The 57,671-nt window shown below is 38.2% G+C and carries 63 protein-coding genes (1 of these 63 running past the window's edge); 25 read left to right on the forward strand and 38 right to left on the reverse strand.

Features of this window, described 5'->3' with window-relative positions; translation table 11 throughout:
* The coding region (locus ACTIEV_RS08430) for a hypothetical protein (RefSeq protein WP_439516349.1) at positions 1-472 on the reverse strand (472 nt) is incomplete at its 3' end.
* An 89-nt stretch (positions 473-561) separates the two neighbouring features.
* On the opposite strand from ACTIEV_RS08430, the gene ACTIEV_RS08435 reads away from it, so the two are divergent.
* A complete protein-coding gene (locus ACTIEV_RS08435; protein ID WP_416194662.1) occupies positions 562-870 on the forward strand; it encodes a glycosyl hydrolase 108 family protein in 309 nt (102 codons plus the stop codon).
* A gap of 256 nt (positions 871-1,126) precedes the next feature.
* Here ACTIEV_RS08435 and ACTIEV_RS08440 read toward each other — a convergent pair whose 3' ends face one another.
* The 5 genes from ACTIEV_RS08440 to ubiE all read right to left on the reverse strand — a co-directional run bounded on the left by ACTIEV_RS08440 (position 1,127) and on the right by ubiE (position 7,073).
* A complete protein-coding gene (locus tag ACTIEV_RS08440; RefSeq protein WP_322194834.1) occupies positions 1,127-2,668 on the reverse strand; it encodes a YifB family Mg chelatase-like AAA ATPase in 1,542 nt (513 codons plus the stop codon).
* A 195-nt stretch (positions 2,669-2,863) separates the two neighbouring features.
* Positions 2,864-4,177 (reverse strand): MutS-related protein, encoded by a 1,314-nt coding sequence (locus ACTIEV_RS08445; protein WP_322194836.1) that lies wholly within the window; start codon positions 4,175-4,177, stop codon positions 2,864-2,866.
* Positions 4,178-4,246: 69 nt separating this feature from the next.
* Positions 4,247-5,587, reverse strand: coding sequence for a dihydroorotase (locus ACTIEV_RS08450; protein WP_322194838.1), 1,341 nt, complete (start codon positions 5,585-5,587; stop codon positions 4,247-4,249).
* A gap of 50 nt (positions 5,588-5,637) precedes the next feature.
* The gene (locus ACTIEV_RS08455; protein WP_322194840.1) at positions 5,638-6,357 is read right to left on the reverse strand and encodes a porin family protein; all 720 of its coding nucleotides are present in this window, start codon (positions 6,355-6,357) and stop codon (positions 5,638-5,640) included.
* Positions 6,330-7,073 carry a bifunctional demethylmenaquinone methyltransferase/2-methoxy-6-polyprenyl-1,4-benzoquinol methylase UbiE gene (gene ubiE / locus ACTIEV_RS08460; RefSeq protein ID WP_322194842.1) on the reverse strand — a complete coding sequence of 248 codons (744 nt, stop codon included), beginning with the start codon at positions 7,071-7,073 and terminating at the stop codon, positions 6,330-6,332. Before ubiE ends, ACTIEV_RS08455 begins: the two co-directional genes overlap by 28 nt.
* 149 nt (positions 7,074-7,222) lie before the next feature.
* On the opposite strand from ubiE, the gene rsgA reads away from it, so the two are divergent.
* Positions 7,223-8,146 carry a ribosome small subunit-dependent GTPase A gene (gene rsgA, locus ACTIEV_RS08465; RefSeq protein ID WP_322194844.1) on the forward strand — a complete coding sequence of 308 codons (924 nt, stop codon included), beginning with the start codon at positions 7,223-7,225 and terminating at the stop codon, positions 8,144-8,146.
* 81 nt (positions 8,147-8,227) lie between these two features.
* On the opposite strand, the gene ACTIEV_RS08470 is transcribed toward rsgA, so the two are convergent.
* Positions 8,228-8,749, reverse strand: coding sequence for a gamma carbonic anhydrase family protein (locus ACTIEV_RS08470; RefSeq protein WP_322194847.1), 522 nt, complete (start codon positions 8,747-8,749; stop codon positions 8,228-8,230).
* A gap of 179 nt (positions 8,750-8,928) precedes the next feature.
* Between ACTIEV_RS08470 and ACTIEV_RS08475 the strand changes: the two genes are divergently transcribed.
* Positions 8,929-9,294: a four helix bundle protein gene (locus ACTIEV_RS08475; protein ID WP_322194849.1), complete on the forward strand. Its 366-nt coding sequence runs from the start codon at positions 8,929-8,931 to the stop codon at positions 9,292-9,294.
* A gap of 74 nt (positions 9,295-9,368) precedes the next feature.
* Entirely contained in the window at positions 9,369-10,562 is a 1,194-nt protein-coding gene (locus ACTIEV_RS08480) for an aspartate aminotransferase family protein (RefSeq protein WP_322194851.1), read from the forward strand.
* 90 nt (positions 10,563-10,652) lie between these two features.
* Here ACTIEV_RS08480 and bshA read toward each other — a convergent pair whose 3' ends face one another.
* Positions 10,653-11,789, reverse strand: a complete 1,137-nt coding sequence (gene bshA / locus ACTIEV_RS08485; RefSeq protein ID WP_322194853.1) for an N-acetyl-alpha-D-glucosaminyl L-malate synthase BshA — start codon at positions 11,787-11,789, stop codon at positions 10,653-10,655.
* Between the two features lie 283 nt (positions 11,790-12,072).
* On the opposite strand from bshA, the gene ACTIEV_RS08490 reads away from it, so the two are divergent.
* Positions 12,073-13,437 (forward strand): M20/M25/M40 family metallo-hydrolase, encoded by a 1,365-nt coding sequence (locus ACTIEV_RS08490; RefSeq protein WP_322194855.1) that lies wholly within the window; start codon positions 12,073-12,075, stop codon positions 13,435-13,437.
* On the forward strand, positions 13,438-13,833 hold the full coding sequence (locus ACTIEV_RS08495; protein ID WP_322194857.1) for a hypothetical protein: 396 nt from the start codon (positions 13,438-13,440) through the stop codon (positions 13,831-13,833). It abuts the gene before it with no gap.
* 72 nt (positions 13,834-13,905) lie between these two features.
* Here the strand turns inward: ACTIEV_RS08495 and ACTIEV_RS08500 are convergent, their stop codons facing one another.
* Complete coding sequence (locus tag ACTIEV_RS08500) at positions 13,906-14,607, reverse strand: SAM-dependent methyltransferase (protein ID WP_322194860.1); 702 nt, start codon at positions 14,605-14,607, stop codon at positions 13,906-13,908.
* A 1-nt stretch (position 14,608) separates the two neighbouring features.
* Positions 14,609-15,370, reverse strand: a complete 762-nt coding sequence (locus ACTIEV_RS08505; protein ID WP_322194862.1) for an EI24 domain-containing protein — start codon at positions 15,368-15,370, stop codon at positions 14,609-14,611.
* A 50-nt stretch (positions 15,371-15,420) separates the two neighbouring features.
* Here ACTIEV_RS08505 and ACTIEV_RS08510 point away from each other — a divergent pair, with 50 nt between their 5' ends.
* On the forward strand, positions 15,421-16,071 hold the full coding sequence (locus tag ACTIEV_RS08510; protein ID WP_322194863.1) for a DNA-3-methyladenine glycosylase: 651 nt from the start codon (positions 15,421-15,423) through the stop codon (positions 16,069-16,071).
* Here the strand turns inward: ACTIEV_RS08510 and ACTIEV_RS08515 are convergent.
* Together ACTIEV_RS08515 and upp are read right to left on the reverse strand one after the other, a co-directional pair.
* The gene (locus ACTIEV_RS08515) at positions 16,061-17,074 is read right to left on the reverse strand and encodes a PorP/SprF family type IX secretion system membrane protein (RefSeq protein WP_322194865.1); all 1,014 of its coding nucleotides are present in this window, start codon (positions 17,072-17,074) and stop codon (positions 16,061-16,063) included. The genes ACTIEV_RS08510 and ACTIEV_RS08515 overlap by 11 nt on opposite strands.
* 110 nt (positions 17,075-17,184) lie before the next feature.
* The gene (gene upp, locus ACTIEV_RS08520; protein ID WP_322194867.1) at positions 17,185-17,838 is read right to left on the reverse strand and encodes a uracil phosphoribosyltransferase; all 654 of its coding nucleotides are present in this window, start codon (positions 17,836-17,838) and stop codon (positions 17,185-17,187) included.
* Positions 17,839-17,971: 133 nt separating this feature from the next.
* On the opposite strand from upp, the gene ACTIEV_RS08525 reads away from it, so the two are divergent.
* Entirely contained in the window at positions 17,972-18,400 is a 429-nt protein-coding gene (locus ACTIEV_RS08525; protein ID WP_322194869.1) for an FxLYD domain-containing protein, read from the forward strand.
* Between the two features lie 37 nt (positions 18,401-18,437).
* On the opposite strand, the gene ade is transcribed toward ACTIEV_RS08525, so the two are convergent.
* Positions 18,438-20,084, reverse strand: coding sequence for an adenine deaminase (gene ade / locus ACTIEV_RS08530; protein WP_322194871.1), 1,647 nt, complete (start codon positions 20,082-20,084; stop codon positions 18,438-18,440).
* A 231-nt stretch (positions 20,085-20,315) separates the two neighbouring features.
* Here ade and ACTIEV_RS08535 point away from each other — a divergent pair, with 231 nt between their 5' ends.
* From ACTIEV_RS08535 to ACTIEV_RS08550, 4 genes are all read left to right on the forward strand, one after another.
* Positions 20,316-21,146: a hypothetical protein gene (locus ACTIEV_RS08535; RefSeq protein ID WP_322194873.1), complete on the forward strand. Its 831-nt coding sequence runs from the start codon at positions 20,316-20,318 to the stop codon at positions 21,144-21,146.
* Between the two features lie 106 nt (positions 21,147-21,252).
* The gene (locus tag ACTIEV_RS08540) at positions 21,253-24,396 is read left to right on the forward strand and encodes a WD40/YVTN/BNR-like repeat-containing protein (protein WP_322194875.1); all 3,144 of its coding nucleotides are present in this window, start codon (positions 21,253-21,255) and stop codon (positions 24,394-24,396) included.
* Between the two features lie 205 nt (positions 24,397-24,601).
* Positions 24,602-24,781, forward strand: coding sequence for a type II toxin-antitoxin system HicA family toxin (locus ACTIEV_RS08545; protein ID WP_416194663.1), 180 nt, complete (start codon positions 24,602-24,604; stop codon positions 24,779-24,781).
* A gap of 13 nt (positions 24,782-24,794) precedes the next feature.
* Entirely contained in the window at positions 24,795-25,196 is a 402-nt protein-coding gene (locus ACTIEV_RS08550; RefSeq protein ID WP_322194877.1) for a type II toxin-antitoxin system HicB family antitoxin, read from the forward strand.
* Between the two features lie 34 nt (positions 25,197-25,230).
* On the opposite strand, the gene trmD is transcribed toward ACTIEV_RS08550, so the two are convergent.
* The gene (gene trmD, locus ACTIEV_RS08555) at positions 25,231-25,914 is read right to left on the reverse strand and encodes a tRNA (guanosine(37)-N1)-methyltransferase TrmD (RefSeq protein WP_439516350.1); all 684 of its coding nucleotides are present in this window, start codon (positions 25,912-25,914) and stop codon (positions 25,231-25,233) included.
* A 164-nt stretch (positions 25,915-26,078) separates the two neighbouring features.
* On the opposite strand from trmD, the gene ACTIEV_RS08560 reads away from it, so the two are divergent.
* Positions 26,079-26,615, forward strand: a complete 537-nt coding sequence (locus ACTIEV_RS08560; RefSeq protein ID WP_439516351.1) for a hypothetical protein — start codon at positions 26,079-26,081, stop codon at positions 26,613-26,615.
* 71 nt (positions 26,616-26,686) lie between these two features.
* Entirely contained in the window at positions 26,687-28,066 is a 1,380-nt protein-coding gene (locus ACTIEV_RS08565) for a DUF4041 domain-containing protein (protein ID WP_439516352.1), read from the forward strand.
* Positions 28,067-28,079: 13 nt separating this feature from the next.
* Here ACTIEV_RS08565 and ACTIEV_RS08570 read toward each other — a convergent pair whose 3' ends face one another.
* Entirely contained in the window at positions 28,080-28,472 is a 393-nt protein-coding gene (locus ACTIEV_RS08570; protein ID WP_439516353.1) for an RNA-binding S4 domain-containing protein, read from the reverse strand.
* 48 nt (positions 28,473-28,520) lie between these two features.
* The gene (locus ACTIEV_RS08575; RefSeq protein WP_322194883.1) at positions 28,521-29,888 is read right to left on the reverse strand and encodes a dipeptidase; all 1,368 of its coding nucleotides are present in this window, start codon (positions 29,886-29,888) and stop codon (positions 28,521-28,523) included.
* 325 nt (positions 29,889-30,213) lie between these two features.
* On the opposite strand from ACTIEV_RS08575, the gene ACTIEV_RS08580 reads away from it, so the two are divergent.
* Complete coding sequence (locus ACTIEV_RS08580) at positions 30,214-30,885, forward strand: hypothetical protein (protein WP_322194885.1); 672 nt, start codon at positions 30,214-30,216, stop codon at positions 30,883-30,885.
* On the opposite strand, the gene ACTIEV_RS08585 is transcribed toward ACTIEV_RS08580, so the two are convergent.
* The 4 genes from ACTIEV_RS08585 to ACTIEV_RS08600 all read right to left on the reverse strand — a co-directional run bounded on the left by ACTIEV_RS08585 (position 30,857) and on the right by ACTIEV_RS08600 (position 34,600).
* Positions 30,857-31,837 (reverse strand): cation diffusion facilitator family transporter, encoded by a 981-nt coding sequence (locus ACTIEV_RS08585; protein ID WP_439516354.1) that lies wholly within the window; start codon positions 31,835-31,837, stop codon positions 30,857-30,859. The genes ACTIEV_RS08580 and ACTIEV_RS08585 overlap by 29 nt on opposite strands.
* Before the next feature lie 77 nt (positions 31,838-31,914).
* Complete coding sequence (locus tag ACTIEV_RS08590) at positions 31,915-32,325, reverse strand: OsmC family protein (protein WP_322194889.1); 411 nt, start codon at positions 32,323-32,325, stop codon at positions 31,915-31,917.
* 30 nt (positions 32,326-32,355) lie between these two features.
* Positions 32,356-33,081 carry a superoxide dismutase gene (locus ACTIEV_RS08595; protein ID WP_322194890.1) on the reverse strand — a complete coding sequence of 242 codons (726 nt, stop codon included), beginning with the start codon at positions 33,079-33,081 and terminating at the stop codon, positions 32,356-32,358.
* A 46-nt stretch (positions 33,082-33,127) separates the two neighbouring features.
* A complete protein-coding gene (locus tag ACTIEV_RS08600) occupies positions 33,128-34,600 on the reverse strand; it encodes an LptF/LptG family permease (protein ID WP_322194891.1) in 1,473 nt (490 codons plus the stop codon).
* A 115-nt stretch (positions 34,601-34,715) separates the two neighbouring features.
* On the opposite strand from ACTIEV_RS08600, the gene ACTIEV_RS08605 reads away from it, so the two are divergent.
* On the forward strand, positions 34,716-35,318 hold the full coding sequence (locus ACTIEV_RS08605) for a hypothetical protein (protein ID WP_322194893.1): 603 nt from the start codon (positions 34,716-34,718) through the stop codon (positions 35,316-35,318).
* On the opposite strand, the gene ACTIEV_RS08610 is transcribed toward ACTIEV_RS08605, so the two are convergent.
* Positions 35,315-35,698, reverse strand: a complete 384-nt coding sequence (locus tag ACTIEV_RS08610) for an START-like domain-containing protein (protein ID WP_250686407.1) — start codon at positions 35,696-35,698, stop codon at positions 35,315-35,317. The genes ACTIEV_RS08605 and ACTIEV_RS08610 overlap by 4 nt on opposite strands.
* A 293-nt stretch (positions 35,699-35,991) precedes the next feature.
* Here ACTIEV_RS08610 and ACTIEV_RS08615 point away from each other — a divergent pair, with 293 nt between their 5' ends.
* The 4 genes from ACTIEV_RS08615 (at position 35,992) to rimM (ending at position 39,737) form a co-directional block, all read left to right on the forward strand.
* Positions 35,992-36,864 (forward strand): sigma-70 family RNA polymerase sigma factor, encoded by an 873-nt coding sequence (locus ACTIEV_RS08615; protein ID WP_250686406.1) that lies wholly within the window; start codon positions 35,992-35,994, stop codon positions 36,862-36,864.
* A gap of 84 nt (positions 36,865-36,948) precedes the next feature.
* Positions 36,949-38,271 (forward strand): signal recognition particle protein, encoded by a 1,323-nt coding sequence (gene ffh, locus ACTIEV_RS08620; protein ID WP_322194896.1) that lies wholly within the window; start codon positions 36,949-36,951, stop codon positions 38,269-38,271.
* Positions 38,272-38,571: 300 nt separating this feature from the next.
* On the forward strand, positions 38,572-39,024 hold the full coding sequence (gene rpsP, locus ACTIEV_RS08625; RefSeq protein ID WP_322194898.1) for a 30S ribosomal protein S16: 453 nt from the start codon (positions 38,572-38,574) through the stop codon (positions 39,022-39,024).
* A gap of 194 nt (positions 39,025-39,218) precedes the next feature.
* The gene (rimM, locus tag ACTIEV_RS08630; protein ID WP_322194900.1) at positions 39,219-39,737 is read left to right on the forward strand and encodes a ribosome maturation factor RimM; all 519 of its coding nucleotides are present in this window, start codon (positions 39,219-39,221) and stop codon (positions 39,735-39,737) included.
* Positions 39,738-39,808: 71 nt separating this feature from the next.
* Here rimM and ACTIEV_RS08635 read toward each other — a convergent pair whose 3' ends face one another.
* Entirely contained in the window at positions 39,809-40,252 is a 444-nt protein-coding gene (locus tag ACTIEV_RS08635) for a hypothetical protein (protein ID WP_322194902.1), read from the reverse strand.
* Positions 40,253-40,366: 114 nt separating this feature from the next.
* Here ACTIEV_RS08635 and dinB point away from each other — a divergent pair, with 114 nt between their 5' ends.
* The 3 genes from dinB (at position 40,367) to ACTIEV_RS08650 (ending at position 43,553) form a co-directional block, all read left to right on the forward strand.
* Entirely contained in the window at positions 40,367-41,527 is a 1,161-nt protein-coding gene (dinB, locus tag ACTIEV_RS08640; RefSeq protein WP_322194904.1) for a DNA polymerase IV, read from the forward strand.
* A 107-nt stretch (positions 41,528-41,634) separates the two neighbouring features.
* Complete coding sequence (locus ACTIEV_RS08645; protein ID WP_322194906.1) at positions 41,635-42,912, forward strand: metal-dependent hydrolase family protein; 1,278 nt, start codon at positions 41,635-41,637, stop codon at positions 42,910-42,912.
* 218 nt (positions 42,913-43,130) lie between these two features.
* Positions 43,131-43,553, forward strand: a complete 423-nt coding sequence (locus ACTIEV_RS08650; protein ID WP_322194909.1) for a retropepsin-like aspartic protease — start codon at positions 43,131-43,133, stop codon at positions 43,551-43,553.
* A gap of 50 nt (positions 43,554-43,603) precedes the next feature.
* Here the strand turns inward: ACTIEV_RS08650 and ACTIEV_RS08655 are convergent, their stop codons facing one another.
* The 13 genes from ACTIEV_RS08655 to rlmN form a co-directional block, all read right to left on the reverse strand.
* A complete protein-coding gene (locus tag ACTIEV_RS08655) occupies positions 43,604-43,729 on the reverse strand; it encodes a hypothetical protein (RefSeq protein ID WP_322194911.1) in 126 nt (41 codons plus the stop codon).
* A 58-nt stretch (positions 43,730-43,787) separates the two neighbouring features.
* Positions 43,788-44,117 (reverse strand): hypothetical protein, encoded by a 330-nt coding sequence (locus tag ACTIEV_RS08660; RefSeq protein WP_439516355.1) that lies wholly within the window; start codon positions 44,115-44,117, stop codon positions 43,788-43,790.
* Positions 44,101-44,331, reverse strand: a complete 231-nt coding sequence (locus ACTIEV_RS08665) for a DUF433 domain-containing protein (protein WP_178889600.1) — start codon at positions 44,329-44,331, stop codon at positions 44,101-44,103. The genes ACTIEV_RS08660 and ACTIEV_RS08665 overlap by 17 nt, the downstream gene beginning before the upstream one ends.
* A gap of 283 nt (positions 44,332-44,614) precedes the next feature.
* The gene (locus ACTIEV_RS08670; RefSeq protein ID WP_322194917.1) at positions 44,615-45,106 is read right to left on the reverse strand and encodes a hypothetical protein; all 492 of its coding nucleotides are present in this window, start codon (positions 45,104-45,106) and stop codon (positions 44,615-44,617) included.
* A gap of 18 nt (positions 45,107-45,124) precedes the next feature.
* A complete protein-coding gene (locus ACTIEV_RS08675) occupies positions 45,125-45,718 on the reverse strand; it encodes a hypothetical protein (RefSeq protein ID WP_439516356.1) in 594 nt (197 codons plus the stop codon).
* Positions 45,719-45,724: 6 nt separating this feature from the next.
* Entirely contained in the window at positions 45,725-46,702 is a 978-nt protein-coding gene (locus tag ACTIEV_RS08680; protein WP_439516357.1) for a 3-oxoacyl-ACP synthase III family protein, read from the reverse strand.
* Positions 46,703-46,770: 68 nt separating this feature from the next.
* Positions 46,771-47,865, reverse strand: coding sequence for a hypothetical protein (locus ACTIEV_RS08685; protein ID WP_322195946.1), 1,095 nt, complete (start codon positions 47,863-47,865; stop codon positions 46,771-46,773).
* 333 nt (positions 47,866-48,198) lie between these two features.
* A complete protein-coding gene (locus ACTIEV_RS08690; RefSeq protein ID WP_322195947.1) occupies positions 48,199-49,029 on the reverse strand; it encodes a hypothetical protein in 831 nt (276 codons plus the stop codon).
* A 383-nt stretch (positions 49,030-49,412) separates the two neighbouring features.
* Positions 49,413-49,601: a hypothetical protein gene (locus ACTIEV_RS08695; protein WP_322195948.1), complete on the reverse strand. Its 189-nt coding sequence runs from the start codon at positions 49,599-49,601 to the stop codon at positions 49,413-49,415.
* An 11-nt stretch (positions 49,602-49,612) separates the two neighbouring features.
* Positions 49,613-50,140 carry a hypothetical protein gene (locus ACTIEV_RS08700; RefSeq protein ID WP_322195949.1) on the reverse strand — a complete coding sequence of 176 codons (528 nt, stop codon included), beginning with the start codon at positions 50,138-50,140 and terminating at the stop codon, positions 49,613-49,615.
* A 133-nt stretch (positions 50,141-50,273) separates the two neighbouring features.
* The gene (locus ACTIEV_RS08705; protein WP_322195950.1) at positions 50,274-50,981 is read right to left on the reverse strand and encodes an RluA family pseudouridine synthase; all 708 of its coding nucleotides are present in this window, start codon (positions 50,979-50,981) and stop codon (positions 50,274-50,276) included.
* Positions 50,982-51,145: 164 nt separating this feature from the next.
* Positions 51,146-52,174, reverse strand: a complete 1,029-nt coding sequence (locus tag ACTIEV_RS08710; RefSeq protein WP_322195951.1) for a pseudouridine synthase — start codon at positions 52,172-52,174, stop codon at positions 51,146-51,148.
* Between the two features lie 213 nt (positions 52,175-52,387).
* Positions 52,388-53,431, reverse strand: a complete 1,044-nt coding sequence (rlmN, locus tag ACTIEV_RS08715) for a 23S rRNA (adenine(2503)-C(2))-methyltransferase RlmN (RefSeq protein ID WP_322195952.1) — start codon at positions 53,429-53,431, stop codon at positions 52,388-52,390.
* 266 nt (positions 53,432-53,697) lie between these two features.
* On the opposite strand from rlmN, the gene ACTIEV_RS08720 reads away from it, so the two are divergent.
* Entirely contained in the window at positions 53,698-54,897 is a 1,200-nt protein-coding gene (locus ACTIEV_RS08720) for a thiolase family protein (RefSeq protein ID WP_322195953.1), read from the forward strand.
* 100 nt (positions 54,898-54,997) lie between these two features.
* Positions 54,998-55,390 (forward strand): hypothetical protein, encoded by a 393-nt coding sequence (locus tag ACTIEV_RS08725; RefSeq protein WP_322195954.1) that lies wholly within the window; start codon positions 54,998-55,000, stop codon positions 55,388-55,390.
* 83 nt (positions 55,391-55,473) lie between these two features.
* Here the strand turns inward: ACTIEV_RS08725 and ACTIEV_RS08730 are convergent, their stop codons facing one another.
* The 3 genes from ACTIEV_RS08730 to ACTIEV_RS08740 form a co-directional block, all read right to left on the reverse strand.
* Positions 55,474-55,986, reverse strand: coding sequence for a hypothetical protein (locus tag ACTIEV_RS08730; protein ID WP_322195955.1), 513 nt, complete (start codon positions 55,984-55,986; stop codon positions 55,474-55,476).
* 124 nt (positions 55,987-56,110) lie between these two features.
* Positions 56,111-57,478: a histidine--tRNA ligase gene (gene hisS / locus ACTIEV_RS08735; RefSeq protein WP_322195956.1), complete on the reverse strand. Its 1,368-nt coding sequence runs from the start codon at positions 57,476-57,478 to the stop codon at positions 56,111-56,113.
* 6 nt (positions 57,479-57,484) lie between these two features.
* Positions 57,485-57,671, reverse strand: the 3' end of a protein-coding gene (locus ACTIEV_RS08740; protein ID WP_322195957.1) for a low molecular weight protein-tyrosine-phosphatase. 278 nt of this gene lie beyond the right edge of the window; only the last 187 of its 465 coding nucleotides appear in the window; its start codon lies beyond the right edge, outside the window; its stop codon occupies positions 57,485-57,487.

Raw genomic sequence — 57,671 nt, forward strand, 5'->3', positions numbered from 1 at the left:
CTTCTGGAATATTTGAATATCCAACAGTAAACTTGAGTTGTTTTACTGCTGCTGAACCTCCCGGAAGCTGATAACCAATATTTATGAGATTAGCAGATAGTGATACAATGGTAGAATCAAACTTTAAAAGATTGTCGGAGCTAATTCCTTCCAGATTCTTGTATGCCAATACGCAATCTTTAAAAAGTTGCTCAAAATAACTTACATCAATGGTTGAAAGACGCTCGCTTATTGAACTATGGCTGATTTTACTACCCGGATATTTATTCTTTAGACTTTGAAAAACCATTGATTCATAAGCAGATTTCATAGTCCTTAAGCTATTTTCCTTACGACTCAATAGGCAATACAACAGTAGTTTTAAAATAACTTCCCCTTGTAGCTTTTTTGTATAATGGTCAACATTGGTAGAAACTGCCAGACGTTCAAGGCTGTTGGACGGAATCAAGCGTAGCAATGCGTCAACTTTCATGCACTTGAAACGAAAAAATTATCAAATTCGTCTAATTATGCTTATTTCTTCCGAACACCTGTGGTCAGGCGACCAACAACGGCGAGGGTGTGGCGCCAACGTTATATAATTTACAACATCTCACAGACGATCAAACTAAAACTTTATACAAAAAATTATATTGGGACCCAATACATGCAGATCAAATTATTGACGGCGATCTTCGATTCTTATTATTCGATTTCTTTGTAAATTCTGGAGGAAATGCAGTCAAAGTATTACAGAGAACAATAAATGAAACGGGGGGAGCGCCAGTAGCGGTTGATGGCGTAATGGGGGCAAATACACTAAACGCAATTAATGCCATAAATCCAATTACTTTATACAATAACTTTAAGTCTAATTGTAAGCTTCCCTAAACTCCGGCCATTTGAAAGTTAGCAAAACTGTTAAGTTAGTTCTTTTACTTTTCTGAAAGAAACTATGAACGATTCTCAAGTTTTCAATTAACGCGAAAAATCTATCTCCCATCATACTAAAACCCTTTAATCAATCCTGTGTATGTAATAACTAAACATATTACCGATAGTGTTTTGATGGTAGCTGTAGTTATACCTGACTGCATGACAAACCTGATCTTTATTTCATTTTGCATTTTTAAAAAATTTCTAAAAATCAGCCTGCCCAGCCTTCACGATCCAAACTTCTATAATGAATCGCTTCCGCTAAATGCTCCGGCTGTATATCTTCACTACCCGACAGATCAGCAATGGTTCTGCTCACTTTTAAAATACGATCATACGCTCGGGCGCTAAGATTTAATTTTTCCATCGCGCGTTTGAGTAAGTTTTCACCCACACTACTGATCCTACAAATTTCCCGAAGCTGTTTACTACTCATTTGTGCATTGGCATACACACCATTTTCTCCATTGTATCGCTGTGATTGTATCTCTCTTGCTTTGATCACACGTTCGCGAATGCTTGCAGAGTTTTCTCCTTGTTGCTGATTACTGAGTTCACTAAATGCAACGGGGGTTACTTCTACATGCAAGTCAATCCTATCTAATAATGGACCGGATACCTTGTTTAAATATTTCTGAACCATACCCGGTCCGCAGGTACATTCTTTTTCGGGGTGGTTGTAATAGCCGCAAGGGCAAGGATTCATCGACGCAATCAACATGAAATTTGCAGGAAAATCAAGGGCAATTTTGGCTCTTGAAATCGTTACCCGTCTTTCTTCCATCGGTTGACGCATCACTTCTAAAACCGTTCTTTTAAATTCAGGTAACTCATCTAAAAATAAGACCCCATTATGCGCCAATGATATTTCACCCGGTTGAGGAACACCACCACCACCTACCAATGCCACATCACTTATCGTATGATGTGGTGACCTAAACGGACGCTTACTGATCAATGCACTATGCTCCGGTAATTTACCTGCAACGCTGTGGATCTTAGTTGTTTCGAGTGCCTCTTGTAAACTCAGCGGAGGCAGAATGGTAGGTAAACGTTTCGCCAACATAGTTTTACCTGCACCGGGTGGACCAATTAAAATAGCGTTATGTCCACCGGCCGCTGCAATCTCCAAAGCGCGTTTGATGTTTTCTTGTCCCTTTACATCAGTGAAATCAAATTCAAATAGATATTGATCGCCAAAAAACTCTTCTCGTGTATTGACGATCACAGGTTGTAAACTGTTTTCATCTGCAAAGAATGCTACCACTTCATCCAAATGTTCTACGCCATATACATTCAAGTTGTTCACCATACCTGCTTCACGTGCATTGGCTTTGGGTACAATCAATCCTTTAAAACCTTCCTTTCTCGCTTGAATGGCAATGGGTAAAGCACCCTTGATAGGTTGAATACTTCCATCCAAACTCAATTCTCCCATGATCACATATTCTTTCAACGCCTCAACATTTTCTAGTTGCTCACTGGCACCCAATATCCCTAATGCAATGGGCAGATCAAAAGAAGAACCTGATTTTCGAATATCAGCCGGAGCTAGGTTCACAACGATCTTAGTACGTGGCATATCAAAATCATTCGTTTTGATAGCACTCTCTGTTCTTTGCAAACTTTCACGAATCGCATTATCGGGTAATCCAACAATCTGGTACCCTTGTCCGGCACTCACATTCACCTCAATCGTAATTGTAATCGCTTCCACACCATAAACAGCGCTGCCGAATGTTTTTACGAGCATAAAGGGAAAGTAAAAAGTAAAAAATCAAAATTCAAAAGTCAAAAGAAAGGAAAAATACAGAAGCAAAAACCAAGATGAGTAAAACAGGTAATAATACACGTAGAAACACCTGATTGATCTGTGATTTTTAGATCTGTGATTTCTTGATTTTTTACTCCTTCAAATCAAGAAATCACAGATCTAAAAATCAAACTTCTAAAGCTTCTCAAGCAGCTCCACCACCCCCTCTCTCTTCAAAATCAAATACCCCAATCTGTCATTGCTGATGCCTTCTTTTAATTGATAGCTGAAGACCAGTTGTTCATCTTGTACACTGGTTTCGAAATAGCGGAATTGAATATTGCTGTATTGTTGCAGTGGTTCTCCTATTTCATATAAATGCGTGGATAAGATAAACAGTACATTTTTCATTTTGCGCAAACCCTCAATCACTGTAGTACTACATTTCATAGCATCTTGTACATTGGTTCCCTTGAAAAGCTCATCAATAAGAATGAGCCAGTTTCTACCATCACTGATTTTTTCAATGGTATTGCGGATACGTTGTACTTCATTGAAAAAATAGCTTTCTCCTTTTATGATATTGTCGACCACATTGATATTACTCAGTAATCCATCAAACAAACTCAACTGCATCTTGGTTGCAGGTACTGCCATACCTAAATGTGCCAGATATACACTCACGCCTACCGCCTTGATAAAGGTACTTTTCCCCGCCATATTTGCACCCGTTAAGAACAGAAAATTCTTATCGCGACTCATATCCACATTGTAAGCAGTAGGCGTTTGTAATAGTGGGTGATACAATCCTGTTGCTTCAATAAAAGGTTGTGCAGACTGGCTCACTTCCGGGAATGAAAAATGATATTTTTTACAAGCGATACTTAAAGATAGAAATGCATCGATTCGACTATAAATATCAATCAATTCAAAAATCTGATTTTTATAATGCGAACGAATGAAATCTGCATAACTGAGGATACGCCAATTGACCAGGTCTTCTTTTGATTGTGTGCCGATCTCAGGAATCAATCCTTTATTCAACAACATATCAATTCTCTCTGCCCATATTTTCAACTGTGTACTATTGCTACTTTCTTTTAACAACGCACTGACCTGCATCATTCCTTTGATAAAATCAATACAATGTGTGAGGGTATACCGTGTCAAAGAAAAATCAGGTGCATTGAAAAGCTTATACGTGAAACTATTGAATACATTGGGCTGTGTAGGATACTTATTGATCTGCGATTCATAAAAACGAACAATCACCATAATGGTTCCATTGGTAATAGAAGTCGGCCATTGATCGCTCACTTGCATCAGGTCCTTAATGATCTGTTGATTGCTGAGAATGGCATCTACAGTGGCTAAAGGCTTTGACACGATATCATACAAATAATCTCTACCACCACCGGTTTGCGTATGATCTAAAAAATGAACAACCGATAATTCTTCCTCACTATGAAAAATGGAGAGGTCAGCTAGTGTGGTTTTATCTATTTGCATATGATTGGTTTTTTGGTCGATGGTCCATAGTCCATGGTAGATTTTTTACCATGGACTATGGACCATCGACTATCTCTCAAAGCTCAACCTCATTCCCCTCTTAGACTCATCAAATACCCCTTTTCCATAAACAGGATGTCCATTCACAAAAGTGTAGTTGATGGTTGCGGGGAGTGTCATGCCTTCGAGCGGGCTCCAGCCACATTTATAAAGAATATTGTCTTTTTGAATGGTATTCGATTGATGCATATCTACCAGTACCAAATCTGCAAAATATCCTTCACGAATAAATCCTCTTTCCTTGATCTGAAAACACTGTGCTACAGCATGACTCATTTTCTCTACAACTTTCTCAATACTAATTTTTCCTTCTTTCACATAATGTAACATGAGTCCCAGCGAATGTTGGATCAATGGTAATCCGGCATGGGCATGTTCATAATCTTCTTGTTTCTCCGCCCAGGTATGAGGTGCATGGTCTGTGGCGATGACATCCAAGCGATCATCTAGTAAAGCTTCCCATAATGCTTGTCTATTGTGGGGTGCTTTGATAGCGGGATTACACTTGATCTGATTACCCAAACGGGCATAATCATCACTGGTAAAATGGAGATGATGTACACATACTTCCGAAGTAATGCGTTTATCTTTTAACGGAAGCATGTTGCCAAAAAGCTGCAATTCTTTGGCTGTCGTAATGTGCAGGATATGTAATCGCGTATTGTACTTTTTTGCGTATTGAATGGCCCGGAAAGAGGATTCAAAACAAGCATCTTCATTTCGAATGATCGGATGATCAGAAGGCTCGAGAATACCTTTTTTAGCTTTTAGTGCAGCCAGGTTTTCTTTAATGATACTTTCTTCCTCACAATGGGTAGCAATTAATACTTCAGAACCTTCAAATACTTTTTCCAGAATCAATGGATTATCTACCAACAAATTCCCGGTAGAAGAGCCCATGAATATTTTGATACCACAGATCTCATTTTTCTTTTCATTGGTTCGTAGCACTTCATCCAGGTTATTATTCGAAGTACCCATGAAGAATGAATAATTGGCCAGTGAAGTATTTCTTCCGGTTTCATATTTCTGTTCCAATAATTCTTGAGTAAACGCAGGTGGACTGGTATTCGGCATTTCCATAAAGCTGGTAACACCACCTGCCACAGCTGCTTTTGCCTCCGTGTAAATAGTGGCTTTATGGGTAAGTCCGGGTTCGCGAAAATGAACCTGGTCGTCTATTACACCGGGTAAAAGATATTGCTGACTACCATCGATTTCTACTGCATTTACAGCAGGGTTTAGTGAGCCGCCAACTTTTTCGATTCTGGAATTTCTGATCCATACGTCACCATGTGTAATCGTTCCTTCGTTTACAATGGCGGTATTTTTAATGATATAATCTTTCATAAGCAATGCATTAGCAATGCTGCAATTTATTACATCATGAGCAGTAAACCTCAATCTTCCAAATGAATAGAGAAAATGATCATGCGGGATTGAATCTTATCCAAAACATTGGAGTATTTAAGATTCCGATCATATTGATGAATATTGGATAACCCATAACTGAATTTGATCTCCGGAGAAACGGTTACAAAGGGCAAATAAAAATTAAAACCGATGCCTGTTTCAAAGCCAAAATCATTTCTTTTCAGTTTTAGCAGGTCCTCTGATAAACGAGCAGATGAATTACTGGATAAGTCTGTATCTAGTTTAATACCCCCTAACAAATAGGTTCTGAAATTACCGATACGGTCGGAATTGAATTTAAATTGTAATGGTAAGCTGATGAGTGTAGCCGGTAACGTTTGTTTTTGAAAAGAAGCTTCTCCCGGTTTCGTAGGCCCTAAACGATAAGCCATAAATTTTGAGCCGCCAATGATCAGTTGCGGATTGGCACGAAATTCAAATCGATTGGTCATTTTAACCGTTGCTAAAAGTCCCATTACAATACCACCACTGGCTCCGGGTTCAACAGATAAGACTGAATCGGATTGCAGAAAAAGGGGTGATTTATTTTGATGGAGATAGGAACTATTATAGCCCAATGTCAGACCAAAATAATAAGGCAGGTCATCGTGATTAGGACGATAACGTTGCTTCTGCGCCCCTACAGACACAGAAGAAAAAAGGATGACCGCAAACAGGATTACTTGCTTCCGCAATAAATAGTGCATATGCCGAAACTGAGTTTTTTCAAATAAGTTTGAGTAAATCCTGCTTCATGCATAATATTTAAAAAGTTTTCTCCTTCAGGGAAGGCTTGAACACTATCGTTCAGGTATTGATACGCATCTTTATTATTTGCAAATAGTTTTCCTACACCCGGTGTAATCACATTGGTATAAAAATCACACATTTTTCTGAAAAGTGGCTGTTTTGGTCTGGAGAATTCCAGAACCACCAATTTTCCACCCGGACGAAGTACCCGATACATTTCTGACATTCCCTTATCCAAGTGAGCGAAATTCCGAACACCAAAGGATACGGTAATGGCATCAAAATGGTTATCGGGGAAATGAATGGTTTCACTGTCTCCGGTTTGAAGGCTGATGTGATCGGTCAGGTTTAGTTTTTTCAACTTCCCTCTTCCGAGTTCCAACATCCCTTCAGAAATATCTATGCCAATGATCTTGTTGGTTTTAAGCATCTGATGCGTCATAATGGCTACATCAGCAGTACCAGTTGCCACATCCAATACCAACTGCGGATGAATATCTTTCAGTTGTCTGATTGCCTTTTTCCGCCATTGGATATCTATACCCGCTGTCAGAAAACGATTTAAAAAATCGTATCGGAAAGCGATACTGTTGAACATCTCTGCTACCTGCTCCTTTTTTCCTTTTTCACTTTGCTGGTAAGGAACCACCTCATCGTGCGCAAACTTTGCCATAAGGCAACAAAGATATTGATTTCCATCCTGAAGGTCAGTCATTGTTGCGTTATAGCCCTTAAAACAGGGGTTAATGTTTCGCAAATATTGATTTTGAACTGTTTTTCTCGATGGTTGGAAAGCCGCGAAGGCTTATTATCTTCGTTTGAATGAGGGCTCGAATTTATAAATCAACGGGTAGTTGGTATATCGCTAAAGGGGAAGACGGACGTTTGTACAATGCCCGTATCAAAGGTGTGATGAAAATTGAGGGGATCACGTCTACCAATCCTATTGCAGTGGGTGATGAAGTAGAAATGGAGATTGAGGAGGTAGAAGAAGAGTCTGCCATCATCAGTACCATTCATGATCGGAAGAATTATGTGGCCCGTATCTCACCTCACAATAAACATTTGCATCATATCATTGCATCTAATCTGGATCAGAGTTTATTATTTGTAACCTTAAAAGACCCTAAAACCTCTCAGGGTTTTATGGACCGATTTTTAATCTCTTGTGAAGCCTATCATGTTCCGGCTATCATCGTTTTTAATAAATCAGATATCTATCGCAAAAAAGAGATGGAAAAATTTGAACAGTTACAAGATATCTATACAAAGATTGGTTATCAAGTATTGCTGTGCAGTGTTGAAAAAAGGGAAGGATTAGAAGTGCTTAAAAACATACTTCATAACAAAACATCTTTACTCAGTGGACATAGTGGTGTGGGAAAATCAACCTGTGTGAATGCATTGTTTCCTGAATTCAACTTGCGTACACAAGAAGTGAGTGGATGGAGTGGCAAAGGAATGCATACCACCACTTTTGCAGAAATGTTTGACCTACCGGGTGGAGGTCACATTATTGACACCCCGGGTGTTCGTGAATTTGGTCTCGTTGATATAGAAAAAGAAGAACTTGCACATTATTTTCCGGAAATGAGAAAAAAGATGAATGACTGCCAATTCAATAACTGCATGCATATTGAAGAACCCAATTGTGCGGTGAAAAAAGCAGTGATGCAAGGAGAAATTTCTGAAGAAAGATATATCAGTTATAGGACGATATTGGATACGATGGGGGAGGAATATTAGTTGATAGTTGATAGTTGACAATTGACAGAGAAAACAGCAATATTCTTGTTCCTATCAACTGTCAACTAACATCTGTCAACCCTACTTTCCTTCCTGAAACCAAGAAGCATACATCACATAGTTATTTGAGATGCGTTTGATTTCTCCGTTGATGAGTTCTTGGGAAATATCTTTCACCTTTTTAGCAGGAACACCTGCATAGATACAGCCTGCTTCCACAACAGTTCCTTCTAATAGTACAGCACCTGCGGCAATGATGGAATTGCTGTGAACAACACAACGATCCATTACAATGGCGCCCATACCAATGAGTACATTATCATGAATGGTACAGCCATGTACCAAGGCATTATGTCCGATGGATACGTTATTTCCGATTTCAGTAGCATTTTTTTGATACGTGCAATGGATGACTGCACCATCCTGAATATTCACTTTATTACCCATTCGGATATAATGAACATCGCCTCTTACTACTGCATTGAACCATATACTACAATCATCACCCATGATCACATCACCAACAATGGTGGCATTGGGCGCAATAAAACAATTTTCACCAAATTGAGGATGTTTACCAAGGACGGGGAGGATTAATGGCATTTTTTTTAGTTGACAGTTGATAGATAATAGTTGACAGATTGTTTAAAGTTACAATCAAAATAGTTAGATCGTATACTTTAAATCAAGAGAATATAACTGAAGCGAACCGCCTTGTATTTAGGCGTTTGGAAATATATTAGCGGCATTATATTTTGCAAAATTGGAGTAAAATATAATACATGACTTACTATGAAAATTTAATAGTTTGGAAAAAATCGATGGAGTTGGTAGGCGAAGTATACAGGGTTACAAAACTATATCCTCGAGAAGAATTGTACGCTCTTACAGCTCAATTACGTAGAGCAGCTGTATCTATTCCGGCTAATATCGCAGAAGGTTGTGGTCGTAATTATAAAAAGGATAGTATACAATTCTTCCATGTGGCTAGAGGTTCAATGTATGAACTTGAAACTTTACTGAAGATAGCGGTATTAATAGAAATAGTACCCCAAGAAGAGGTTCAAAAAATTATTCCTTTATTGCATGAATGTTTAAGAATACTCAATGGGTTTATTACCTATTTCGAGCAAGGCCTGCTTAAATAGTTACTATCTTTATTTCGTCTTAATCATTGCCAACGAATTTTTTCTGTCATCCGTCAACTATCATCTGTCAACTCATGAATAACAGGGAACTTTTTCTTCAACATGTTGCCCAGACGTCTTCTGCTCCGATTGGGTTAGAGATCACTAAAGCAAAGGGCATACATCTTTGGGATACCTCGGAAAAAAAATATGTTGATCTCATCTCCGGTTTTAGTGTTTGTAATATCGGTCATAGCCATCCTGCTGTGGTGAAAGCTGTTCAGGAACAGGCTGCTGAATACATGCACTTGATTGTTTATGGTGAGTTTATAGAAAGCCCACAAGTACAATATGCAAAACTGCTGACTAATCATCTACCTGCTTCTTTGAACTGTGTATACTTTACCAACAGTGGTGCTGAAGCTACAGAAGGGGCTATGAAGTTGGCTAAGCGTATCACTGGAAGATCTAAAATGATTGCTTTCCATAATGCTTATCATGGAAGTACACACGGAGCCTTGAGTATTATGGGAGGAGAATATTGGCGCAATGCTTTCAGACCTTTATTGCCGGATATCTTGCATTTTAATTATGATGATGATGCAGTACTTGAATCCATCGACTCATCTGTTGCCTGTGTGATCCTAGAAACGGTTCAAGCAGAAAGTGGTATTACCGTTCCTCGCAAAGAGTGGTTACAAGCCATCAGAAAAAAATGTGATGAACACTGTGTGCTACTTATTTTTGATGAAATTCAAGCAGGCTTTGGTAGAACCGGTACCGTTTGGGCATTTGAACAATTCAATGTTGTGCCCGATATTTTACTACTAGGAAAAGCACTAGGTGGCGGCATGCCTTTGGGTGCTTTTATTGCCGATAAAAAATTAATGTCAACTTTAACGTACAATCCTGTACTCGGACATATCACCACTTTTGGTGGTCATCCTGTGAGTTGTGCAGCCGGTAAAGCAGCTTTTGAAATATTATTATCAGGTGATTTGATCGCGAGCGCTAAAAAGAAAGAGCATATTTTACAAGAAGAACTCAAACATCCGGCTATTCTCGCAAAAAGTGCACATGGCTTATGGATGTCGCTGAAGTTTAAAGATGATTTTACCAATCAAGCCATCGTACATCAATGCGTAAAAAATGGATTGATTACGGATTGGTTTTTGTTTGCTCCCGATCGTTTGAGAATTGCACCACCACTGATTATTTCTGAAGATGAACTCTCTGCAGTATGTGCAATGATTATTAAGAGTATTGATGAAGTTCTTAGTAAATCTTAGTTGACAGTTGACAGATGATAGTTGACAGATTAAAACTATTTCCTCCTGTCAACTGTCATCTGTCAACTATTATCTGTCAACTAACTACTACTAACAGGGCCCCATTCTACAAAACCTGCTATACAATTTTTCATAGAGAGGAATGATATTCTTGATATCAAATCTGCATGCTTGTACATAAGCAGCTTTTTTCATGGTCTCCAGTTGTTGATCATCTTTCAGAAGATTATTGGCAAACTTGCTCATGGTGGCTACATCACCTACATCGGCCATAAATCCTGTTTCTCCTTGAATATTGATTTCTGTTAATCCGCCGGCATTTGAACTAATCACTACTGTTCTCGCAGCCATGGCTTCTAAAGCTGCCAAACCAAAACTCTCATATTCAGAAGGGAGTATAAAGACATCGCTTACCGCTAAAATATCCTCCATCTGCTCTTGCTTCCCTAAAAAGCGAACGTCGTCTTCAATCCCCAATTCTCTGGTTAACTCTTCTGTGCCGGGTCTTTCAGGTCCATCACCCACCATCAACAGTTTGGCAGGCATTTCTTTTCTGACTGCTGCAAATATTTTTACTACATCAATCACTCTTTTCACCTTGCGGAAATTGGATGCGTGGATCAATATTTTTTCACCATTGGGCGCAATCACTTTTCTAAATGCATCAATCGGCTTTTTATCAAATCGTCCAACATCAACAAAGTTGTGTATGACTTCTATCTCCTTCTGGATATGAAATGATTTGTAGGTTTCTTCACGCAGATTATTCGATACTGCAGTTATCGCATCGCTTTCATTAATCGAAAAGGTTACAACCGGTTCATAGGTTTTGTCTTTGCCTACTAAAGTAATATCGGTACCATGTAAGGTTGTGATGACGGGAATATTTCGATTGGTTTTTTGTTTCACAATCTGTTTAGCCATATAGGCAGCAGAAGCATGCGGTATGGCATAATGCACATGTAGCAAATCCAGGTCATGATTCATGATTACATCTACCATCGTACTGGCCAATGCTACTTCATAAGGCGGATAATCAAAAAGCGGGTAGGTAGGAACGCGCACTTCGTGATAAAAAATATTGGCATTAAAGACATTCAGTCTTACCGGTTGTTGATAAGTAATAAAATGTACCTGATGACCTTCATCTGCCAGTGCCTTTCCCAATTCCGTTGCCAGTACGCCACTACCACCAAATGTTGGATAACAAACAATTCCTATACGCATATTCGATTTTTGAATTTTTGTCCGAAGGACCCCTTCGGGGATCTTTGATTTGACGATTCAACGCTACCAATATTGTATTATTATACACTGTGTAACTCAGTGTAAACCTCTGTGTGCTCTGTGGTTGATTATTAAGTATGCAAAGAAAACACTCATACAATACCAGGATAACCAACAATAAATCCATCCTTCAAAGATACCCGCAATTAACAATATTTATCACAATATGGTTCTCCGCTCATCAAAGGCTCAGAAAACATGACAAATCATTAACTTTAGCGGTATGAAAAAAATATACTTTCTATTATTATTACTGCCATTTGGCGGCTTTGCACAGCAGGAAGACGCTGCTGTCATCAAAAAGATATCAGATGAAATATTGAGAAATGGGAAGGCTTATGACCTTCTATACCAATTAACCAAGCAAGTAGGTGGAAGAATAGCAGGTTCCCCCCAAATGTATAAAGCCGAAGCTTGGGGTGAAAAAGCACTCAAAGAAATGGGAGCAGATAAAGTGTGGTTACAGGAATGTATGGTGCCTCGTTGGGTAAGAGGTGCAAAAGAAGAGGCAAGGGTTGTAACGATCGACGGGAAAAAAGTCAACAGAGCTTTGGATGTACTCGCATTGGGAAATTCTTTAGGAAATGGAAAACCCGTGACAGCACAAGTCATTGCCTTCAATAGTTTTGATGAGATGGAAAAGAGGAAGGAAGAAGTGAAGGGTAAGATCGTTTATTTCAATCATTCTTTTGATCCCACCAATATCAAACCCTTTGTTTCATACGGACAAACAGGTGTATCGAGAAGAGCAGGTCCGAGTATGGCTGCTAAATATGGTGCTGTTGGGGTGATGATTCGTTCTTTAACGGAATCAACAGCCAATGATCCACATACAGGTAGTACTGCTTATAATGATTCATTCCCTAAAATTCCTGCTATTGCTATGGGTCCCAGAGATGCTGATTATATCTGGGAATTGACTAAACAATCCTCTTTTAGCGTTTCTATGAAGACAAGCGCAAAATTTCTTCCGGATACTATTGGGCACAACGTGATTGGAGAGCTCAGAGGAACCACTTTCCCGGATGAAATCATTACTGTTGGTGGACATTTGGATAGCTGGGATGTGAATGAAGGTGCACATGATGACGGCGCCGGAGTAGTACATACTATTGAAGTCATGCGCGCATTGAAAGCCATCGGCTATCAACCCAAAAGAACCATTCGCTTTGTACTATTTGCCAATGAAGAAAATGGAATGCGTGGTGGTAATAAATATGCAGCTGAAGCCAAAGAAAAAGGAGAGAAACACATTTTCGCACTGGAAAGTGATGCAGGTGGATTTACACCCAGAGGTTTTGGTTTTACAGCGCCTAAAGATAAACATGATAAAATGCAGTCCTGGTTACCCTTGTTGAAACCTTATGGAACAGAAGATATGTCTGGTAGTGGCGGCGGCGCAGATATCGGTCCGCTGAATCGAACATTTGGTACACCGATTGCCGGTTTCATTCCCGATCCACAACGTTACTTCGATCTGCATCATGCAAGAACAGATGTATTTGAAAATGTCAATAAACGAGAGCTGTTACTAGGCGCTGTGAATATGGCAGCATTGATTTACCTTGTAGATAAATATGGTTTATAAATGACAACCAAACAAAAAATCATCTGGACCACTATTATCATTGTATTCGTAGCGCTTTCAGGATTCATTTACTGGCGTTATTATTTTGTTTATGCAGAAGGAACCAAAGCCGGGTTATTGAATACCTTTCAAAAAAAAGGAGTTCTTTTTAAAACCTGGGAAGGGAAAATTATTCAAAGTGGCTTTCGTGCCAATGTACAAAGCAATGAATTCGATTTTAGTGTTACCAGTGAATCTGTTGCTGAACAGTTATTGCGTTGTTCGGGCAAAGAAGTAGAACTCCATTATAAAAGATATATAGGTACATTACCCTGGCGCGGATTGGAACGAAACATCGTAGATAGTGTGTATGAAGTGCGCGGTGCTGCAACCGAAAGTATCATTGCTCCCAAATAATCCTGAATCTCTCTGCGGTCTTATACCGCAGAGAAATGAGGGCGCGGAGTTGGCGCTGAGATTTTGAAATGATTAGGCTTGTAGTAAAAAGATTGCTAGCTTTTTATGGATATCAGGTTGATCCTGCTTCCATTGACGGATTGATTTTGTTTTGATGGATTCAGTTGCAGCTGTAATATCTACAGCTATACATAGTTTTGTCTCGGGTTTACAACTTTGAAGAAGATCATTGATGAGCGCATTATTGCGATAAGGGGTTTCAATGAATAGTTGTGTACAGTTTCGTTTCAAAGAATCTGCTTCCAGTTCTCGAATTTTTTTCTTTCGCTCAGTTCCATCAATAGGCAAATAACCATGAAACTGAAAACATTGTCCATTCATACCACTGGCCATTAAAGCCAGCAAAATAGAACTGGGTCCTACCAATGGTTTCACTGTAACGCCAATACTTTGTGCCGCTTCTACAAGTATTTGTCCCGGATCAGCAATACCCGGGCATCCTGCTTCACTAATAATGCCAATATTCTTGCCCGCTTGTAGCAGTTGAATAAATGTCTGTTTTACTTCAGCCTCAGCCTTATGTATGGTAAACCATTGATAGTCATCAATGATCATCTCTCTCCATAATTTTTTTAGAAAACGTCGGGCAGTTTTTTCCTGTTCTACAAAAAAAACAGAGCAGTCTTTTACGGCATCCAGAATATAAGGAGGAATTGTTTCAACCGCATCTTCATACAAAACCGTAGGAATCAGGTATAGCTTTCCAAACTGCATATTATTGCTTTGAACTATTGGGATAGGTACTGAGTGTTGCAGCTACTACTGCATAAGATGGAGCAAGTATCCAACCGATGATCGGAAACATGTGCATCAAATAAAATATAAAGCCATTCCCAATGGCAAGTCCTTTATGATTGCCAATATAAAAAATACTTTCAGCCGGCGATTTTTTTTGACGCTCCATACTGTAGTCAAGCATAGAGAATCCGTAATAATAACATTCTACCAGCACAGCTAAAATAGGAGTGAGCCATCCGATGAGTGGGATAAGACTTAATAATAAGATGGATAATACATACACTGTTTGCCACACACTATTTCTCAATGCGAGTTTAATACCACGCAAAATATCTTTCCCCAATTGAGCGAAACTAAATGGGAAATCTTTTCCTTCAATGATCGATGCTGTTTTTTCACTTAAATATGCAAATACAGGTGAGCCAATGATCAGGAATAAAAATTTGAACAAGGAGAAATACAGCAACATCAATACCAGCCATAATAAAGCGGTTCCAAAAACAAAGAGAAAGCCAACAAAACTATTAGAGAATTGATCAATCCATCCTCGTAAACCGGTCTTCATTGCCATCCACTCAATAAAATCTCCGGAAGTTTGTCCAAAATAATACATACCGGTTAAAAACAGCAGGGTATACAACAGGCCTGGAATAAGGATCCATTTCCAGAGTTTATGTTTGATGATAAACTGATGGGCTTGTGAATAGGATTGTATCGCAATAATAAGTTCCTTGAGCAAGCTGAGGGGATTTTAATGCACTAAGTTAATGTATTCAGTATGTTTATTCTGTGAAACCTTTAAATGAATATTATAGAAATAGATTGCCACTTGATTTCTACCGAAACCATAATGTTTGTGCGGTAGCCAAACAGCTCATTGGTAAAATATTGGTCACTTATTTTGAGCATACATTAACTGCCGGTAGAATTGTTGAGACGGAAGCATATAATGGGGTAATTGATAAAGCTTCCCATGCTTATGGGGGTAGATTCACCAATAGAACAGCGGTGATGTATGAACCCGGTGGAATTGCGTATGTGTATCTCTGTTATGGTATTCATCACCTATTCAATGTAGTTACCAATGAAGCATCTATTCCGCATGCGGTTTTAATTCGAGGTATTGAGCCGATAGATGGTGTGGAGCAAATGTTGCAACGCTTTAAAAAAACAAAGTTCGACCCTAGTATAGGCAGGGGTCCGGGTAATGTAACAAAAGCCTTGGATATCAAAACGGATCATACAGGAATGTCATTACAGGAATCTGCTCTATTTATATCGGATGATGGCTGGAAAATATCCAAAGCAAACATATTGGCTACTCCTCGAATTGGGGTTGATTATGCTGAAGAAGATGCGTCATTGCCTTATCGATTTATGCTGAAAGGGAATCTACATGTCAGTAAATCTCCATTTAATGGAGGGAGATTTAAAACTTAGGACAGTTGATGACCTTATCGGATGAAGGCCTTCTGATATAAATCAGAGAAATCTCTATGCCACCTCTGTTTTGTGAAGCTGTTCTTAGTTGAGAAGAGTTATAATCATAAGTGGCACCAATTCGGAAATCATCAAATTCAATACCGACATAAGGGATAATGGCATCTTTCAATCTCATCCATGTACCCACATATAAACTCGTGGCCTTGATATCATCCGGATTAGCACTGAATTGTAAAGCAGCTCCCAGCATGGTCGAAGAAGCACTCCCTTGAAACATTTGCATTCCACTCATGTGTAAGGTTGTGGTATTACCCACCGGAAAATAAGTGCCTGCATGAAAAGTGGTTCTTGTTGGTAATAAATATTCAGCGCCGGTAAAAGATTGTTTAGGTTTATTGATGTGATACATACTGACGCCCATATAAAAATTATTACGGTCATTGGTGTTGCCGTTGTACAAAATACCGGCATTGATATCTACATATTTAGAATTCAGCGTACCGGTATTGAATACTTCGGAAGTAACACCCGTGAAACCTGCATTGGTCAGCTGATCTTCAAACTTGAGCATATGGGTATTGATCAGCATATTCGCGTAAGTCAATTGGAATCCCGCACTGAGTTGATGATATCCTTCTTCATCCAAACCCTTATGATAAGCTGTGCCTACAGAAGCGTAATTAAATTTTACAGCACCATTGGCGCTATTGTCTGTTAAGCCCATAAATCCAACACCCCAAGTATCATTAGAAGCAATTCGGTCTTGCATGATCTGAAAATCGATGGAAGCGGTAGCTGTTGTATAAGCTTTTTCAATACTAGGCCACTGGTTACGATAATTACCTGCGACACGATAACTGCCATAAAATTTTCCGGTGAAAGCAGGATTGAGGGTTAGAGGAGAAGAAAAAAACTGAGAAAAATTAGGGTCTTGTGCTAATGCATTTTTAGTGAGCATTAACAGTAGTCCTAAGCAGCATATTTTAGTCAGCTTTTTCACAAGAGGTCTAATTTAGGATAATCTTCCTGAAAGAGATACGTTCGTTTAGAAGATTAGGTTGTCCTTAACGTCCATCTTTGACCCTGAAAAAGCGATGATCGCTGCACTAATTAGGATTGATTTTTGGTTCCGAAGGCTAAATCGCCCGCATCTCCAAGACCAGGAACAATGTATCCTTTAGCAGTTAATTCATCGTCAATATCCCCGCACCAGATATGAATATCTTCTCCGCAATCTCTATGAATCAACTCTATACCCACGCTGCAAGCAATAGCTACCACTACATGGAATTCTTTGGGAGTACCCTCATCTTTCATGTATTGGATGGTTTTTACAATAGAAGCACCGGTAGCCAGCATGGGGTCGCTGATGATAACGATACGGTTGTCTAATGACGGACAACTCATGTATTCCAGACTGATTTCAAAAGAGCCGTCTCTATGGTGTTTTCTATAAGCAGAGACAAAAGCATTATCTGCCCGATCAAAGTAATTCAGCATACCATTGTGCATGGGTAAACCTGCTCTAAGAATAGTAGCCAATACCGGTTGTTGTTCCAATATCTTACTATCATGTGTACCCAATGGGGTAGGTACTTCGGTTACCTTGTAGGGCATACGCTTGCTAATTTCATAAGCGGCAATCTCTCCGATACGTTCCAGATTTCTGCGAAAACGCATACGGTCGCCTTGGATATCTACATTTCTTAATTCCGATACCCAGTTACTAACAAGGCTATGTTCCTGACTTAGGTTTACGATCATGGCATGATAAGATTGAAGGCTTCAAAACTAAAATCTATCTCTTGGAATCGGAAATTTAAGTTTTTCGAGCTGTTTCAATGGCTTTAACGTCTTCAAAACGGTAAAAAGATTATTTTGGTAGAAATAAACCCTTATGCAAAAATTAGGCAGCATATTGATCATCATTGTCTTATTGAGTGCTTGTGAGTCAAAGAAAGAAGAGAAGAATTTTGAAAAAAGTTATGAGACAGTAAAAGAAACACTTGCTGAAAAGGAAAAGAATAACCCTAAAAGATTTTTGATGGTCACCAATCGTGATAGAAAAAATCTGATCGGACAAACAGTGGTGATGGGATCTATTTCAAATAAAGCAACAGTTTGCTGGTACAAAGATGTGGAATTGCGATTATCGTTCTTTAGCAAAACAGGTGCAAAATTGGATGAAGGATTGGAAACGATTTATGAAAATATTGGACCCGGACAAACAGTCAAATTCAAAACCAAATATTTCGCACCTAAGGGAACGGATAGTGTTGCCATCTCCATAAACAAAGCAATCGGCGATATTTCAGGGGCTGAGTGATTTTTAACCAAACTCTGCGTCCTCCGTGGTTAAAAAATCACACAAACTCAAACCGATCCCCATCAAACAAACCTTTATCACTAAGCTTAAGATGTGGAATGACGAGTAATGCCATAAAGCTTAATGTCATAAAAGGCGCTTGCAGTTTTGATCCCAATGATTTTGCCATTGCATCAATAGCCGTATACGCTTCAGCAACTTCATATCCATCTGAAGTACTCATTAACCCCGCAACAGGAAGCCCGAGTACCTGGTATTGCTCATCATTTACATAACAACTCACACCACCCTTTTCAGCGATCACTAAATTGATGGCTGCTGCAAGTGCAGCATCATCTGCACCTACTGCAACGATATTGTGACTGTCATGTGCAACTGATGAAGCAATGGCCCCATGCTTGAAGCCAAAATTTCGAATAAAACATTTGGCTACCGTTGCCTGATGATAACGATTCACTACTACCATCTTTAAAATATCTTGAGCCGTATCAGCTACCCATTCATTATTGATCAGTTTACCGGCCAGCTCTAATTGATTGGTGATTAATTGTCCGTCTAATGCTTCGATTACCGGTATCAATCCATTTTGAGAAGGGTAGTCGTCTTTACGTATAGTTAAATCCTGCACAGTAACAGGTTTACAGTCAAACTGATTGATGGTGGTAGCAGGAACAGATGGTATTAAAGTCTTTCCCTCTTTAGCAACCAATATTCCATCCACATAAGTCTCTAGTACCTTAAAATGGGTGAGATCTTTTACCACAATAAAATCCGCAGGATCATGCTCGTTCAAAAGTCCAATCGGTAAACGGTAATGTAAAACCGGATTGATACAAGCTGCTTTTAAAACATTGAATACATCTAAGCCTTTAGCAACTGCTCGTGCACAAAGATCATTGATATGTCCGGTCACCAAACTATCCGGATGTTTATCATCACTGCAAAAAAGCGTATGGTTAGGATGATCATCTACCAATTCAATCAATGCTTCAAAATTCCTCGCAGCACTTCCTTCGCGAATGATGATTTTCATGCCATGCTGTAATTTATCAACCGCTTCTTCCAATGTAAAGCATTCATGATCGGTAGAAATTCCTGCTTCAATATAGGCTTTTGCAGCATCACCACGTAAACCCGGTGCATGTCCATCTACCGGTTTGCGCATACGATGAGCTGTTGAAATTTTCTTCATCACTTCAGGGTCCTGGTTCAATACACCCGGGAAGTTCATCATCTCACTCAGGTAGGCAATTTCAGGTCTTTCCAGAAGGGCTGTAACCGCTGTACTGTCAATCATAGCGCCTGCTGTCTCAAAAAGGGTAGCAGGTACACAACTGGGTGCCCCAAAATTAAATTTGAAGGGAACTTTTTTCCCGTTCTCAATCATAAAATCAACCCCTGCAATACCACAAACATTCGCGATCTCATGTGGATCGCTCACGGTACCCACCGTTCCATGCACAACCGCTAGTCTGGCAAATTCTGAAGGAATCAGCATACTACTTTCAATGTGAACATGACTATCAATGAAACCGGGAAGAATGAATTGATGAGGCACCATCTCATCCGTTTTTTCAATGCGAGAGATATGTCCATCTTGAATCCAAACATAGGCCGGATATATTTTTTTATTGTGTATATCTACCAGTTTTCCTGAAACCTGAAATGAATGTTGCATACTCATATTACGAAGATAGAAAAAGCGGATAGATGTAGAGGAAGTTGACAGATGATAGTTGACAGTTAGGTGATTGCTTATGGGTAATGGCTTATAGCTTTTTTCTTTCTGCCAACTGTCAACTATCATCTGTCAACCCTCTTTCTTCCGTTCATCAAATCTTTTCTTAAATAACGATACAAAAGATTCTACAGCGATAAAGTCTCAGTAAGTTTACGTTTTACAGAATGAAATCATATGAAAAAGGTATTTCTATCCCTGCTTTTTGTGGCAGCAACGATATTCACTTATTCACAAACCGTAGAAGAAGTGATGGCAAAATATGAAGAAGCCAATGGTGGTAAAAACAGGTTAAAGGCTATCAAGACTTTACAAATGGAAAGTGTAATGAAAATGAACATGATGAACCAAAGTTTTGATATCAACCTCAATAGTATTCGTGAAAGAGGAAAATTATACCGCAGACAAATGGGTGGTATCATGGGTATGGGCAATTCTTGGACAATGGTGACAGATACTGCAGGATATGTATTGATTCCCGCCATGCCTAATTTCGGTGGTCCTAGAGGAGGCGGTGATGGACCTGCGAATCCTTCGGGCCCCACCATTTCTAAAATGACGGGCGATGATCTTAAGAAGCAGCAACATGAATTGGATTGTGCCGGTCCCTTTCCCATGTTGATCGATTACGCTAAAAAGGGATACACAGCTGAATTACAAGGCACCGGTAAAGTGAATAAAGAAGATTGTTACAAAGTTAAGCTCACCATGAAAGACGGATTGAGTGCTGTATTCTATATCAACACCAAAAACTATCTTGTTCAACAAGTAGATGCTATGGATGAAATGGCTGCCGCATTAACAGGATTCGGGAGTATGATGCGTATGATGGGAGGAGGTAGACGTAGCTTGAAAGCATCCATTTTGTACAATAGTTACAAAGACATTGGAGGAATTCAATTTCCCATGAAACAAATCATTAATATTGGGCCTGTTGAAACAGTGATTGAACACCTCGATATCAAAATGAATGAGCCCGTTGACGAAGTTTGGTACCGGGTAAAATAGTAACATAGTCCATAGTCGATAGTCTATGGATTATGGTCTATGGACTATCGACTATCAACCATTTCCCTTTTCTTCCGTAAATTCCATCTCCAATTCAATACTGCATATGAAAAAAACAATGATGCTGCTATGCGCAGTAACCATGCTTGTAACAGGAATACAGGCACAAAAACAGGATACAAAAAAGACGGTTGCAACCCCTGCTGTTGCAGCAGATCCATTTAACATTCTTTTTTCAAAACTGAAATACCGCTTAGCGGGTCCTTTCCGTGGCGGACGTAGTGCTGCGGTTGCGGGTAGTTTTAAAAACAAGACCACTTTTTATTTTGGTGCTACCGGCGGTGGTTTATGGAAAACTACGGATGGAGGTAGCAACTGGAAAAATATCGGAGACAAGTATCTAGGTGGTAATATAGGTGCCATCGCAGTAGCTCCAACTGACGAAAACATTATTTATGTAGGCGAAGGTGAAAACACGGTTCGTGGTAATGTGGCCGAAGGTTTAAACGGTATGTGGAGAAGTGATGACGGTGGTCGTACTTGGAAAAATATAGGTCTGAAAGAAGGCAGACATATTATCCGTATCGTGATACATCCTCGTGATCCCAATACGGTTTGGGTAGCCGCACTTGGACATCTTTTTGGTCCGAATGAAGAGAGGGGTGTATTTAAAACAACAAATGGTGGTAAAACCTGGAAAAAAGTATTGTATGTCAACAATCTTACCGGTTCTTCTGACCTTGTGATGGAACCGGGTAATCCCAATGTATTGTATGCCGGTATGTGGCGATTGATCAGAACACCGCACAGTTTAGAAAGTGGTGGTGAGGGAAGTGGACTGTATAAAAGTACAGATGGAGGTGAAACCTGGACCAATATCAGCACTGCTAAAGGAATGCCCAAAGGTGTTTGGGGTATTGTAGGTGTTGCTATTGCTCCTTCGAATACCGATAAAGTGTATGCCATCATTGAAAATGCCAATGGTGGATTGTATACGAGTAATGATGGTGGTGAAAGCTGGACATTGACCAGTAATGATAATAATATCCGTCAACGTGCTTGGTATTATACCAAAGTGTTTGTAGATCCTAAAAATGAAAATCTTGTTTATGCACCGAATGTAGGATTCATGCGCAGCCGTGATGGAGGAAGAACTTTTCAAAGTGTGAGAACACCACATGGTGATCACCATGATCTTTGGATCGATCCTGAAAATGGAGAAAGAATGATTGTGGCCGATGATGGAGGCGCACAGATCAGTTTTGATGGAGGAGAGAATTGGAGTACCATGGATAATCAGCCAACAGGACAATTCTATCGTGTGTCAACCGATAATGCACATCCTTACAGAATATTAGGAGCGCAGCAGGATAATTCAACCATTCGTATGAGGAGTCGTACAAGTGGCGCAGGTATCACCGATCGCGATTGGGAAGTAACGGCAGGTTCAGAGAGTGGTTATGTAGTTGCAGATCCTTTGAATCCAGATGTAGTGTATGGCGGAAACTATGGTGGCTATTTGGCAAGACTGGATCATAGAACCGGTGAAAACCGCGCCATTAATGTTTGGCCCGATAACCCAATGGGATCAGGAGCAGATGTTTTGAAATATCGTTTCCAATGGAATTTCCCGATCTTCTTCTCTCCACACAATCCGAAGAGATTGTATACAGCAGGTAATCATTTATTTGTAAGTGAGAATGAAGGTCAGAGTTGGGAAATCATTAGTCCGGATCTTACTACAAATGATAAAACACGTCAGGTATCCAGTGGTGGTCCCATTACGAAAGACAATACTTCTGTAGAATATTATTGTACCATTTTCACGGCTGCAGAGTCTGTATTGGAGAAAGACCTTTTATGGGCCGGTAGTGATGATGGGTTGTTACATGTAACAAAAGATGGTGGTAAAAACTGGGAGAATGTAACACCTGCAGAAGCAGGTAAATGGATGATGTGGAACTGTATAGAAACGGATCCTTTCAAAAAAGGAACAGCTTATGTTGTGGGAACAAAATACAAACTGGATGATTTCGCGCCTTATATTTTCAAAACAGAAGATTATGGTAAAACCTGGAAAAAAATCACCAATGGTATTGATAAAATGCATTTCACTCGTGCGATGCGTGCAGATAAAAAGCGTCCGGGTTTATTGTATGCAGGAACAGAATATGGTATGTACATCAGTTATGATGATGGTGCTAATTGGAAAAAGTTTCAGTTGAACTTACCGGAAACACCCATTACAGATCTAACGATCAAAGACAATGATTTGATCGTGGCCACACAAGGTCGTGCATTTTGGGTATTGGATGATTTAAGTATCGTACAACAAATGAATGCAAGTGTATTGGATAAAAACCTCCATGTATTTGATGTGAACCCTGTTTATCGCACAGAAAGCGCAGGCAGAGGTAGGAGAAATTTTGGTGGTGCTAGTGCTAATATGGGAATGAATCCGGCTTCAGGGGTTGTGTTCAATTATTATTTGAAGGGAGTAACGGATAGTGCTAAAGTTTCTATCACTGTATTCGATAAACAATCCAAGCCCATTCGTACTTTCAGTAAGAATGCAAGAGAAGCATCTGATAAAATTGATTTTGAAAACGGCATGAACCAGTTTGAATGGGATATGCAATATCCACCTGCTGAACGCTTGGATGGATTGATTCTTTGGAATGGTGGTATTGGTTCAGCTAAAGCATCACCCGGAAAATACACTGCTCGTTTCCGTTATGGAAAAGATTCTGTAGATGTACCATTTGTGATCAATCCCAATCCAAATTTTGCAACAACAGAAGCAGAATATGATGAGCAACTGACTTTCTTATTGCAGGTTCGTGATAAATTCAGTGAGATCCAAAAAGCCATTAAAAACATTCGTGCATTACGTTCACAAATGAATGATTTTACTGGAAGAATCGATGGCAATAAAGAGATCAAATCTTTTGCGGATAGCATCAATAAAAAAATCACTGCTGTTGAAGAAGCATTGTATCAAACCAAAGCAAAAAGTGGACAAGACGTATTGAATTTCCCAATCCGCTTGAATGATAAGATCGCAGGATTATATGGTGTGGCTTCCAGTGGACAAAATCCACCAAGCAAACAAGCCCGCGAAGCATTTGCAGATCTGGCCGGACAAGCAGATGTACAACTGGCGAAATTAAAAGCGGTGATGGAGAATGATGTAAAAGCATTGAATAAACTTATTAATGAGAAACAGGTGCCGGTGATTGGGATTAAGTGAAGAGTGAAAGGTGAAAAGTGAAAGGTGTCTACAGGACTCCTTCGGAGAAAAGTCAAAGGGCTGTAGTGTCGTAGGATGCTGCAGCCCTTTTGTTATAAGCGTAAACGCTTCGTTTGCAAAGTATTGCATGACTGTATATTTAAAGATTCGTTCAAAATAAAAGGTAGTAAAAATACTACCTTTTAAAATAAATGATATCTTTATTATGAAATCAAGTGAGTTCCATAGGAAAATAAAACAAAATGGCTGGAAGTTACTGCGAATAGAAGGAAGTCATTATTTGTATGAAAGGTGTGGGAAAGTAGAAGCAGTTCCTTTTCATGGGTCAAAAGAAATGGGAGAGGGATTGAGAAAAACCTTAATAAAAAGAATGCAGTTAAAATAAATAAGGAAGTAGAATGAAACAAGTAATTATCATTATTGAAAGAGCTTCTGACGGAACATTTAGCGCCTACAGTGATAAAGTAGATGGAATATGGGGTATGGGAGATACGCCTGAGCAAGCCAAGCAATCAGCACTTGAGAGTTTGCGATTGTTTAAAGAAAATAATCCTGCAAGAAAATGGCCCAAGATTTTACAAGGTCAGTATGAACTCATTTTTAAGTTTGATACGGAGAGTTTATTGAGCTACTATAAAAAAATCTTTACTAAAGCAGGTCTTGAAAGGATTACAGGGATTAACCAAAAACTATTGCAACATTATTCATCTGGTCTTAAGAAGCCTCGTCAGTTACAATCAAAAAAAATTGAAAATGCATTACATGATTTAGGAAAAGAATTGTTGTCAGTGCAGTTATAAACTCATATCCAAATTTGAAATCTGCCATCCGCCATCAGACATCCGACATCAAATCCGGTCTTCTGTCTTTAGTTCGCTGGAGCGCTTGTTCATAGCGCCACTCCTCTACTTTCTTCGGATCTCCTTTTAACAATATTTCAGGTACTTTCATGCCTCTAAAATCTGCGGGTCTTGTATATACAGGGGGTGCTAATAAATTATCCTGAAAAGAATCGGTTAATGCAGAGGTTTCATCATTCAATACACCCGGTATCAAACGACCGATAGCATCCACTACCACTGCTGCTGCAAGCTCTCCGCCACTCAATACATAGTCACCGATGGATATTTCCATAGTGACATATTGCTGACGGATACGTTCATCAATGCCTTTATAGTGTCCGCAAATGATCAATAGATTTCCTTTTAAGGACAACTGATTGGCCATACGTTGATCGAAGCGTTGTCCATCAGGTGTCATATAAATGATGGCATCATAAGGCTGATCTTTCTGTAATTCATCAATGGCATTGGCCAAAGGCTCACACATCATCACCATACCGGCACCACCGCCATATTGATAATCATCCACCATACCGTATTTGTTCACCGCCCATTTTCTTAGCTGATGTACACGCACATCTAATAACCCTTTTTCTTGTGCACGTTTCATGATACTATGCGCAAAGGGGCTCTCTAATAATTCAGGAAGAACAGTGAGTATGTCGATTCTTAACATGTGGCAAAGGTAATTATCAATAACGTCTAAATATTTACAATCAGAAATAGTTCTAATAGCTTATTATATTGATTTTCAATAATGTAAGATATTAATAATATGTTTTGTTATTTCTTAAGTATATTGTTTTGTCTTTATAATTTAATAACAAATGACTTATTTCAATGAAAACATTAGAAGGATTTCTAGGAATTCGATTTGGAGCTTCTATCGAAGATGCAAGGTCTATAATTGAACAGAGAGCGAATTGTGTATTCGATGAAACGAATAGTACTGATGAATCTCTCATTTACTATGGGATTAATTTTGGTGGTAGAGATACTCTATTTATTTTATTATTTTTTTATGAAAACAGTTTCTCAAAGGCTTCAGTTTATATTGAGCCAAAACTTGAATCACAGGTTGTGTCTTTATATCAAGACATAAAAGCGGAGATAAATGAACGATACTACGAATCAAGTGAAGATTTTGAAACATATACAACACCTTATGAAAAAAATGATGGGTATACAGAAACTGCTATTTCCCTTGGTAAAGCAAATTTTTCTTGTTTTTGGAGCTTTACAGGGGACAAAAAAATCGATGATTATATTTCTTTAAGGTTAGATGAAGAACTACGTATTATTATCAACTATGAAAATGGATATTTAACTGATCTTCTTATAAAAAAGAATAAATCAAACAATATAAGTGACTATTGAATTACAATATTTGGATAGTCAAATTAAAAAGATTTAACTCCTATTTGGACTACTTATTAAACAAAGCCAAAATGTTTTTTAATAAAACTAAAAAGCTTCTTCAGGAAGCTAGTTTGGAAATAGATGTTCTTAAAAATGACCTTCAGGTTGCTAAAAGTGAATTACATGAGAGTTTGCAAAAAAACAATATTCTGTTAGCTAAATACTCGGCTTATATAGAAAAGGATTTAATCCTAGAAAATAAGCAAGCAGAAATTGACCAAAAGAATGCTATTCTCATTGATTTAGATAATAAGTATAAAACAGTTCTTGGAATTTATAAAGATTTAGAAACTGAAGTCGATATATTTCAAGATAGTTTGGAAATTGGTTCCTTTGGTCTTTACAAACGACAATTTTCGCTGGATTCGTCAGAAAGCTTCAAATCATTAATTGAGGAAAATTACGAAAAACAAAAGAAGCTAATTAAAGAAGATAAAGCTGCGGTATGTTATACTGAATGGACAGTGGGTGGTAGTAAGGCTGAGGGTAGAAAAATGACTAATCAATATAAAAGATTAATGCTTTTTGCATTTAATGGGGAGTGTGATGGTTTAATTGCAAAGGTTAAATGGAATAATGTGGAAAAAACAAAAGACCGAATATTAAAAGTATATGAAAGTATAAATAAACTTGGGATAGTGCAGAATGTAAATATAACTAAAGATTTTTTTGACTTAAAGTTGGAAGAACTAATCTTGAACTATGAATTTGAACAAAAAAAGTATGAGGAAAAGGAAGAGCAACGAAGAATTAGAGAACAAATGAGAGAAGAGGAGAAAGCTCAAAAGGAATTAGAGAAAGCACAGCGAGAAGCAGAAGAAGATGAAAAAAGATTTGAAAAAGCTTTAGAAAAAGCTAGAAAAGAATTAAGTTCTAATATTAATGGTAATGTGAATGAACTAAATGAACAAATAAGAATTTTAGAGGAAAGACTGTCTGAGGCACATCAAAAAAAGGAACGCGCAATGGCGTTAGCTCAGCTTACCAAAGTTGGTCATATTTACATAATTTCAAATATTGGCTCTTTTGGCGAAAATATTTATAAAATTGGAATGACAAGGAGGCTTGATCCTTTAGACAGAGTTAAAGAATTAGGCGATGCTTCAGTACCATTTCAATTTGATATCCACGCCATTATTTATTCTGAAAATGCTCCTCAATTAGAAAGTCAGATACATAAAGAATTTTCCAATAAAAGATTAAACAGGGTTAATAATAAAAAAGAATTTTTTAATGTCACCCTTAAGGAAATAGAACAATTTATAAAGCAATCTACAAATGCCGACATTGAATTTACTATGATTGCAGAAGCGAGGGAGTATAGAGAAACTAAGATGATTTTTGAGAAATTAGGTGAAGGTACTCATGATGATCCTATAATATCAAAGTTTCCTTCTAGTTTGATTTAAGATATGTATTACACTATCCATTACCCATAAAATCTCCTAAATCTCTTCTCTGTTTTTTAGTAGGTCTACCAATCTTACTCAACCTTTTTCCGGTTTGGTAAGTGGCTGCTTCAAATTTAATTCGGTCTAATTCCTCAGCAGGTGTGAGATCTACATAAAATTGAATGGCTTCACTGTATTGAACCCGATGATCCAATAATCCGATTACTTTCACTACCCATCTCCGGCTTTCTGTTTTTACTTCATATTCATCTCCAATTGCTACGATACGTGAAGCTTTGATAGCATTGCCATTCATTTTCACTTTGCCTTTACTGCATGCATCACCTGCCTGACTCCTCGTTTTGAACAAACGAATAGCCCAGAGATATTTATCGATCCTTAATTTTTCTTTTATTTCGGTCATAACAAAAACAAAACAGGAGCAAATATAAAATTGCTCCTGTTTCTTGATTTATTTTCCTTCCGCATAATATTGATGGAAATACGGAATGGTTTCAATGCCTTTATAAAAATTGAATACATCGTATTTTTCATTGGGGCTATGCAGGTTATCACTATCAAGACCAAATCCCATGAAAACGATTTTCAGGCCCAGCTCTTTCTCAAACAAGGCACAGATCGGGATACTGCCTCCGCCACGAACCGGAATAGGTTCTTTACCAAATGTAGTTTGAATGGCTTTAGCTGCAGCTCTGTATTCATTGGAATCGATCGGAGTCATGTAAGGCTCACCTCCATGATGTTCCGCAGCTTTTACAGTAACGCCTTCCGGTGCCATGCTGGTGAAATAGTCAAGGATTTTTTTGGTGATCTTTTCAGAAGACATATTGGGTACAAGTCTGCAAGAGATCTTAGCAAAAGCTTTTGACGGTAATACGGTTTTAGCGCCCTCACCGGTATACCCACCCCAGATACCATTCAGTTCTAAGGTAGGTCTGATACCTGTTCTCTCATTGGTGGTATATCCTTTCTCACCCCAAAGACTTTGAATACCCAGGTCTTGCTTGTATTCAGCTTCACTAAAAGGTGCTTGAGCCATTTTAGCTCTTTCTTCAGAACTAGCTTCTACAACATCATCATAAAATCCGGGAATGGTGATATGGTTGTTTTCATCATGACAGGCAGCGATCATTTTTGCCAACATGGTAATAGGGTTGGCTACAGCACCACCATACACACCACTGTGTAAATCACGGTTAGGTCCTGTTACTTCTACTTCAATATAACTAAGTCCACGTACACCAATATCAATCGAGGGGGTGTCCATGCTCAACATAGAAGTATCACTGATCAATATTACATCAGCTTTTAATAAGGCTTTGTTGGCTTTTACAAATGTGGCGAGGTTAGGGCTTCCTACTTCTTCTTCACCCTCAATCAGAAACTTCACATTACAGTGTAAACTGTTTGTTCTCACCATGGTTTCCAATGCTTTTACATGCATGTAGAATTGACCTTTATCGTCACAAGCACCACGTGCATATATTTTTCCATCTTTAATTACAGGTTCAAAAGGACCGCTATGCCATAATTCCAATGGATCTGCTGGCTGTACATCATAATGACCGTACACCAAAACAGTAGGTTTTGAAGCGTCTATTATTTTCTCACCATAAACAATCGGGTGACCAGCGGTTGGATAGATAGCTGTGGTATCTGCACCCGCTTCTTTGAGATTTTTTTCAACGGCTTCAGCGCAACGGATCATATCTTCTTTATGCTCCCCACGAGCACTTACACTAGGTATACGCAGAAGATCCAATAATTCATTTAGGAAACGGTCTTTATGCTCTTGTTGATATTCTTTCCAGACTTGCATAGCAATGGTATTTGAATGAGGCTGCAATTTAGGATTTACTTTAATAGATCGTTGTAACGGCTCATTCGAATTAAAAGGTTCTTGGAGCCAGGTAATACTATCAGTATTTCCCGCAAAAATAATTCCTGCAAAAAAATACTTTTTGAAAATGATTGATGAAGCAATGATTGAAAAAGAGCTGGGAATAAACAGCTTATAGCAGACAAGGATATATATAAACGAAAAAACCCGGTTTCATCATCCCATATGAGGAGAGAGGAGGTACCGGGTATCGCACCACAAATGTACACATTTTTTATATTCAAAAAATAAATCTTTATACTACATGCAGCACGAAGCGCTTAGTGTACTAATATCAGAACAGAGATTGAGTACTTACCATAAAATGTTCAATGGGAACAAGCATAAAGCATTTGAATACTATCAATTGAATATTCAGATTGCGCAGTCATTATACCCCTTGCTTTTATACACAGAAGTATCACTTCGTAACTTAATCCATCATTCCTGCAGTATTCATTTTAAAAATGATCACTGGTTTGAGCTTTGTGCGGAACAAAGAGATCGGATATTACGAATTGAGTCCACCATCAGAAAGAAAAATAATCTTCCCATTAAAATATTATCGGATGCCATCGTCGCAGAATTAACTTTTGGCTTTTGGTGTTCCCTGTTTAATAAAAATAATGCTCGATATTTTTGGAAGCCATTACAGTATGCTTTCCCGTACTTAGATCATTCCATGAAACGGGAGAGACTTTCCTTCAAATTGAATCATATTCGCCGATTACGAAACAGGATTTATCATTATGAACCTATCTGTAATGACTTGGAAATTTTATGGCAGAATTATTTGAGTATGATGGATGTACTTAAGGCAATGCATCCTGAACTGATTGAATGGACAAAAGCTTTGATCAATTTTGAACATTTGTATAAAGAGGCAAAAACAATGAGATCAGAAAAATTTATAACTGATGCTTCTTGTCTGAAATGACATTGGTTAAAGTCCATTCCAGTTTTTGCTCAAAACCATTTTTACGGTGTTCACAATTTTTATTACAAATACGGCAGCTGAAAGGTAAACATCCATCCGTATGGACGAATAACTCGATCATATCACCAAATTCTTGTTTAATGAGAGCAGACAGACGATCGATCTCATGATGCGCTTCATGGATATTTAAATACCACGGTACGGTAAGGTGACAATCAATATGTAATAGGCTGCCATATTTGATAACACGTAGATTATGTAGATCAATCCAGTTTTCAGAACGATTTTTATTGAGTATCTCGATAAATTTCTTTAATAACTCCATATCAGCCTCATCCATAATACCGGCCAATGATGAACGGATAATCTTATAGCCATTGTAAATAATCAGTATGCTCATCACCAATGCAATGAGCTTATCCAGCCAATACATTTTTGTAAATAAAATAATGATCAATCCGGCAATGATGGCAAGCGTTGAATACGTATCTATTTGTAAGTGCTTACCACTAGCCTGTAAAGCCAGTGAATTATTTTTTTTGCCTAATCGGAGACAAATAGTTCCGGCAACAAAATTGAGGAGGGCTGTTGCGCCAATCAACCAAAGTCCTGTATCCAATTGATGCACCGGCTCTTTTCGAAGAATATTGGCAACCGTTGCATAGATGATCATAATGCCGGCAGCAACGATCAATCCACCTTCAACTGCTGCAGAAACAAATTCTGCTTTCCCATGTCCATAAGGATGCTCGAGGTCTTTGGGTTTGGCAGCTATATACAAACTGTATAATCCGATAAACCCAGCGATCACATTCACAATACTTTCCAGCGCATCAGATAATATGGCAAGTGAGTGTGTAAAATAATAAGCGACAATCTTTGTGAGGAACAACAACACACTTAACAAAGTGATCCATAATTGGACTCTGAAATTTTGTTGTGCAGTTGTCAAGAGAATTGTTTAGGTAGATAAATGTAGGCATCCTAATGAATAAAAAGAAGGTATCGCATTTTGCGATACCTTCTTTTTTAAATCAATTCTATTGTGTAATTGATGGGACAATGTTTTGCTAACATGGCCGATATGCCACAATATTTTTCTTTTGATAAACTAACGGCTCTGTTGAGTTTATCAAGATGATCGGGTGATACATCACAACGGTAGACCATATCTATAAACTTGAAAACCTTAGGATGATCTTCGGTTTGTTCAGCCGAAGCTTCAATTTCAAGTTTTGTGAATGTAACTTTCATTTTATGTAGAATCTCGACCACATCAATACCGCTGCATCCACATAAAGATCCCAGTAACATTTTTTTAGGATTCATACCGCTGCCCGATCCGCCACCTTCTACACTCGTATCTAAGCGTGCAATATGACCGGTATCCGCTTTTACATCAAATGCAAGGGTTTCTACCCACGATGTTGTTACTTTCATTTTAATTGTTTTATAAGAATTGTATAAACATTATTTCATTCTTGATGCTACCACATCCCAGTTCACTACATTCCACCAGGCATTGATATAGTCAGGTCTTCTATTTTGGTATTTTAAATAATAAGCATGCTCCCAAACATCCAATCCTAATAATGGTTGACCCCATGTTTCACTGATATCCATCAAAGGGTTATCTTGATTGGGTGTGGAAACAATCGATAAAACATTATCACTATTAATGATCAACCATGCCCAACCACTTCCGAATCTGCTTTTAGCAGCATCTGCAAATTGTGTTTTGAAAGTTTCAAAAGAGCCAAAAGCTTGAATGATAGATGCTCCCAACTGTCCAGAAGGAACCGCTGCACCACCGGGTTTCATGGTTTGCCAGAACATTTCATGGTTATAATGTCCACCAGCGTTGTTACGCATTTTAGTAGAGTATTTAGAAATATTTCTGAGTACAGACTCAATCTTCGTGTTATTGGTATTTACATTTTCAGCAGCACAAGCTTCAGATAATGCTTTTGCATATGCAGCTGCATGTTTGCTGTAGTGAATATCCATGGTAGTGGTATCAATTGAGGGTTCTAGTGCATTGAAAGCATAGGGCAGTGGCTGCTGAACGAATTCATTACCAGCAGTAGTGCCAGAAGCCTTTACCAAAGAGGGTAAGATGGTTCCTGAAAATCCCAATGCCAATCCTGCCTTACCTGTAGTTTGAATAAAACGTCGACGTGATGATGAATGATTCATAAAAATAATTTGTTCAGTGAGAAATATTCAAGGTCAAGAAAGTAGATTACATTGTAATATTTTCTTGTTTCTTGTTTCTTCTTTCTTGATTCTTCCTAAAGTTATTCCAAATCTTACGCAAGCGTGTAAAAGTTCTGTAATAAAACTCCTGATTGAATAATTGAGAGTCGCGCATGGCTTTATAAGTAAGGAATGCACCTATCGGAATTAATATCATAGTAGAGAGCCACATTCCCTGCATTGGAGATGCCTGTCCTGATTTCACAAACTTCTCACCAAATGTGTTGAAAAGATGAAATAAAACAAAGAATATAATTGCAAAAACCAATGGTGTTCCCAATCCGCCTTTTCTAATAATGGATCCCAATGGAGCGCCAATCAGGAATAATACAATACAAGCAACGGATAAAGTGAACTTTCGATGCCATTCAATCTCATGAAAGCGTAGCGATTTGTATTTTTCAACATAGTCAGATGCCAATAAACCCACATTGCTTTTGATGCTACTGATTTGTCCAACACTGGCATCAATAATGACATCTCTTAATGAATCAGGAAGTAAAGCATCAAAAGACTTGGCGGTTTTGAGTTTCAGCGTATCCGTTTTGATCCATCCTGTATCTGCGGCATAACGAGCAAATCTGACATAAGGTGTAATATCAGCTCTGGATCTTCTCAAATAAAAACTATCAATACTTTCCAATGAGTCAATGGCATGGTTGAGTTGTCTCAGACTTAGCATTTTGGGGTCATAAAATGCACTATCACCAGTTTTGCTCATTTGAAAGCTCGAGAGATCGAATATCTTTTTATACTCCTTAAATCCTAATCTGATGAATTCTGTATTGCCTGTGCCTCTTGTTCCACGTTCCTCAAAACGCCAACCATTTTTCAAAATGAATTCTAAAAATTTTTTATCGGGGGTTACACGCATAATACCACTTTCCGCCATCAACATATTATCCTGCAAACCATAGTTTTTTTCAAATAACACGATATCGTGTATCACACTATCATTCTTTTCTTTTTTTCCTAGTTTAATAACATAACCATCCAATTTGTCATAAAACACACCTTCTTTGATATCAATAGCAGGTTTTGATACAATGATATCATACTTTAAAGCGGCTAATTTTAGCTGGGTAACAGGAATAATATTATTGGAAAAAAGAAATGCGAGTCCACCCAATAAAATGGTAATAAAAAAAAGTGGACGCATAAATCGGATTAATGGAATACCTGATGCTTTAATAGCGACCAATTCAAATGATTCTCCCAGATTCCCAAACGTCATGATCGATGAAAACAAAAGGGCTAAGGGTAAAGCCATGGGTACCCAGAATAACATTACCAGTCCGGCCAGTTTCATCACCGTGAAAAAATCCAACCCTTTACCCACCAAGTCATCAATGTATAACCAGAAAAACTGCATGGTCAATACGAACAATGAAATGGCAAACGCTGCCAAAAATGGCCCGATGAAAGAACGAATGATGAGTATGTCTAGTTTTTTCAACATGGGAGGTGAATGGATCAGTAGTGAATAGTCAGTAGTGAGTAGTGAGTTAAGCTTTAGATTTTTCTTTCACTCACTGCTCACTACTGACTACTCATTATTCACTTATCTTCATACAATGTTAAATGCAAATCTAAGACTTTCATCAGAGGAAAGGCAGTTGCTGTTGGATGAGCGTTTTATTTTAACAAAGAGAAGTATTCTACAAAAAACAGAGCAATTCTTCGGACAACTCAGTGGAGTGTTCAGACAGCATGTGTTAGCACGAAAGATGAACGAGGAAGTATTTATGCAGTGGACACCCAAAATTGCCCGAGGTGAGAACTATCATGGATTACCATGGGTTATGATGGATTATCCCCGTTTATTTACACGATCAAATGTTTGTGCCATTCGCTGTTTTTTTTGGTGGGGACGTTATTGCAGTATTACATTACAAGTATCGGGATTATACCAGGAGCGATTTCAACAAGCGATCATCGATTTTTTAAAGAAAGAAAACGACACAGGATGGCTGTTTTCAGTTGGGAATGATCCATGGCAGCATGTGATAGATGATAAACATTATCAATCTTGCGAACATCTTGAGCGGTTATTGACGGAACAATCAAACAGACCCTTTTTGAAGATCGCAAAAAAAATCCCACTGGAACAGTGGGATGAATTGGATCATTTTTTTGAAAGCAATTTTGTTGCTTTATTATCCATCTTAGCACATTAAGCACCCAATCTGTGAAATAACTCTTTCACCTGGTAGCCCCATAACTGGCTCTGGTCCTTAATTTCATTCTTCTCAGCAAAATCTTTGATGATCAGAATGGTCTGGTTGGATATTTCTGTTTTTTCAATTCTGAATTCGAAATACTCATTCTTTTCAGAATGAAGCCAATGGAAACGGATGAATTTATCCTGCTCTTGATCTAAAAGGGCTGCTTTATCAGGTGTGCCTCCATTCCATGAAAAACTATATACACCTTCCCATTCGTCTACTTTATCTGCAAACCATTCCTGTAAACCTGCTGGAGTGGCTAAAAATTCGAAAAGAATTGCTGGGGAACATCTCACCGGGAACTCTAAAGTAAATAACTGCTTTTTGCTCATTACATTCTCTTTAATCTGCCTTCATTCGTAAGGCTGCAATAATATTAAATAATCCATACCGTCCAAATGTTTTTTTACCGAACTGATCAATTTCTGAATAGGTAAAAAAGAGACATTTCTGCGACATTGTATAAGTAATTGTTTTTCAATTGGTTGTATTGAATATTTTTTTTGAAATAATTTCAAAAATGCTTAAATTGCTGATGAGTGGAGAAAAGACGCCAACAGACGAACCCATGACTAACTGCTGATCAAAGTCTCGCTACCCTTATATACAACCAAAACTGCATCCCATGAGTATGCGTCAGCTCAAAATCACGAAGTCAATTACCAATCGTGAATCACAGAGTCTTGAAAAATATCTTCAGGAAATCGGAAAAGTAGATCTGATCAGTCCGGAAGAAGAAGTTCAATTGGCAATGCGAATTCGACAAGGGGATCAACGGGCATTGGATCGTTTGGTGAAGTCTAATCTTCGTTTTGTAGTATCAGTTGCCAAGCAATACCAGAATCAAGGATTGACCCTACCTGATTTGATCAATGAAGGTAATTTAGGGCTGATCAAAGCAGCACTTCGTTTTGATGAAACACGCGGATTCAAGTTCATTTCTTATGCGGTATGGTGGATTCGTCAAAGTATTCTACAAGCATTGGCCGAACAAAGTCGTATTGTTCGTCTGCCTTTGAATAAAGTGGGTCTTACCAATCGAATCAGTAAAGCCTATCAATTATTGGAACAGGAATTCGAACGTGAACCCACCGTTCAGGAACTAGCCGAACTGCTGGAACTAAGTATCGAGGAAGTGGCTGCTACCATGAGCGTGGGATTCAGACATGTGAGTATGGATACACCATTATCTGATGGAGAAGATGGTACATTGATGGATGTGATGGAAAACCCCAACGCAGATAAAACAGACGAAAAGTTGGTACATGATGAATCATTGCGATTGGAAATAGAGCGGAGTTTGAAAACATTGACAGAAAGACAAAAAGAAGTGCTTTGTTTTTTCTTTGGAATTGGGGTCGATAATCCACTGAGTCTGGAAGATATTGGGGAAAGATTTAACCTCACCCGTGAGCGGGTACGTCAGATCAAGGATAAAGCCATTACCAAATTAAGAAGTACCAGCAGATGTAAACACCTGAAGGTATATCTCGGATAAACAAATCCACACTATATTTGCAACCCTAAAGTGAACCTCTGATTGGTTCACTTTTTTATTGGTGTAAGACCGAAATCGTGAATTATGTTTCAGAATCTCTCCGAAAAATTAGAATCAGCGTTTAAAAACCTAAAAGGTGAAGCGCGTATCAATGACCTGAATATTGCCAATACGGTAAAAGATATTCGTCGTGCATTGATTGATGCGGATGTCAATTTTAAAATTGCCAAAGAGTTTACAGATAAAGTAAAGGATAAAGCCATTGGTGAGAAAGTCATCAATGCCATCAGCCCGGGTCAGTTAATGGTGAAGATTGTTCAGGATGAACTGACGGAATTAATGGGGGGCTCTGAAGCTGTATTCAATGTAACCGGTAATCCTGCCATCATTTTAATTGCCGGATTACAGGGTAGTGGTAAAACCACATTTACCGGAAAGCTGGCGAACTATCTCAAAAATAAAAAAGGCAAATCACCTTTACTCGTTGCCGCAGATATTTATCGTCCGGCAGCGATCGATCAGTTAACTGTATTGGCTGAACAAGTAGGCGTTGATATTTACAGTGAGCGAGAGAATAAAAATGCAGTGGAAATTGCACTGAATGCAATCAAAGAGGCTAAAGCAAAAAATAAAAATGTTATCATCATCGATACGGCCGGACGTTTGGCAGTGGATGAAGCGATGATGAAGGAAGTGGCGGATATCAAGGCAGCAGTCAATCCCACAGAGATATTGTTTGTTGTGGACTCCATGACCGGACAAGATGCTGTAAATACAGCCAAAGCCTTTAATGACCGATTGGATTTTTCCGGTGTGGTGCTCACTAAGCTGGATGGTGATACCAGAGGTGGTGCTGCATTGTCTATTAAGTATACCGTACAAAAACCCATTAAATTCGTAAGTAGTGGAGAGAAGCTGGATACGCTGGATGTTTTTTATCCGGATCGTATGGCGCAACGTATTCTGGGCATGGGTGATATCACCACCTTGGTAGAAAAAGCACAGGCTCAGTATGATGAAGTGCAGGCTAAAAAGTTGGAGAAAAAAATCAGAAAAAATCAATTTGATTTTCAGGATTTTCTGGATCAGTTACAACAGATCAAAAAAATGGGGAATATTAAAGATCTGATGGGAATGATTCCCGGTGTAGGAAAAGCGATTAAAGACGTAGATATTAATGACGATGCTTTCAAAGGCATTGAAGCCATTATTAGTTCCATGACCCCTTTCGAACGTGCGAATCCGGATAGCTTAACGCCTAGTCGTAAACAAAGAATAGCCAAGGGCTGTGGTAAAGATCTGACTGAAGTGAATGCATTTATGAAGCAGTTTGAACAGATGAAACAGATGATGAAGATGATGAACAATATGCCCATGGGTGGAAGATTTCCCGGGATGCGTCGCTAATAGCATAGTTGATACAAGGATAGGCTCACAGCCATGATGGAAATAAAAGAGCTTGAAAGAACATAAATGATCGTTTTGATGATCGGTGTCCTTGATAAGGAACATGGATATTAATTATATATATATCTAACTAGGACAGAACTCATAGCTTAAAATGAACCGATTTATCCATGCGGTAACATATTATTAACTTTTTAGACTAGGGTTACTTTGGAAATCTACGTTCAAACTCCTATTTTTGCCGCCTGATTCACCCTATTTATTAACGCCTATAAATTTCTATTTAACATGGCAGTAAAAATGAGATTACAGAGACACGGCAGCAAGAAGCGTCCGTTCTACTTTATCGTAGTGGCCGATGCCCGTGCCCCAAGAGATGGTAAGTTCATCCAAAAAATCGGAACTTACAATCCGCTGACTGTTCCAGCAACCATTCAATTAGACCGTCAAAAAGCGCTTGAGTGGTTGAACAAAGGTGCTCAACCTACTGACACAGTTCGCCGAATCCTCTCTTTCAAGGGAGTGTTGTACCTAAAGCACCTGTTAAGAGGTGTAAAATTGGGTTTATTTGATGATGCAACAGCTATGACCAAATTCCAAGTATGGCATAATGAGCATGAAGCAAATGTTACCCGTCGTAATGAAGAGCACAGAAAAAATCAGCGTGCAAAAAGAGCTTACACTCCGGTTGTAAAAAAAGTGGAGACTAAGCAAGAAGAAGCTGCACCTGCTGAAGGAACTACAGAAGCTTAATCAACGATACGTTCAACATATTCCTCAAAGTCCCGATGCATGTCGGGACTTTTTTTGTTTAGTCGATAGCTGATGGTTCATGGCTAATAGTTCATAGTCAATAAAGCATCTACTATAAACCATTCGCTATGAACTATTGCCATGGACCATGGACTATAAGCTATGGACTATGCCCCATCACCTATATTTGCACCATGGAATCCTACATACATATCGGTCGATTTGTGGCAAGTTTTGGATTAAAGGGAGAAGTGATCTTACAGCATGCACTGGGTAAAAAAACGGCATTAAAAGATGTGAAAGTGGTTTTTGTGGAAGAACAAAAAGGAACTTATTTGCCCTATTTTCTAGAGAGTTCTAAGGCCAAGGATCACGATGAAATATATGTGAAATTGGAAGGTATTGATACCAAAGAATCTGCTTCAAGATTAAGTACCCGAAATGTATGGTTGAAAGATGCTGATTTCAGAAAATTAGCAGGTAAATCATCTCCGATCTCTCTCCTTGGCTATACCGTAATAACGGATGAAGATGAAAATCTCGGCCCCGTTCAAGAAGTGATTGAACAGCCTCATCAAGTATTATTACGAATTGATTTGAACGGAAAAGAAGCACTCATCCCATTACATGCCGAATCACTCGACGGCATTGATCACGATCAAAAAGAAATCCATGTAGTGTTGCCGGATGGATTGTTGGATGTGTATAGGTAGCTGATGGTTCATAGCTTATGGTCCATAGTCCATGGTATTTTGACTATGTGCTATGGACCATTGACCAGGAACTAACCCGCTATTTTCCCCGGATTAAAATACAGTACCTCCGCTCTTCTTTCCACTCCCGCTGCTTGTAATGCTCTTTCGGCTTGAAGAACATGTCTGTATTGATGTGCAATGAAAAACAAAAAAGTGTCGCCTAATTTTAACTTGATGAATTTGGCAATGGAAATTGGACAGCTTGCTTTGTTTAAGTCGATACTTCTAGCTTCTTCCAGTAGCTGAAGTAATTTTTCCTGCTGCTCAATGAATACAGCAATGACTTGGTGACTATTAGCATTGGAAACGGGATAATGATCTTTGGGCGAAGACATTTTTTTACTCAAAGAACCATCTTCTTTAGGCATCATTAATTGAGTGAAATAATTACCCAACCAACCTGATTTAAAATGTACGCCCGACTTACAGTTCTTTTTTCGGGCTTCTTGTATCGGATCTAAACTTGCTGACAAATGCTTCTATTTATTCAGTATCCAATTTACAACAGATTCTAAGTTAAATCTATCTCCTATGAATTTAGCGACAACCACATAAAAGGGTGATAACTTATTTATCTTAGCATACACATGACACTTCCTCAACGTTATATTGCCCATTTAGACCTCGACTCTTTTTTTGTGAGTGTAGAGATGCTGAATGACCCCTCATTAAAAGGGAAAGCTGTTATTGTAGGAGGTTCTCGAGACAGGGGCGTAGTCACCACTTGTAGTTATGAGGCAAGAAAATTTGGTGTCAGAAGTGCGATGCCCATGAAAACGGCGATGAAGTTATGTCCGCATGCCATTTTGGTAAGAGGTACTCGAGGAGAATACAGTCGTTATTCCAGATGGGTTACAGAGATCATAGCAGCAAAAGCGCCTCTATTTGAAAAAGCTTCCATTGATGAGTTTTATATTGATCTAACAGGAATGGATAAATTCTTTGATCCATTTCAATGGACCATTGATCTGCGAAAAGAGATCATGGAACAAACACAATTGCCCATTTCATTCGGATTGGCTTCCAATAAAATGGTAGCCAAAATTGCAACCGATGAAGCCAAGCCCAATGGCTATTTATTTGTACAGCCGGGTAGGGAAAAAGATTTTTTAGCGCCCTTGCATGTTAATAAGTTCTCGGGGGTAGGAGAGCAAACACTCAAGACTTTACAGTCAATGGGCATTTATTTTATTAAAGATATCATTGTTACACCCATAGAAGTATTGGAAAAAAAATTGGGTAAATGGGGAACAGATCTCTGGCATAAAGCGCATGGTATTCATCACGGAGAAGTACACGCATACCATGAAGCAAAGTCGATTTCAACGGAGAATACTTTTGAAGAAAATAAAACAGATCTAGACTTTCTTTTGAGTGAATTGGTTCGGATGACAGAAAAAGTGGCGTATGAGTTAAGACAAGATGAAAAATTAGCAGGTTGTATAGCAGTGAAAATAAGGTATCCTGATTTTGAAACAACATCTCGACAAACAACCATCGACTATACTTTCAGGGATGATGAGTTGATACCGGTAGCTATTGATTTGTTCCATAAGCTATATCGAAAGGGACAACCTGTTCGTTTGTTAGGAGTCAGATTAAGTGAGTTAACAAACCATGCTATCCAAGGGAGTTTATTTGATGATGCTGAAAAGAAGCATGAATTGTATAAAGCAATTGATGATGTAAAGAACAAATTCGGTAAATCATTACTTCAGAAAGCAAGAACCATCAAAAAGGATCAATAATGAAATAGTACGGCACTGAGCTGTCGTGCTATTTCATTATGTAAAGAAAAGATTGACTCATTTTATCTTTTACTGTATCTTAATATCCCTAATCATAAAAATATACCATGAGAAATTTTCTGTTATTCATTATGTGCTTGATCACATTCACTCCGCTGTTGGCACAAAGAACCATTATGCATTGTGGCCAACTGGTAGACGTAAAAAATCTACAACTACTAAAAGAAATGACCATTATAACAGAAGGAAATAAAATTGTGGAAGTAGTGAAGGGATATAAAAATGCTACCGCGGGTGAAAAACTGATTGACCTAAAATCGAAAACAGTCATGCCGGGTTTGATTGATATGCATGTGCATCTGGAAAGTGAAACCAACCCGGGTAAGTATATGGAAACATTTACTTACAATCCGGCAGATTATGCTTACCAGTCAGTGGTATTTGCAGAAAGAACACTCATGACAGGTTTTACAGCCGTACGTGATCTTGGAGGAAGTGGTGTCAATATTTCTTTGAGGAATGCCATCAATAAGGGGCTGATCAAAGGTCCACGTGTATACACTGCGGGAAAATCGATTGCCACTACCGGTGGACATGCTGATCCAACGAATGGTTATAGAAGAGATTTGATGGGAGATCCGGGTCCGGATGCAGGCGTGGTAAATGGTGCAGACGAGGCGGCAAAAGCGGTTAGACAAAGGTATAAAGAAGGAAGTGATGTGATTAAGATCACCGCATCGGGTGGTGTATTAAGTGTTGCAAAAAGTGGAGAGAATCCACAGTTTACGGAAGCAGAAATAAAAGCAATTGTGGAAACAGCTAAGGACTATGGTTTTAAAGTGGCCGCACATTGTCATGGTAAAGAAGCGATGAAAAGAGCAGTAGTAGCCGGTGTAAACTCAATTGAACATGGAACTTATATGGACGAAGAAGTGATGGGATTGATGAAAAAAATGGGAACTTATTATGTGCCTACCATTACAGCGGGAAAAGCTGTGGGTGATTCCGCTAAAAAGCCAGGTTATTATCCGGAGTTGGTAACACCTAAAGCCATTGCCATTGGTCCTAAAATTCAAAACACTTTTTCAAATGCCTATAAAGCAGGCGTTAAAATTGCCTTTGGTACTGATGCAGGCGTGTATGCCCATGGAAAAAACTGGCTTGAGTTTGTATACATGCATGAAGCAGGTATGCCGGCATTAGAAACCATTCGTTCAGCTACCTTATATGCTGCAGATTTGCTGGGTGATGATAGAATTGGTGTGATTGAAAAAGATAAACTGGCTGATATCATTGCTGTTGATGGAGATCCGGTGAAAGACATTGCTTCCATGGGTAAAGTGAAGTTTGTGATGAAGAATGGAGTGGTGTATAAAAACGATTGAAACAGAAGAATATTGAATGTCGAATTTTCAATGTTGAAGTAAGGAATGATTACACGCCTGTAAGACTTTGTCTGATGTGAAGTGAGAAAATAAAAATCAATTCGCGTCAGCTTATAATCAAATAAAGATTATTTTTTATTCGATCATAGCATCATTATTTTTGAGGTGATAGGAAGGGCTACGATGAACAATTACTATCATCATAAAATAAAAATGGTATGAGTATTATCAGAATTCCTTTAAGATTTACAGGCTCGAAGGGTGAAAAAATGGTGTATGCTTTATTTGATAGCGGAGCTACTTATTCTTGTTTGAATATGGACGTTGCACACGAAATTGAAACACCTACTAAGCTGTATGAGCCCATGGAAATAGGTACAGCCAGTTCTTCTCATTGTGTAGTAATAGAAGAAGCCATGCGAGCAGATTTTTATCATGAATACATTCGTCTCAGCGATGAATTCATGGTGGTACCCGGTTTAAGTGAAGAAGCCATTATCGGTGTCAATACACTTCAGAAATGGCGTATCAAGTTGGATTTTGAACATGATAAAGTCATCATCAATCCTAAAGTAGCAGAGCATATGATAAAAGACTTGAAAGCCTTAAAGGATATGTGGAAACCCAATAGTAAGAGATAGAAGAGCAATCTTATTAAATAGCTTATTGGTTACATTTTTCTATTCTATGATTAACCAAGCTTCTTCAGTTGTGATAACATCGCTCTCAAATCTTTCGGCAATTCCGCTTCCAGATCAAATCTTTCGTTATTCAGGGTAAAAGAAAGTTTATGAGAATGTAATGCTAGTCTAGACATGAGTGGTCTTTCTTATACTGTCGTCCAACTTTACAAAACTACTGTTATCGGTAAACATTTAAATTACTGATATTTCAATAACGTTAGGCAGGTCGCCGTCATTAAGTCTTGCAAAAAGCAATGGTATGAGATTTTGAAGGGTACTACGCCGATTATCTGCCCCACATAAGACCGCGATTGTAAGTGGAAGCTTTTCGATTTTTTGTTGGTATTGTAAGTTTTGATCGACAGTCACAAATAAGTCGAAACTGTCAGCGATCATTAATTTTAGTAGCTCGCCGTTTTTCTTTCCCAGCCAGCCTTTATCACTAACAGACCAGACCTCGTTACCAACACCGAAGTCCATTTTCAATTTTCGAGGTAAACTCTCATCAAGCAAAATTTTCATGCAACACTTTCTGAGATGTGAGCGTTTTTTTAGCCATTTCTAGAACAGCTAATGCGGATTTTTTGGAAACGGTTGGAAAATCGTCTAAGAACTCGTCCAGGTCTTCACCACCTTCGATATAGTCAAAAAGGGTTTGTACTTGAACGCGGGTTCCTACAAATACGGGAGCGCCGCTCATCACATCGGGATCTATGCTAATTTCTCCGTATTTCATTTTTCAAATTTTATTTAAAGTTACGATAATGTTTTCAAATCAATTTGAGGGTCGCGTAAGGGGTTTTACGCTAACGTTCGAGTATTTGCGAAGGCTGGAATTCATTGATTGTCCAGCGCGGTACAAATGCCCATTTGAAAAATTTGTTGTTTAAGTTATGAACTAAAGCTGAACATTGATCGTCGAGCTCGAACCGCTGCTGATGTCTGCATATAGCTGATGTTTCAATGTCCAGCCCTGCTTTTGCAAATACTTTTGTTGCCTACTGGCATATTTTGGGACTTTAATTATTTTTCAATTTGTAGGAACTATGCAAATAAGAAACATTCCATTTTGTATTGTCTTTCGTCCAAAGTATTGAAAGTGTTACGGGCTTACTTTCTATCGTGCTGTCTGCTGTGTTGATTAATTTTCTGTTGGCTTCTACTGTTTCTAAAACGTTGGAATTGTCAATAATTAAAAAGTCTCTGGTTGAAATAGAATAGTCGTAAGACTTTACATTCTTAGAGGCGTTGCTTTTAAGTACAGAGTCCATTTGAGAATGTGTCCTGCTAATACCGTCAACAATATTTCTGTAAAAAGCATTGTTAGTGTGCATTGCAAAAGCATCATTTATTTTACCTTCTTTTAGTAGCGAGAATAAAGCATTTTCACTTCCTGTTACTTCTTTAGTTAGTGTAGCTGGGTCAAAATCTGTTTTATTTCCTGTTGAGTTTTTGCAGGCCGTAAATAGCAGGGCAATACTTGCAAAACTTATGATAATTCTTCTTTTCATTTTTTATTTTTTAAAGGTTTAAAATAATTCAAATTCGTAATTGTTGTCTGCAAACCATTTTTTGAATTCCAATATTCTCTGTCGTCTGAACTCTTTTGTCTTTTTTAAGTCGCATTGTATTAAATAAAAAGTATGATAGCCTTTATTACTGAAAGGCATATGAAAGTCAGCAATGATATTCATAAATTCCCATCCATTTGCAGTTGGCATTTTTAGATGAGCCTCATATGATTCATTACCGATTGCCTTTTTATAACCGAGTGTTTCGGAAATGTGAAGCCCAACAAGCAGAATTAAGCTAACAAGTTTAATACCCCTAAATTCTGGCAAAACAAATGTCCTTCCCATCTCAAAAGTATAATCATCATTTGGAATTTCTATTTTACTTTTTGAAGTATGATTCATATAGTTGTATGGGCAAGGTGTTAGTCTTGTGTAGCCAGCAAATTTACCATCTATATAAAATACCAAATGAAAACTGTTTTCATCATAAACTTCTCTTGTTGAATCAAGGTCTTTGTAGTAATTAAGACTTTCACTGAAACAAGAAAATCTGTTTTGGATTATTTCTTCAGTTATTTTAGGAAGAAGTTTGTATTCTATTTTTTTCATCCTCTTTCATTTAAGTGTTATTAAACTTGCCGCATGAGTAAACCCTGCACCAACAGAAGCCAACAGAAGCCTTTCATTACCTTTCAGCGTTTTTGTTTCCAATGCTTGTGAAATTGCAATTGGAATAGTCGCTGCACTTGTGTTGCCAATACGCTCAATATTAATAATGAATTTCTCGATTGGAATAACAAGCCTTTGTGCCAGTACTTCTATCATTTTTTTATTAGCTTGATGTGGTATAATAAAATCAATGTCTGCGAAAGTAATTTTATTTCTTTTCAAAATTTCTTCAATAGCATTTTGCATTAAAGTTATTCCGTGTTCAAATATTCTTTTACTGCTGAAACGCAAATAGTGATTGTCTTCGACAATATTTTTTTTTGTCAATGGCGTTTGGCTACCGCCATTAAGCATATTTACATCCATTGCATAAGTGCTATCTAATTTACATAAAATGTCTGTAATATTATTTTCTAGTTCAGAATATTGAAGCAATGAAACTCCTGCACCATCTGCAAAAACCAAAACTGTTTTTCTGTCTAATGGGTCAATAATTGAGCTAAATTTGTCTGCACCACAAACTAAAATATTTTTATAGGCATTTGAATTAATCAATGATGCGGCTAATTCTAAAGCGTAAATGTAACCACTACAAGCAGCCATAATATCAAAGCCCCAAGCATTTTTAGTTTCTAACTTTTGATGAACTATGGCAGCAGTTGAAGGGCAATAAAAATCGGGTGTCATAGTTGCGACAATTATGCAGTCTATGTCTTTTGGTTCTACATTAGTTTTACTTAAACATTGCAAGGCTGCCTTAAGTATCATATCAGAAGTTGCACCTTCTGCAAAATATTTGCGTTCTTCAATTCCTGTTCTTTCAATAATCCATTCTTCTGTTATATCAAAACGTTTTGCTAATTCAGAATTGGTCAAACATTGCGTTGGTATAAAGTGTCCAAATGATTTAATAATAGTTCCCATTTAGGTCTGTCTGGTTGTGTTAGTAGGGTGTGTAAAAATGCTTTCGGTAAACCTTTTGTTGTGTGCAGCTATTGGATAGTTTGTCGATTATATCTTTTAAAATTGAGTGTTAAGTAATCTATTCTATTGGCAAGAAACCCATTAGAAAGGCGTCTTTGCAGTGCAACTCCATCTTTTTTCTGAGTCGCATTAATTGTTAGGTAAACAACCAAAAATTGATTATTGTCAGATGTTGTAAGTAGAATATTTTCATTTGCAGTATAAATCTTAGTACGAATACTGCTTTGGTCAAAATCAAATATGTATGGCATTGGGTGATAGTAACATTCGTTTCTATATGTTTTAGAAACGTCTATACTCAATCTAAAGGTTGTATCTATTCGATTGAAGTTATTTACTTCTATATCACTAGTGAAAAGTTCAATTGAAATTCCGCCCTTAAAAGGTATGTTAATAGTTTTCTTCTCGCCCTTTGAATAATTAGTTGCTGCTTTTAATAAGTCTTCTTCTTGATTGTCCTCTGGATAGTCTATAAAAACACGCTGTTCAAATTTATTCTTTAGAAGAATAAATGATTTTTTTGCTTGGAATTGTATGGCTTCTGCTTCAAAATACACGTTGGGGTTTGCAATTAAGTATTTTATTGTGTCTTTTAAATTGTAAGTTATTTGTAAAGAGTCTAGATTAGGAAACTTAGCCTTCAATTTGGTAATTATTTCTAAGCTGTCGCTTAGCTTTTCACTTGGACTTAAGCTTGCATCAAATTGTTTTACAAAAGTAAATGTCACAGAATCCGCTTTTTTTGCCCTATAAATGAAGAAGTTTTCATAATACTTTGAATCATTGAATATTTCTTTATCCTTCAATGCGTCAATTTTTATGTTTTTATATGTTGCTGAAATAAACTTAGTCTTACTTGTTGATAAAGCAGATGTTAAGTGAATTGTCCATTGACGAAAGTCCGCCTTTGTCAGTTGTGAGACTCCTTCATAAGTTGTTATTTTTTCATTTGTCACACCTTGGTTATTGAGTCCATTTTTAAGAACAAGTTGGCCTATGATAGAGCTTGAAGGCGTTTTGAGTTCCGTCCAAACATTTTGACTGGAAGCCTCTATTGCAGTAAAGACGAATAGAGTTAATATAAAAGGTTTATGTTGTTTCATATTTTTAAGTTTAATTATGAATTAGATGTATAGTTGCACACAGCTAGTAAATATAAGAAATTCATCATACATATTCAAAAAAAATCATACTATTGAAAATCAATACATTACCCTGAAAACAAGAAGTAATCCAGACAAAAACAGCAATGCTCATTTGGTCTTTTTATTTCCCTAAATAGATAGCTGATCTAGTGTGCAATATCTTTTTGAAAGTTCTAAAACTTTCCAAAAGCTTAAGTCCTTAAGTATTGCGATAGAATATTTTTATAACAATTCAACTAGCAGGAATGATTTGATATGATCTATTTACTATCTCAAGAAGTCATTTCAACCTTACTCCTTTGTTTTCTTAAACTTCCAAGGCAACCGTTCTACTTTCTCAGCAATCACCGGTTTCGCCACCCGTTCCGGATTTGTAAAAAAAACTCTTTCTCCTTTCTTAATAATAAGAGCATCAATAATATCAAAAGCGGTAAATTTTTTATTTTGATAGGGTGTGTGGTTATTGTTAAGATAATGAACACTCATGCCCCAAACCACTAGTTTATTATTAGTACTGTTTAGGGGGATGCTTACGGTGCCTCCTTCAAAAGATTTACTCTCGATGGCAATATCTAATTCATCGAAGTAAAAAACATTTCCCGTATCCAATAAAAAATCACTCACCATACAGATCAGTTGAATGCGTATCGCTTCTGCATTTGTTTTTTCAGGACAAACATCTTGCACACAAAAAGAAGGGAGATCAAAGCAAATACTAGATTTGGGCACTACCCGTATTGGAGGTAATTTAATTTTTAAAAGACGGTCTATTGAGCAGGCATCATTAAACCGAAATCGATGCAAAGGACTTGGATCACCCTCGGTAATCGTTCTTTTGCCAATGGCATTGGTTGTATTCCTATGCATCATTTGGTAAAATGCACTCGTAAGCCGATGATAAGCACTTGTATGTGGAACTATCTTTAGCAATGGATGAAAACCTTTCATTAACATAGAAGCCGCCGCACTGGCGCGACCAAACTCAACGCTTGCTTTTCGTGAGTTTTCAGATTGGGTTACTTTGGCAGGCTTTGTACGGGTGAAAAATTGACCATTACGTTCGTAATGAACCATTTCTCCAACACTTCCACTTAGCCTCAAAAGATTATTTTGACGGGCCATGAAATAGGTTTTCAATAAATATACAAAATTTATGTAAAGTGATAGTGTTACGGCGTTTTTCCTCCGTTATAAGTGCGTTACAAGTCCGTTATAGGTCCGCTATTCATTCGATGTTCACTTGAATATCGTCCACTGCTCATTCGAGCTATCTTCCACACTGCGGTGGTATATCCTTATATATATTACAGGGAATCGGTTGCTCATACTTTTTAAAAGGTGAACAACAAACAAAAAAAACACATGGATGCATTGAAGATGATATCACTCAGGTACGGAAAGCAGTTGAATCCCTATTGGTTATGGTTCTAAAACTTTTGAAAAATTTTAGAACGATACTTTTGTTATCTGCAGCTGTTTTGTCGTTAGAATGCTTATAAGTTGAATTATACCAATGCCTTTTTTTTATTGGCATTAGTCAAACGCGTTTTTGTCGTTGGCTTTTGTAGTGGCATTTTTTTTCCTGTTGCTTTGTAATAAGCAATTATCTCACTTATTTTTTTTCTGTCTGCTGCTGTCAAGGGCGTTGGATCAACTACAAAATCAACACCTGCCGGTTCTTTTATGTATCCCATTGTCTTGTAATTTAAGTCGGAAAATATTTTTTAATTAGCTTAAGTGCTTCTTTTGGGAATATTACCATTTTATGGTTGCCAACATGAGTAGCACCTAAATTTTTTTCGTAATGTTCAATCAGTCTTGTCTTGGAAGTGAAAGAAACAAAGCCTTGATAGCCTTTGTCCCATGAAGATTTACAAGTGAAAGCGAACAAATTACCAGGAACGCCTTCATAAAGTTTACGTTTCCCTAAATTGAATGGTGAACTTTCAATAAGATGTAAATAAAAATGGTCGTTATAATCACTGATACTTAAAAGCCCTTGAATAATATCAGGATTGTTCCTAATTGTCAGTTTGAAGATTTGTCTGTCTGTTAACTTAAACTCATTTGCCCAATTGAAAAGCCAGCCATTTTTCTTGGTAATATTTTTTAAGTCCGCTTTCCCGACAGGTTGAACATCGGTTGGAAAACTATCGCCTGAAATAGTATTAACTATGCTGTTTGTTAGCTTATCAATCTCAATTCCTAAATGATATTTGGTCTGTTTTGCCACCTTATAAAGATACGAAATGTGTTGTTAGTAATTAACAGAAAGTTCGCTTAAAGTGATTGATTCGATGTGTGCAATAACTTTAGAAAGTTCTAAAAATTTCCAAAAGTTTAAATTCAGTTTTTCTGTGCAAGACTCAACCCAATTTTCTCAACTGCGCCAACATGGCTCTCAAATCTTTCGGCAATTCTGCTTCCAGATCAAATCTTTCATTATTTAGTGTGAAAGAAAGCTTGTAAGAGTGTAAAGCCAATCTAGACATGAGCGGTCTTTCTTGTTCTGCGTCTTTTGATAACTTAAATTTCTTTTTCAAGGCGGATAAAAGAATAGGAGCAGGATCTCCATACAATTCATCGCAAACAATAGGATGCCCCAGATGCTGCATATGCACACGAATCTGATGTGTTCTTCCCGTATGAATCTGAAACTGTAACCAACTGTACAAACGAAAACTTTCTAATACTTGATAATCTGTTAGTGAAGACTTTCCTTTTACATGCGTCACCATCTTCCCTGTTTTACCGGGATGTTCCATAATGGCTGCATCAACACTGCCTGATTCATTGATCAGTTTTCCATGTACCAGTCCAAGATAAAATTTCTCAACTTCCCTTCCTTCAAATAATTGCGACAGTTGTTTATGTGTTTCTTCATCTTTGGCAAATACAATAATCCCACTAGTGTCTTTATCTAAACGATGAACAGTATAAATTTCTCCATAACTATTTTTCAGTAGTTCTTTCAACGAAAGCTCCTGTCCAAGTCTATCGGGGATACTCAATAATCCCGACGGCTTGTTAACTGCTATGAAATGACTATTCTCAAAAATGATCGTTGGGCGCATGGTAGTAGCTTATGGCTGATAGGTTATGGCAAATGGGTGATAGGTAATAGGTTTTGGGTGATAGCAGATAGGTTATAGCATATTGTCAAGTGGTTTGAATAATATATTGATCAAACTATTAGCCATGAACAATAAGCCATTCGTTATGGACTATGGACCATCGACTATGATCTACCAGCTTTCCTCACAAATGACTTATTCATAAACTTTAGTAGTCTTACTTCTTTCTCATTCAGGAAACGCCATTTACCTCGGTCTACATTCTTCTTGGTGAGGTTGGCGAACATGACACGATCCAAACCTTTGACATCATAACCCAAATGTTCAAAAATGCGGCGAACAATTCGGTTTCTGCCACTGTGAATTTCTATTCCTACGATATGCTTATTCTTGTCATCCGCATATGCAACAGCGTCTGCTTGTACAAAACCATCTTCCAGAGTAATACCGGTCATGATGGCTTCAAGGTCTTTTTTAATCACCGGTTTATCCAGTGTTACTTCATAGATTTTTTTTACTTCAAAAGAAGGGTGCGTTAATTTTTGTGCAAGCTCTCCGTCATTTGTTAATATCAAAACACCGGTTGTATTCCTATCAAGTCTGCCTACAGGATATACACGTTCCGGCGTAGCACCTTTGATGAGATCTAAAACAGTTTTTCGTCCTTGTGGATCATTAGCCGTAGTAATATAATCCTTGGGTTTATTCAATAAGATATACACTGCATTGCGTTGTAGAAAAACCTGTTTACCCTTTACAATTACTTTGTCTTTTGACGAGACTTTATAACCGGGTTCAAAGATTTTATCGCCATTCACCGTTACTTTACCTTCTTTCACCAGATCAGCAGCCTCTCTTCGTCCACAAACACCTGCATGTGCAATGAATTTATTCAAAGGCATCTGCTCGTCAGTCCCCGTATTCTTTAATGGAATATCAGTGGGTTGGACTTCTGGTTTACTTTCTTTCTTGGAATACTTATTACTTGATTTCTTACTTGAAGCCTGTGGCTTGAAGCTTGTAGCTTTCTCCTCCACCCCCCTCATTTTTTCAATTTTCTTTTTCCGCATTTCTTCTCCTGCGGCACGGGCTTCAGCTTTTATCTTTTTCTTTTCCTGGCGGAAAGCTTCTTTAATAGCACTACCTTTTTTCTGATTGGCAAACTTGTCGAAGTTGTCTGTTCTTTTTTTCATGTTTTTGTTTTTGCTGTTTTACAACAGTAATTGAGCTGTAAGCTTCTAGCTTCTAGCTTCTAGCTTCTAGCTTCTAGCTTCTAGCTTCTAGCTTCTAGCTTCTAGCTTCTAGCTTCTAGAGAAAGAAATAAATTGCAAGGTACAGTTTATATAGGAGATTTATTTATTGGTATTATACTAGGAGCTGGCAGCTAGAAGCTAGCAGCTCTCTACTCATCCTTTATTCGCCAACTGTCCACAAGCAGCATCAATATCTTTTCCACGGCTTCTTCTGAGTCGGGCATTGACACGATTGGATTCCAGGAACTTCATAAAGTTCATGATGCCATCTTCATCTGGCTTTGTGAATTTGAATGCGTCAATGGGATTGTACTCGATGATGTTTACTAAGTCGGCAGGTACTTGTCTGTATATCTTAACTAATTCTTCTGCATCTTTTTGCGAATCATTAAAATCTTTGAACAAGATGTATTCAAAAGTGATTTCGTTACCCGTTTGTTTGTAGAAATAATTCAACGCCTCAATCAGTACTTTGATATTATTGGTTTCATTGATCGGCATGATCTCATTTCGCTTTGCATCATTGGCAGCATGTAATGAAAGCGCTAATTTGAAACGAACCTGGTCATCTCCCAACTTACGAATGGCTTTTGCAACACCTGCAGTAGAAACAGTAATTCTTCTTGGACTCATAAACAAACCGTCTTCTGCGGAAATGCGTTCAATAGCTTTCATCACATTGCCATAGTTCAGTAAGGGCTCACCCATACCCATGAACACAATATTGGAAAGTTTTTTATTGAATTTTTCTTCGCTCTCTTTATTAATCAGTACCACCTGATCATAGATTTCATCATAGGTCAGGTTTCTTTTGCGATCCATATATCCGGTGGCGCAAAACTTACAACTTAGGCTACAGCCAATTTGTGAAGAAACACAGGCTGTTTTTCTTTCGTCTGTAGGAATCAATACGCCTTCCACAAGATGATTGTCATGTGTGCGAAAACGACTTTTGATGGTACCATCTTCGCTGTATTGAACCGTATCTACTTTTAAAGCGGGCAGTGTAAAAGTTTGAGCAAGTTTAGCACGTAGGTCTTTACTCAGATTGGTCATATCATCAAAATGATGCGCATGTTTCTGCCATAACCACTCATGAACCTGCTTTACACGGAATTTTTTCTCCCCAATGTTTTGAAAGTATTCTTCCAACTCATTGATACTCAAGCGTCTGATATTTGGTAATTCCGTATTCATCCTGCAAAGATACCGGAGAAACAGAGGAATAAGAAATTAAGAAACAAGGAATAAGAAACAAGGCTCAAGGAAGAGTCAAGAACGAAGAAACAAGACACAAGAAAGATTCAAGCTTTAGGCTGCAAGCCGCAAGTTATACATCAATTGCTTGACTGTCAGGTCAAGTCGAGACTTTAACGCTTGTTACTTGTCTCTTGTATCTTCCTTGTGTCTTGTGTCTTGTTTCTTGTTTCTTCTCTCTTATCTTGCGCATCAATCGTTGCAATATGAATGCTTGTTATGTAATAGATGCGGTTCGTACACCCATCGGAAGATATGGAGGTAAATTAAGTTCGATTCGTCCGGATGATCTACTGGCACATGTTATCACTTCACTTTTGGAGAGAAATAATACCATTGATCCTGCCGCTATTGAAGACGTGATTGCGGGTGCTGCTAATCAGGCCGGAGAAGACAATCGAGATGTAGCCCGTATGGCAGCATTATTGGCCGGACTTCCGGTTACAGTGGGAGGTAATACGGTAAATCGTTTGTGCGCCAGTGGTTTACAAGCTGTTATGGATGCCTCTCGCGCTATTATGTGTGGAGAAGGTATGTTGTATATCGCCGGAGGTGTAGAGAGTATGACACGTGCTCCTTTTGTAACGGCTAAAAGTGATGGCGCTTGGAGCAGAAAAATAGAAACTTTTGACACCACTATAGGCTGGCGTTTCATCAATAAAAAATTGGCGAGTATGTATCATCCTTACAGTATGGGTGAGACAGCCGAAAATGTGGCGAATGATTGGAAAATTAGTCGAGAAGAACAGGATGTATTCGCATTATCATCTCAGCAGAAATATTTTGCGGCACTCGAGGCAGGTAAATGGGATGACGAAATTGTTGCGGTAGAAATGATCAATGATCGATTGATCAGTTGGTTTAATCAAGATGAGCATCCGAGACAAACATCTTTGGAAAAACTGGCATCATTGAAACCTGCTTTTGCCAAAGACGGAACCGTTACCGCAGGTAATTCATCCGGTATTAATGATGGAGCAGCAGCCATGTTATTGGCGAGTGAAGAAGCAGTGAAGTTGTTTGATCTCAAACCCATTGCTCGAATTGCAGGGATGGGTGTTGCAGGTGTAGATCCTGCTATCATGGGAATAGGTCCGGTACCTGCTTCTCAAAAAGCCATGATCAGGGCCGGACTTCAGGTAAAAGACTTGGATCTCATTGAATTGAATGAGGCATTTGCTTCTCAGAGTCTCGCTTGTATACGTGATTTAGAATTAGACATCTCAAAAGTGAATGTAAATGGAGGCTCTATAGCAATAGGACATCCATTGGGCTGTAGTGGTGTTAGGATCTCTGCCACTTTATTGCATGAAATGAACAGAAGGAAATCAAAATATGGTTTAGCAACGATGTGTGTTGGGGTTGGACAAGGTGCAGCCGTCATTTATGAAGGTTTGTCTGTTTAGGATTATTTGATAACCAAAAGCCATTTTTCATAGTTGTCTATTTTCTGTAACTTTTCATTTTGAGAATCGTTTCGCTTAAAAAACTAAAACCTGAATACACATGAAAAAATTAATGATGATCTGCCTCATGCTAGGCGTTGTTGCATTTGCACATGCACAAGATAAAGACAGCACATTACAAGATTTTGTAGGTAAGTATAAATTTCCTGAAGGAAGTATTGTTGCAGAAGTAACTGTTTCAGTAGAAGGGGCAGGATTGGTGATGGGTTCAAGTATCGGCAACTCAGCTTTGGTAAAAATAGGAGAAGATCTTTTTTCGATCACCGCTTATGATGGAAGTGCCCAGTTTAAAAGAGATGCCAATAAAAAGGTAATTGGCGTGAGTATTAATGCAGGTGGATATGCATTGGAAGGAACCAAGTCTGATGGCATTGCCATCGATAGGGCTCATACCATATTCATCAATTGTATCAACAAATTAACTGCTAAATAGTCTAGTCTATCACATCATTTAAAAGGGGCTGTATCAAACATTTGATGCAGCCCCTTTCTTTTACCATAGACCATAAGCCACTCTTAATTATAATAAGTCTCATCTAAATAAAATAACCCATCCTCTTTCTGCCAATACCAAAACTTTTTTCTGTAAACAATATATTTCCCTCGTGTTGTTGTTTTAATATAGTTCTCGGGTACAAACAAAATGCGAGGAGGTACAATTTTATATCGATAAATAAGATTGGTTCTTTGATTGGGTGTGAATGCTCGGCTCATAACACGATAATCTGCTTTTGCTGCAATGGCTTCAGGAAGTTTTTCTTTAGGAGTGATCACATTACCCATACCATCAATTACGATCATGGGAAGTAATTCCTCTTTTTTTTCAACCTTGGTCTCTGATGGTTCCTCTTTTTCTACTTTGGATTTATTGATCAAAGCAGGCACAGTATTGTCTTTGGTAGGCTCAGGTGTTTTCACAACCGGACCTGAATGTACTTTGACATTATTTGTTTTTTGCGGAACAGATTTTCTGCCACAGCTCATAACAAACAAGAATCCAAAAAATATGATCGGAAAACACTGTCTCATAACGCTTATTTCCGCTATGGGTTGCGAATATTATGCCAGAATAGCGGATGGCTGATAGTCGATGGTCCATAGTCCATGGTTTAAGTTCAATATTTACCATGTACTATGGACCATCAACTATGGACTACTTAAAGTACCCCACTAACGAAGCCTGTGCCATCTCTTCCTGAGTTCCTTTCTGCAAATCTTTCACCACACAGGTTCCATTCTCCATTTCTTTTGAACCGATGATGATGACAAAGGGGATATTCTTTTTCTCCGCGTATTTGAATTGTTTATCAAATTTACTTTGCTCATGAAACAATTCTCCTGCAATACCTGATTGTCTGAGTTGTTGCAAAAGAGAGAATGCATTTTTACTTTCCGCTTCTCCTAAATTGAAGAAGAGTACTTTAGATCCTATTTGAACGGTATCCGGAAACAATTGTAATTCTTCCATTACATCATAGATACGATCCACACCAAAGCTGATACCTACTCCGGGTACATTTGGCACACCAAATAGGCCGGTGAGATCATCATATCGACCGCCACCTCCAATACTTCCCATTTGCACATTCAAAGCTTTTACTTCAAAGATGATACCTGTATAGTAGTTGAGTCCGCGGGCGAGTGTAAAATCCGGAATAAGTTGACAGTTGATAGTTGACAGTTGACTGTTGGAAAGAACATGTTTGATTTCTATGATTCCTTGCTGTCCGATCTCATTGTTGCCGATTAGTGACTCGAGCTGTATGATTTTTTCATCACTAGTGCCGGTGATCGAAAGATATTTTTCAATGATGCTGATCTGATCATTGTTCAATCCACGTTCTGTCAATTCTTCTTTCACTTTTTCAATACCAATCTTGTCCAGTTTATCAATCGCAACAGTGATGTCGATCATTTTATCTGCACCACCACATACTTCTGCCAGTGCTGCCAATATTTTGCGACTGTTGATTCTGATTTCAACAGGTATGCCTAATTGATCAAAAACAGTGGCGTAAATATTGGTGAGTTCTACTTCATTCAATAAACTATTGCTACCTACCACATCAGCATCACACTGATAAAACTCACGATAACGTCCTTTTTGGGGTCTATCGGCGCGCCATACGGGTTGTATCTGATAACGTTTAAATGGCAGGGTGAGTTGTCCATAGTTCATGGCTACATACCGTGCAAAGGGAATGGTAAGATCATATCTCAATGCGCGTTCGGTAATACCTTTTGTATTTTTCCCTTCCAATACTTTTTGAAAATCAGCGATTATTTGTTCTTGCTTAGAAGGGTTGTCGAGACCATTGTTCAGAATTTTAAAAATCAGTTTATCACCTTCCTCGCCATATTTCCCCATCAATGTATCCAGGTTTTCCATGGCAGGGGTTTCCAATGGCTGAAAACCATACAGTTCAAAAACATTTTTGATGGTTTGAAAAATATAGTTCCGCTTACGTACAACTGCTGCACTAAAATCTCTGGTTCCTTGCGGTAATCCGGGTTTGCTCATCTTTCTTTATTTGTTAGACTGATTGTATTTCAGAATAATATGATCGCATGCGCTTGATAACAAAGCAAAAACATGATGATAATCTTTTTCCGTACCATACCATGGATCAGGAACCGCATCATCGCTGTTATCAATTTCGCTAAGTATTAATCTTGTTTTTGATTCGTTCCATCGTTCTCCGCTCATTCTTTTC

Source organism: Sediminibacterium sp. (genome assembly GCF_051861365.1).
In the GTDB taxonomy this organism is placed as follows: Bacteria; Bacteroidota; Bacteroidia; order Chitinophagales; family Chitinophagaceae; genus Sediminibacterium.

Bases quoted from the DNA above. Each gene is read 5' to 3' on its own strand.
- ACTIEV_RS08440 (WP_322194834.1), bottom strand. From the start codon at position 2,668: ATGCTCGTAAAAACATTCGGCAGCGCTGTTTATGGTGTGGAAGCGATT.
- ACTIEV_RS08445 (WP_322194836.1), bottom strand. From the start codon at position 4,177: ATGCAAATAGATAAAACCACACTAGCTGACCTCTCCATTTTTCATAGT.
- ACTIEV_RS08450 (WP_322194838.1), bottom strand. From the start codon at position 5,587: ATGAAAGATTATATCATTAAAAATACCGCCATTGTAAACGAAGGAACG.
- ACTIEV_RS08455 (WP_322194840.1), bottom strand. From the start codon at position 6,357: ATGCACTATTTATTGCGGAAGCAAGTAATCCTGTTTGCGGTCATCCTT.
- ubiE (WP_322194842.1), bottom strand. From the start codon at position 7,073: ATGGCAAAGTTTGCGCACGATGAGGTGGTTCCTTACCAGCAAAGTGAA.
- rsgA (WP_322194844.1), top strand. From the start codon at position 7,223: ATGAGGGCTCGAATTTATAAATCAACGGGTAGTTGGTATATCGCTAAA.
- ACTIEV_RS08470 (WP_322194847.1), bottom strand. From the start codon at position 8,749: ATGCCATTAATCCTCCCCGTCCTTGGTAAACATCCTCAATTTGGTGAA.
- ACTIEV_RS08475 (WP_322194849.1), top strand. From the start codon at position 8,929: ATGACTTACTATGAAAATTTAATAGTTTGGAAAAAATCGATGGAGTTG.
- ACTIEV_RS08480 (WP_322194851.1), top strand. From the start codon at position 9,369: ATGAATAACAGGGAACTTTTTCTTCAACATGTTGCCCAGACGTCTTCT.
- bshA (WP_322194853.1), bottom strand. From the start codon at position 11,789: ATGCGTATAGGAATTGTTTGTTATCCAACATTTGGTGGTAGTGGCGTA.
- ACTIEV_RS08490 (WP_322194855.1), top strand. From the start codon at position 12,073: ATGAAAAAAATATACTTTCTATTATTATTACTGCCATTTGGCGGCTTT.
- ACTIEV_RS08495 (WP_322194857.1), top strand. From the start codon at position 13,438: ATGACAACCAAACAAAAAATCATCTGGACCACTATTATCATTGTATTC.
- ACTIEV_RS08500 (WP_322194860.1), bottom strand. From the start codon at position 14,607: ATGCAGTTTGGAAAGCTATACCTGATTCCTACGGTTTTGTATGAAGAT.
- upp (WP_322194867.1), bottom strand. From the start codon at position 17,838: ATGATCGTAAACCTAAGTCAGGAACATAGCCTTGTTAGTAACTGGGTA.
- ACTIEV_RS08525 (WP_322194869.1), top strand. From the start codon at position 17,972: ATGCAAAAATTAGGCAGCATATTGATCATCATTGTCTTATTGAGTGCT.
- ade (WP_322194871.1), bottom strand. From the start codon at position 20,084: ATGAGTATGCAACATTCATTTCAGGTTTCAGGAAAACTGGTAGATATA.
- ACTIEV_RS08535 (WP_322194873.1), top strand. From the start codon at position 20,316: ATGAAAAAGGTATTTCTATCCCTGCTTTTTGTGGCAGCAACGATATTC.
- ACTIEV_RS08540 (WP_322194875.1), top strand. From the start codon at position 21,253: ATGAAAAAAACAATGATGCTGCTATGCGCAGTAACCATGCTTGTAACA.
- ACTIEV_RS08545 (WP_416194663.1), top strand. From the start codon at position 24,602: ATGAAATCAAGTGAGTTCCATAGGAAAATAAAACAAAATGGCTGGAAG.
- ACTIEV_RS08550 (WP_322194877.1), top strand. From the start codon at position 24,795: ATGAAACAAGTAATTATCATTATTGAAAGAGCTTCTGACGGAACATTT.
- trmD (WP_439516350.1), bottom strand. From the start codon at position 25,914: ATGTTAAGAATCGACATACTCACTGTTCTTCCTGAATTATTAGAGAGC.
- ACTIEV_RS08560 (WP_439516351.1), top strand. From the start codon at position 26,079: ATGAAAACATTAGAAGGATTTCTAGGAATTCGATTTGGAGCTTCTATC.
- ACTIEV_RS08565 (WP_439516352.1), top strand. From the start codon at position 26,687: ATGTTTTTTAATAAAACTAAAAAGCTTCTTCAGGAAGCTAGTTTGGAA.
- ACTIEV_RS08570 (WP_439516353.1), bottom strand. From the start codon at position 28,472: ATGACCGAAATAAAAGAAAAATTAAGGATCGATAAATATCTCTGGGCT.
- ACTIEV_RS08575 (WP_322194883.1), bottom strand. From the start codon at position 29,888: ATGCAAGTCTGGAAAGAATATCAACAAGAGCATAAAGACCGTTTCCTA.
- ACTIEV_RS08580 (WP_322194885.1), top strand. From the start codon at position 30,214: ATGCAGCACGAAGCGCTTAGTGTACTAATATCAGAACAGAGATTGAGT.
- ACTIEV_RS08590 (WP_322194889.1), bottom strand. From the start codon at position 32,325: ATGAAAGTAACAACATCGTGGGTAGAAACCCTTGCATTTGATGTAAAA.
- ACTIEV_RS08595 (WP_322194890.1), bottom strand. From the start codon at position 33,081: ATGAATCATTCATCATCACGTCGACGTTTTATTCAAACTACAGGTAAG.
- ACTIEV_RS08600 (WP_322194891.1), bottom strand. From the start codon at position 34,600: ATGTTGAAAAAACTAGACATACTCATCATTCGTTCTTTCATCGGGCCA.
- ACTIEV_RS08605 (WP_322194893.1), top strand. From the start codon at position 34,716: ATGTTAAATGCAAATCTAAGACTTTCATCAGAGGAAAGGCAGTTGCTG.
- ACTIEV_RS08610 (WP_250686407.1), bottom strand. From the start codon at position 35,698: ATGAGCAAAAAGCAGTTATTTACTTTAGAGTTCCCGGTGAGATGTTCC.
- ACTIEV_RS08615 (WP_250686406.1), top strand. From the start codon at position 35,992: ATGAGTATGCGTCAGCTCAAAATCACGAAGTCAATTACCAATCGTGAA.
- ffh (WP_322194896.1), top strand. From the start codon at position 36,949: ATGTTTCAGAATCTCTCCGAAAAATTAGAATCAGCGTTTAAAAACCTA.
- rpsP (WP_322194898.1), top strand. From the start codon at position 38,572: ATGAGATTACAGAGACACGGCAGCAAGAAGCGTCCGTTCTACTTTATC.
- rimM (WP_322194900.1), top strand. From the start codon at position 39,219: ATGGAATCCTACATACATATCGGTCGATTTGTGGCAAGTTTTGGATTA.
- dinB (WP_322194904.1), top strand. From the start codon at position 40,367: ATGACACTTCCTCAACGTTATATTGCCCATTTAGACCTCGACTCTTTT.
- ACTIEV_RS08645 (WP_322194906.1), top strand. From the start codon at position 41,635: ATGAGAAATTTTCTGTTATTCATTATGTGCTTGATCACATTCACTCCG.
- ACTIEV_RS08650 (WP_322194909.1), top strand. From the start codon at position 43,131: ATGAGTATTATCAGAATTCCTTTAAGATTTACAGGCTCGAAGGGTGAA.
- ACTIEV_RS08655 (WP_322194911.1), bottom strand. From the start codon at position 43,729: ATGTCTAGACTAGCATTACATTCTCATAAACTTTCTTTTACCCTGAAT.
- ACTIEV_RS08660 (WP_439516355.1), bottom strand. From the start codon at position 44,117: ATGAAAATTTTGCTTGATGAGAGTTTACCTCGAAAATTGAAAATGGAC.
- ACTIEV_RS08665 (WP_178889600.1), bottom strand. From the start codon at position 44,331: ATGAAATACGGAGAAATTAGCATAGATCCCGATGTGATGAGCGGCGCT.
- ACTIEV_RS08670 (WP_322194917.1), bottom strand. From the start codon at position 45,106: ATGAAAAGAAGAATTATCATAAGTTTTGCAAGTATTGCCCTGCTATTT.
- ACTIEV_RS08675 (WP_439516356.1), bottom strand. From the start codon at position 45,718: ATGAAAAAAATAGAATACAAACTTCTTCCTAAAATAACTGAAGAAATA.
- ACTIEV_RS08680 (WP_439516357.1), bottom strand. From the start codon at position 46,702: ATGGGAACTATTATTAAATCATTTGGACACTTTATACCAACGCAATGT.
- ACTIEV_RS08685 (WP_322195946.1), bottom strand. From the start codon at position 47,865: ATGAAACAACATAAACCTTTTATATTAACTCTATTCGTCTTTACTGCA.
- ACTIEV_RS08690 (WP_322195947.1), bottom strand. From the start codon at position 49,029: ATGGCCCGTCAAAATAATCTTTTGAGGCTAAGTGGAAGTGTTGGAGAA.
- ACTIEV_RS08695 (WP_322195948.1), bottom strand. From the start codon at position 49,601: ATGGGATACATAAAAGAACCGGCAGGTGTTGATTTTGTAGTTGATCCA.
- ACTIEV_RS08705 (WP_322195950.1), bottom strand. From the start codon at position 50,981: ATGCGCCCAACGATCATTTTTGAGAATAGTCATTTCATAGCAGTTAAC.
- ACTIEV_RS08710 (WP_322195951.1), bottom strand. From the start codon at position 52,174: ATGAAAAAAAGAACAGACAACTTCGACAAGTTTGCCAATCAGAAAAAA.
- rlmN (WP_322195952.1), bottom strand. From the start codon at position 53,431: ATGAATACGGAATTACCAAATATCAGACGCTTGAGTATCAATGAGTTG.
- ACTIEV_RS08720 (WP_322195953.1), top strand. From the start codon at position 53,698: ATGAATGCTTGTTATGTAATAGATGCGGTTCGTACACCCATCGGAAGA.
- ACTIEV_RS08725 (WP_322195954.1), top strand. From the start codon at position 54,998: ATGAAAAAATTAATGATGATCTGCCTCATGCTAGGCGTTGTTGCATTT.
- ACTIEV_RS08730 (WP_322195955.1), bottom strand. From the start codon at position 55,986: ATGAGACAGTGTTTTCCGATCATATTTTTTGGATTCTTGTTTGTTATG.
- hisS (WP_322195956.1), bottom strand. From the start codon at position 57,478: ATGAGCAAACCCGGATTACCGCAAGGAACCAGAGATTTTAGTGCAGCA.